At 73.6% G+C, this 54,797-nt stretch carries 54 protein-coding genes and 2 pseudogenes (1 of these 56 only partly in view); 30 read left to right on the forward strand and 26 right to left on the reverse strand.

Annotated features, from left to right (window positions below; translation table 11 throughout):
- The 4 genes from ACF09K_RS16205 to ACF09K_RS16220 all read left to right on the forward strand — a co-directional run.
- Positions 1-740: the 3' portion of a cytochrome P450 gene (locus tag ACF09K_RS16205; protein WP_392244526.1), read on the forward strand. The gene continues 457 nt to the left of window position 1, outside the view; 740 of the gene's 1,197 nt are visible here — the last part of the coding sequence; its start codon lies off the left edge, out of view; it ends in the stop codon at positions 738-740.
- 288 nt (positions 741-1,028) lie between these two features.
- Positions 1,029-2,978, forward strand: coding sequence for a hypothetical protein (locus tag ACF09K_RS16210; RefSeq protein ID WP_392244031.1), 1,950 nt, complete (start codon positions 1,029-1,031; stop codon positions 2,976-2,978).
- 179 nt (positions 2,979-3,157) lie between these two features.
- Positions 3,158-4,156 carry an endonuclease/exonuclease/phosphatase family protein gene (locus tag ACF09K_RS16215; RefSeq protein ID WP_392244033.1) on the forward strand — a complete coding sequence of 333 codons (999 nt, stop codon included), beginning with the start codon at positions 3,158-3,160 and terminating at the stop codon, positions 4,154-4,156.
- Between the two features lie 188 nt (positions 4,157-4,344).
- A complete protein-coding gene (locus tag ACF09K_RS16220; RefSeq protein ID WP_392244035.1) occupies positions 4,345-5,454 on the forward strand; it encodes a hypothetical protein in 1,110 nt (369 codons plus the stop codon).
- A 285-nt stretch (positions 5,455-5,739) separates the two neighbouring features.
- Here the strand turns inward: ACF09K_RS16220 and ACF09K_RS16225 are convergent, their stop codons facing one another.
- Positions 5,740-6,099, reverse strand: a complete 360-nt coding sequence (locus ACF09K_RS16225; RefSeq protein ID WP_392244037.1) for a hypothetical protein — start codon at positions 6,097-6,099, stop codon at positions 5,740-5,742.
- Between the two features lie 192 nt (positions 6,100-6,291).
- Between ACF09K_RS16225 and ACF09K_RS16230 the strand changes: the two genes are divergently transcribed.
- Positions 6,292-8,121 (forward strand): cholesterol oxidase substrate-binding domain-containing protein, encoded by a 1,830-nt coding sequence (locus ACF09K_RS16230; RefSeq protein ID WP_392244039.1) that lies wholly within the window; start codon positions 6,292-6,294, stop codon positions 8,119-8,121.
- A 326-nt stretch (positions 8,122-8,447) separates the two neighbouring features.
- On the opposite strand, the gene ACF09K_RS16235 is transcribed toward ACF09K_RS16230, so the two are convergent.
- Entirely contained in the window at positions 8,448-9,059 is a 612-nt protein-coding gene (locus ACF09K_RS16235; RefSeq protein ID WP_392244041.1) for a DUF6461 domain-containing protein, read from the reverse strand.
- A 177-nt stretch (positions 9,060-9,236) separates the two neighbouring features.
- Between ACF09K_RS16235 and ACF09K_RS16240 the strand changes: the two genes are divergently transcribed.
- Positions 9,237-9,467 (forward strand): hypothetical protein, encoded by a 231-nt coding sequence (locus ACF09K_RS16240; protein WP_392244043.1) that lies wholly within the window; start codon positions 9,237-9,239, stop codon positions 9,465-9,467.
- 210 nt (positions 9,468-9,677) lie between these two features.
- Here the strand turns inward: ACF09K_RS16240 and ACF09K_RS16245 are convergent, their stop codons facing one another.
- The 3 genes from ACF09K_RS16245 to ACF09K_RS16255 all read right to left on the reverse strand — a co-directional run bounded on the left by ACF09K_RS16245 (position 9,678) and on the right by ACF09K_RS16255 (position 12,480).
- A complete protein-coding gene (locus tag ACF09K_RS16245) occupies positions 9,678-10,529 on the reverse strand; it encodes an ABC transporter permease (RefSeq protein ID WP_392244045.1) in 852 nt (283 codons plus the stop codon).
- Complete coding sequence (locus tag ACF09K_RS16250; protein WP_392244046.1) at positions 10,526-11,497, reverse strand: ABC transporter ATP-binding protein; 972 nt, start codon at positions 11,495-11,497, stop codon at positions 10,526-10,528. Before ACF09K_RS16250 ends, ACF09K_RS16245 begins: the two co-directional genes overlap by 4 nt.
- A 326-nt stretch (positions 11,498-11,823) precedes the next feature.
- On the reverse strand, positions 11,824-12,480 hold the full coding sequence (locus ACF09K_RS16255; protein WP_392244048.1) for a hypothetical protein: 657 nt from the start codon (positions 12,478-12,480) through the stop codon (positions 11,824-11,826).
- 780 nt (positions 12,481-13,260) lie between these two features.
- Between ACF09K_RS16255 and ACF09K_RS16260 the strand changes: the two genes are divergently transcribed.
- Together ACF09K_RS16260 and ACF09K_RS16265 are read left to right on the forward strand one after the other, a co-directional pair.
- Positions 13,261-13,524: a hypothetical protein gene (locus ACF09K_RS16260; RefSeq protein ID WP_392244050.1), complete on the forward strand. Its 264-nt coding sequence runs from the start codon at positions 13,261-13,263 to the stop codon at positions 13,522-13,524.
- Between the two features lie 332 nt (positions 13,525-13,856).
- Positions 13,857-15,575, forward strand: coding sequence for a VanW family protein (locus ACF09K_RS16265; protein ID WP_392244051.1), 1,719 nt, complete (start codon positions 13,857-13,859; stop codon positions 15,573-15,575).
- A gap of 150 nt (positions 15,576-15,725) precedes the next feature.
- Here ACF09K_RS16265 and ACF09K_RS16270 read toward each other — a convergent pair whose 3' ends face one another.
- Entirely contained in the window at positions 15,726-16,160 is a 435-nt protein-coding gene (locus ACF09K_RS16270) for a VOC family protein (protein ID WP_392244053.1), read from the reverse strand.
- A gap of 367 nt (positions 16,161-16,527) precedes the next feature.
- On the opposite strand from ACF09K_RS16270, the gene ACF09K_RS16275 reads away from it, so the two are divergent.
- A complete protein-coding gene (locus ACF09K_RS16275; RefSeq protein ID WP_392244055.1) occupies positions 16,528-17,013 on the forward strand; it encodes a DUF427 domain-containing protein in 486 nt (161 codons plus the stop codon).
- Between the two features lie 224 nt (positions 17,014-17,237).
- The gene (locus ACF09K_RS16280) at positions 17,238-17,978 is read left to right on the forward strand and encodes a VOC family protein (RefSeq protein WP_392244056.1); all 741 of its coding nucleotides are present in this window, start codon (positions 17,238-17,240) and stop codon (positions 17,976-17,978) included.
- 32 nt (positions 17,979-18,010) lie between these two features.
- On the opposite strand, the gene ACF09K_RS16285 is transcribed toward ACF09K_RS16280, so the two are convergent.
- On the reverse strand, positions 18,011-19,426 hold the full coding sequence (locus tag ACF09K_RS16285; protein ID WP_392244058.1) for a DUF2252 domain-containing protein: 1,416 nt from the start codon (positions 19,424-19,426) through the stop codon (positions 18,011-18,013).
- A 261-nt stretch (positions 19,427-19,687) separates the two neighbouring features.
- Positions 19,688-21,091: a hypothetical protein gene (locus ACF09K_RS16290; protein ID WP_392244059.1), complete on the reverse strand. Its 1,404-nt coding sequence runs from the start codon at positions 21,089-21,091 to the stop codon at positions 19,688-19,690.
- A gap of 218 nt (positions 21,092-21,309) precedes the next feature.
- Here ACF09K_RS16290 and ACF09K_RS16295 point away from each other — a divergent pair, with 218 nt between their 5' ends.
- Together ACF09K_RS16295 and ACF09K_RS16300 are read left to right on the forward strand one after the other, a co-directional pair.
- A complete protein-coding gene (locus ACF09K_RS16295) occupies positions 21,310-21,687 on the forward strand; it encodes a DUF6325 family protein (RefSeq protein WP_392244528.1) in 378 nt (125 codons plus the stop codon).
- 40 nt (positions 21,688-21,727) lie between these two features.
- Positions 21,728-22,009: an SHOCT domain-containing protein gene (locus tag ACF09K_RS16300; RefSeq protein WP_392244061.1), complete on the forward strand. Its 282-nt coding sequence runs from the start codon at positions 21,728-21,730 to the stop codon at positions 22,007-22,009.
- Between the two features lie 49 nt (positions 22,010-22,058).
- On the opposite strand, the gene ACF09K_RS16305 is transcribed toward ACF09K_RS16300, so the two are convergent.
- The 3 genes from ACF09K_RS16305 to ACF09K_RS16315 form a co-directional block, all read right to left on the reverse strand.
- Positions 22,059-22,619 (reverse strand): SMI1/KNR4 family protein, encoded by a 561-nt coding sequence (locus ACF09K_RS16305; protein ID WP_392244063.1) that lies wholly within the window; start codon positions 22,617-22,619, stop codon positions 22,059-22,061.
- Positions 22,620-22,711: 92 nt separating this feature from the next.
- The gene (locus ACF09K_RS16310) at positions 22,712-23,395 is read right to left on the reverse strand and encodes an ABC transporter ATP-binding protein (RefSeq protein ID WP_392244064.1); all 684 of its coding nucleotides are present in this window, start codon (positions 23,393-23,395) and stop codon (positions 22,712-22,714) included.
- Positions 23,392-24,480, reverse strand: a complete 1,089-nt coding sequence (locus ACF09K_RS16315; protein ID WP_392244066.1) for an ABC transporter permease — start codon at positions 24,478-24,480, stop codon at positions 23,392-23,394. Before ACF09K_RS16315 ends, ACF09K_RS16310 begins: the two co-directional genes overlap by 4 nt.
- Positions 24,481-24,651: 171 nt before the next feature.
- Here ACF09K_RS16315 and ACF09K_RS16320 point away from each other — a divergent pair, with 171 nt between their 5' ends.
- Positions 24,652-25,866, forward strand: a complete 1,215-nt coding sequence (locus ACF09K_RS16320) for a sensor histidine kinase (RefSeq protein ID WP_392244068.1) — start codon at positions 24,652-24,654, stop codon at positions 25,864-25,866.
- Complete coding sequence (locus tag ACF09K_RS16325; RefSeq protein ID WP_392244069.1) at positions 25,863-26,498, forward strand: response regulator; 636 nt, start codon at positions 25,863-25,865, stop codon at positions 26,496-26,498. Before ACF09K_RS16320 ends, ACF09K_RS16325 begins: the two co-directional genes overlap by 4 nt.
- Positions 26,499-26,875: 377 nt before the next feature.
- On the opposite strand, the gene pntB is transcribed toward ACF09K_RS16325, so the two are convergent.
- Both pntB and ACF09K_RS16335 read right to left on the reverse strand, forming a co-directional pair.
- Positions 26,876-28,342: a Re/Si-specific NAD(P)(+) transhydrogenase subunit beta gene (gene pntB / locus ACF09K_RS16330; RefSeq protein WP_392244070.1), complete on the reverse strand. Its 1,467-nt coding sequence runs from the start codon at positions 28,340-28,342 to the stop codon at positions 26,876-26,878.
- 6 nt (positions 28,343-28,348) lie between these two features.
- The gene (locus ACF09K_RS16335; protein WP_392244072.1) at positions 28,349-29,905 is read right to left on the reverse strand and encodes a Re/Si-specific NAD(P)(+) transhydrogenase subunit alpha; all 1,557 of its coding nucleotides are present in this window, start codon (positions 29,903-29,905) and stop codon (positions 28,349-28,351) included.
- A gap of 406 nt (positions 29,906-30,311) precedes the next feature.
- Between ACF09K_RS16335 and ACF09K_RS16340 the strand changes: the two genes are divergently transcribed.
- Genes ACF09K_RS16340 through ACF09K_RS16350 form a run of 3 tightly spaced genes read left to right on the forward strand, consistent with a single transcriptional unit; the run spans position 30,312 to position 31,651 of the window.
- The gene (locus ACF09K_RS16340) at positions 30,312-31,166 is read left to right on the forward strand and encodes a family 16 glycosylhydrolase (RefSeq protein WP_392244074.1); all 855 of its coding nucleotides are present in this window, start codon (positions 30,312-30,314) and stop codon (positions 31,164-31,166) included.
- 21 nt (positions 31,167-31,187) lie between these two features.
- Positions 31,188-31,430 carry a hypothetical protein gene (locus tag ACF09K_RS16345; protein WP_392244076.1) on the forward strand — a complete coding sequence of 81 codons (243 nt, stop codon included), beginning with the start codon at positions 31,188-31,190 and terminating at the stop codon, positions 31,428-31,430.
- 59 nt (positions 31,431-31,489) lie between these two features.
- Complete coding sequence (locus ACF09K_RS16350) at positions 31,490-31,651, forward strand: hypothetical protein (RefSeq protein ID WP_392244077.1); 162 nt, start codon at positions 31,490-31,492, stop codon at positions 31,649-31,651.
- A 207-nt stretch (positions 31,652-31,858) separates the two neighbouring features.
- Here the strand turns inward: ACF09K_RS16350 and ACF09K_RS16355 are convergent.
- The 5 genes and pseudogenes from ACF09K_RS16355 to ACF09K_RS16375 all read right to left on the reverse strand — a co-directional run bounded on the left by ACF09K_RS16355 (position 31,859) and on the right by ACF09K_RS16375 (position 36,511).
- A pseudogene (locus tag ACF09K_RS16355) lies at positions 31,859-33,198 on the reverse strand (PP2C family protein-serine/threonine phosphatase).
- Positions 33,195-33,350: a hypothetical protein gene (locus tag ACF09K_RS16360; protein ID WP_392244079.1), complete on the reverse strand. Its 156-nt coding sequence runs from the start codon at positions 33,348-33,350 to the stop codon at positions 33,195-33,197. The pseudogene ACF09K_RS16355 and the gene ACF09K_RS16360 overlap by 4 nt, the downstream one beginning before the upstream one ends.
- Positions 33,351-33,402: 52 nt before the next feature.
- Positions 33,403-33,753 carry an STAS domain-containing protein gene (locus ACF09K_RS16365; RefSeq protein ID WP_392244081.1) on the reverse strand — a complete coding sequence of 117 codons (351 nt, stop codon included), beginning with the start codon at positions 33,751-33,753 and terminating at the stop codon, positions 33,403-33,405.
- Positions 33,754-33,803: 50 nt separating this feature from the next.
- The gene (locus ACF09K_RS16370) at positions 33,804-34,895 is read right to left on the reverse strand and encodes a B12-binding domain-containing protein (RefSeq protein ID WP_392244083.1); all 1,092 of its coding nucleotides are present in this window, start codon (positions 34,893-34,895) and stop codon (positions 33,804-33,806) included.
- Positions 34,892-36,511 (reverse strand): PP2C family protein-serine/threonine phosphatase, encoded by a 1,620-nt coding sequence (locus tag ACF09K_RS16375; protein WP_392244085.1) that lies wholly within the window; start codon positions 36,509-36,511, stop codon positions 34,892-34,894. The genes ACF09K_RS16370 and ACF09K_RS16375 overlap by 4 nt, the downstream gene beginning before the upstream one ends.
- Before the next feature lie 437 nt (positions 36,512-36,948).
- Between ACF09K_RS16375 and ACF09K_RS16380 the strand changes: the two genes are divergently transcribed.
- Positions 36,949-37,455 carry a MarR family winged helix-turn-helix transcriptional regulator gene (locus ACF09K_RS16380; protein WP_392244087.1) on the forward strand — a complete coding sequence of 169 codons (507 nt, stop codon included), beginning with the start codon at positions 36,949-36,951 and terminating at the stop codon, positions 37,453-37,455.
- 6 nt (positions 37,456-37,461) lie between these two features.
- Here ACF09K_RS16380 and ACF09K_RS16385 read toward each other — a convergent pair whose 3' ends face one another.
- From ACF09K_RS16385 to ACF09K_RS16395, 3 genes are all read right to left on the reverse strand, one after another.
- The gene (locus ACF09K_RS16385) at positions 37,462-38,682 is read right to left on the reverse strand and encodes a PP2C family protein-serine/threonine phosphatase (protein WP_392244089.1); all 1,221 of its coding nucleotides are present in this window, start codon (positions 38,680-38,682) and stop codon (positions 37,462-37,464) included.
- Positions 38,683-38,944: 262 nt separating this feature from the next.
- Positions 38,945-39,364 carry an ATP-binding protein gene (locus ACF09K_RS16390; RefSeq protein ID WP_392244530.1) on the reverse strand — a complete coding sequence of 140 codons (420 nt, stop codon included), beginning with the start codon at positions 39,362-39,364 and terminating at the stop codon, positions 38,945-38,947.
- A 493-nt stretch (positions 39,365-39,857) separates the two neighbouring features.
- Positions 39,858-41,024, reverse strand: a complete 1,167-nt coding sequence (locus ACF09K_RS16395; RefSeq protein ID WP_392244091.1) for a PP2C family protein-serine/threonine phosphatase — start codon at positions 41,022-41,024, stop codon at positions 39,858-39,860.
- Positions 41,025-41,308: 284 nt separating this feature from the next.
- Between ACF09K_RS16395 and ACF09K_RS16400 the strand changes: the two genes are divergently transcribed.
- The 5 genes from ACF09K_RS16400 to ACF09K_RS16420 all read left to right on the forward strand — a co-directional run bounded on the left by ACF09K_RS16400 (position 41,309) and on the right by ACF09K_RS16420 (position 45,293).
- Positions 41,309-41,794: a MarR family transcriptional regulator gene (locus ACF09K_RS16400; protein ID WP_392244093.1), complete on the forward strand. Its 486-nt coding sequence runs from the start codon at positions 41,309-41,311 to the stop codon at positions 41,792-41,794.
- Positions 41,795-42,231: 437 nt separating this feature from the next.
- Positions 42,232-43,059, forward strand: coding sequence for a DUF4397 domain-containing protein (locus ACF09K_RS16405; protein ID WP_392244094.1), 828 nt, complete (start codon positions 42,232-42,234; stop codon positions 43,057-43,059).
- 98 nt (positions 43,060-43,157) lie between these two features.
- On the forward strand, positions 43,158-43,853 hold the full coding sequence (locus ACF09K_RS16410) for a class F sortase (protein ID WP_392244096.1): 696 nt from the start codon (positions 43,158-43,160) through the stop codon (positions 43,851-43,853).
- Positions 43,850-44,464, forward strand: a complete 615-nt coding sequence (locus tag ACF09K_RS16415; RefSeq protein ID WP_392244098.1) for an RNA polymerase sigma factor — start codon at positions 43,850-43,852, stop codon at positions 44,462-44,464. Before ACF09K_RS16410 ends, ACF09K_RS16415 begins: the two co-directional genes overlap by 4 nt.
- Positions 44,448-45,293, forward strand: a complete 846-nt coding sequence (locus ACF09K_RS16420; protein WP_392244100.1) for an anti-sigma factor — start codon at positions 44,448-44,450, stop codon at positions 45,291-45,293. Before ACF09K_RS16415 ends, ACF09K_RS16420 begins: the two co-directional genes overlap by 17 nt.
- 76 nt (positions 45,294-45,369) lie before the next feature.
- On the opposite strand, the gene ACF09K_RS16425 is transcribed toward ACF09K_RS16420, so the two are convergent.
- From ACF09K_RS16425 to ACF09K_RS16435, 3 genes are all read right to left on the reverse strand, one after another.
- Positions 45,370-45,996, reverse strand: a complete 627-nt coding sequence (locus tag ACF09K_RS16425; RefSeq protein ID WP_392244102.1) for an RNA polymerase sigma factor — start codon at positions 45,994-45,996, stop codon at positions 45,370-45,372.
- A gap of 276 nt (positions 45,997-46,272) precedes the next feature.
- Positions 46,273-46,521, reverse strand: coding sequence for a WhiB family transcriptional regulator (locus tag ACF09K_RS16430; protein ID WP_392244104.1), 249 nt, complete (start codon positions 46,519-46,521; stop codon positions 46,273-46,275).
- Positions 46,522-46,787: 266 nt separating this feature from the next.
- Complete coding sequence (locus tag ACF09K_RS16435; RefSeq protein WP_392244106.1) at positions 46,788-47,981, reverse strand: acyl-CoA dehydrogenase family protein; 1,194 nt, start codon at positions 47,979-47,981, stop codon at positions 46,788-46,790.
- A gap of 303 nt (positions 47,982-48,284) precedes the next feature.
- Between ACF09K_RS16435 and ACF09K_RS16440 the strand changes: the two genes are divergently transcribed.
- From ACF09K_RS16440 to ACF09K_RS16450, 3 genes and pseudogenes are all read left to right on the forward strand, one after another.
- Entirely contained in the window at positions 48,285-49,316 is a 1,032-nt protein-coding gene (locus tag ACF09K_RS16440) for a MerR family transcriptional regulator (RefSeq protein WP_392244532.1), read from the forward strand.
- 107 nt (positions 49,317-49,423) lie between these two features.
- On the forward strand, positions 49,424-50,005 hold the full coding sequence (locus ACF09K_RS16445; protein ID WP_392244108.1) for a sugar O-acetyltransferase: 582 nt from the start codon (positions 49,424-49,426) through the stop codon (positions 50,003-50,005).
- A 10-nt stretch (positions 50,006-50,015) separates the two neighbouring features.
- Positions 50,016-50,243, forward strand: a pseudogene (locus ACF09K_RS16450) (TetR/AcrR family transcriptional regulator); the annotation flags it as partial.
- Between the two features lie 97 nt (positions 50,244-50,340).
- Here the strand turns inward: ACF09K_RS16450 and ACF09K_RS16455 are convergent.
- Complete coding sequence (locus ACF09K_RS16455; protein ID WP_392244110.1) at positions 50,341-50,658, reverse strand: UBP-type zinc finger domain-containing protein; 318 nt, start codon at positions 50,656-50,658, stop codon at positions 50,341-50,343.
- A 220-nt stretch (positions 50,659-50,878) separates the two neighbouring features.
- Here ACF09K_RS16455 and ACF09K_RS16460 point away from each other — a divergent pair, with 220 nt between their 5' ends.
- The gene (locus ACF09K_RS16460; protein WP_392244112.1) at positions 50,879-51,388 is read left to right on the forward strand and encodes a DinB family protein; all 510 of its coding nucleotides are present in this window, start codon (positions 50,879-50,881) and stop codon (positions 51,386-51,388) included.
- A 112-nt stretch (positions 51,389-51,500) separates the two neighbouring features.
- The gene (locus ACF09K_RS16465) at positions 51,501-52,181 is read left to right on the forward strand and encodes a DUF5701 family protein (protein ID WP_392244114.1); all 681 of its coding nucleotides are present in this window, start codon (positions 51,501-51,503) and stop codon (positions 52,179-52,181) included.
- A 149-nt stretch (positions 52,182-52,330) separates the two neighbouring features.
- Here ACF09K_RS16465 and ACF09K_RS16470 read toward each other — a convergent pair whose 3' ends face one another.
- Positions 52,331-52,930: an ABATE domain-containing protein gene (locus ACF09K_RS16470; RefSeq protein ID WP_392244116.1), complete on the reverse strand. Its 600-nt coding sequence runs from the start codon at positions 52,928-52,930 to the stop codon at positions 52,331-52,333.
- 88 nt (positions 52,931-53,018) lie between these two features.
- Here ACF09K_RS16470 and ACF09K_RS16475 point away from each other — a divergent pair, with 88 nt between their 5' ends.
- Positions 53,019-53,810, forward strand: coding sequence for an MBL fold metallo-hydrolase (locus ACF09K_RS16475; RefSeq protein WP_392244118.1), 792 nt, complete (start codon positions 53,019-53,021; stop codon positions 53,808-53,810).
- A gap of 169 nt (positions 53,811-53,979) precedes the next feature.
- Complete coding sequence (locus ACF09K_RS16480; RefSeq protein ID WP_392244119.1) at positions 53,980-54,756, forward strand: DUF4097 family beta strand repeat-containing protein; 777 nt, start codon at positions 53,980-53,982, stop codon at positions 54,754-54,756.
- Positions 54,757-54,797 lie beyond the last annotated feature (41 nt).

The following is a 54,797-nucleotide window of genomic DNA, read 5'->3' on the forward strand; positions in this document are numbered from 1 at the left end:
TACCGGGCCTGGACCGCGAGTCCTTCAGGACCTGGTCGAACGACGCCCTCGGCGCCACCGATCCCGCGGAGCGCGGGGCGGCGGCGGCCGCGATGGCGCGGTACCTGGCGGAACTGGTGGAGGACAAGCGGAGACAACCCGGTGACGACCTCATGAGTGCGCTGATCCACGGCCGCGACGAGGACGGGGACCGGCTGTCCCGCGAGGAACTCCTGGGCATGGCCTGGCTCCTGCTCGTGGCCGGTCACGAGACCACGGTGAACCTCATCTCCAACGGCGTCCTCGCCCTGCTCACCCACCCGCGGCAACTGGCCGCCCTGCGCGCGGACCTCTCCTCGGTCGACACCGCGGTCGAGGAGATGCTCCGCTACGACGGCCCGGTGGAGACCCCCACGTTCCGCTTCACCACCGAGCCGGTGACGATCGGCGGCACGGTCGTCCCGGGTGGCGGCGAACTCGTCCTGATCGCCATGGCCGACGCCGACCGCGACCCCGCCCGCTTCCCCTCGCCCGACCGCTTCGACATCTCCCGCGACGCCCGCGGCCATGTGGCGTTCGGCCACGGCATCCACCACTGCCTGGGAGCTCCGCTGGCCCGCCTGGAGGCGCGGATCGCCGTCCGGTCGCTGCTGGAGCGCTGCCCCGACCTGGCCCTGGACATCCGTCCGGAGGCGATCGTCTGGCGGCCGGGGATGATGATCCGCGGCCCGCGCAGCCTGCCGGTGCGTTTCACCGGGTGACCGGCCCACCGCGCCCCGTCTCCCCCGGCCGGAGGGACGGGGCCACTATGAACGGCGCGGTCCGTCCTTCGGGCGCGCATCGCCTGCTCGTCCGCCGGCGTGGGGAGACGTACGGCCGGTGCGCACCGGTGCATCGCTCCACGAGTCGTGTGCGTCCCATCCCCGACGCCGTCGCGCGGAGGCCCGCACGGCGGAAACGCGCGGGCCGGGGGTCCCGCGACTAGAGTGGACAGAGGGCGAACCACCCGTTCCAGGGGAGGGGCACACCACCCGCTCCGGGAGTCGATCATGACTTCGCAGTCACATTGCGTTCTGGACGCGGCGGAGATCACCCAAGCCGTGCAGGACCTCAACCACTCGGTGACCCTGATCGCGGGAAAGACCACCGTCGTACGGTTGTACCTCAGGGGCACCTCCGGCCCGGCGGTCTCCGTGCGGGGTGCCATCGCCGTCCGCCGCTCCCCGGCGGAACCGGCCGACACGATCACCTCCGTCAACGCGATCACCCTCGATCCGGCCCGGCCCCACGACCTCGCCGCGTGCCGCGGGGACGCCGGACTCAGTCTGAACTTCCTGCTGCCGAGCCGGCTGACCGCCGAAGGCCCGCTCAGCATCACGGCGGTGCACGTCGTCGACGCGGTCGGCGCGAGTCCGCTGCCGCTCACCGGTCCCGCCGGGCCCACGGTCTGGTTCAAGGCCGGGCCTCCGCTGCGCCTGCGCGTCCTGGGGGTGCGCTACCCCTTCGGCAGCCCGGCCACCGTCCGCGCCCCGCGGGAGAAGGACTACCGGGCGCTGGTGTCCTGGCTGGGACGCGCCTATCCGGTGGCCGAGGTCATCAGCACGCGCGCGGTCGTCGACGCGGTCGTCCCGCCGGAGTTCGGCTACGAGGACGTCAACGCCCAACTCGCCGCCCTGCGGGCGCTCGACATGAGCGCCGGCGGCGACCAGCGCACGCACTACTACGGGATGGTCGCCGACAGCGGCTTCTTCATGCGCGGTGCCGCCTCGGGCGTACCGGCGCTGCCGGACCCCACCACCGTGGCGTCGGGGCCGACCGGCCCCGCCGACTTCGGCTGGGACTTCGACGGCGCGTACGGCGACTGGTACGGCGCCCACGAACTGGGCCACACCCTGGGCCGCAGACACCCCGGCTTCTGCGGGGAGAGCCACGACGACCTGCTGAACTACCCCTTCAAGAACGGCCAGCTCGGCGACGAGACCCACGCGTTCGCCGGTTTCGACGTCGGTGACGCGGCCCTGGGCCTGCCGATGAGGGCCCTGCCGGGGGAACGGTGGCACGACGTGATGACGTACTGCGCCTTCCAGTGGCCCAGCTCCTACACCTACGAGGGCGTACGGCGCCGCCTGCTCGCCGAGGACGCCCTCGTGTCGGGCACCGGCCCGGTCTCCGAGCCGGCCCCCGCGGCCCCGCCGGCACCGCTGTTCGACGCCGCGGTCGTGGCCGGACTCCACGGCGGCGGCGGGCGTCCCGACGACCGGTACCCCACGCGCACCGTGACCAGGGTGACGTCGACCGGCCCCGGCACACGGGAGGCGGCCGGCCCCGGTCCGGAGGGCGCGCCCGAGCAACTCGTCAGTGTCGTCGGGACGGTGAACCTGACCCGCCACGAGGGCAGCATCCGGTTCGTCAACCCGGTGGACCGGCCGGCCGTCCTTCCCGGTCCGCCGGCCGTCCTTCCCGGTCCGCCGGCCGGGCTGGCGGCGCCGCCGGAAGCGGCGGACGGCGGGCAGGTCCCGACGGCCGTGCTGCGGATCCTGCAGTCCGGGGGGTCACCGCCGCGGGAGCTCCAGGTGCCGGTGAAGCTGACCTCGGAACCGGAGCCTGGCGCGGACCGGACCGGGCTGATCGACGTGGTGACACCCTCCGGTCCCGCTCCGGAGGCCGTCGAACTCGTCGTGGACGGCCAGGTGATGGACACCTTCCGGCCGGGCGGCAGCCCGCCCGCGCTGCGGGCCGCGCGCCACGCGGGCGCCGATGACGGCATGCTCGGCATGACCCTGGAGTTCGACCGGGACCCCGGCCCCGACCTCTCCTACTCCGCACAGGTCAGCGTGGACGGCGGCCGCACCTGGCAGACCCTGGGCGTCGGGCTCAAGGAGCCCGTGGTCCAGCTCGACCGCGGTCAGTTCCCGCCCGGGAACGACATCCGGCTGCGCATCACGACGACCAACGGATTCAGCAGTACGGCGGCGGAGACGACGCTGTCCCCCGGGTGAGACCCGTGCGCCCCGGCCTGTGGTGGCGTCGGCGAGTCGCGGACGCCGGCGGCGTCGGCCGGGATGCCCGACGGCTTCGACGACGAAGGGTGAAGGCGAAGCACCGAGACGCCTCTCGCCCTGCGTGACCGGCTTCGTCACGCGGGGCGATCGAGCCATGACGAGTCCTGGAGGCACCTGTGACACAGATCCGGATCGCCACGTTCAACCTGGAGAACTTCGACGAGACGGCGCCCACCGCGCGTCCGTCCCTGGCACAACGCATCACGCTCATGAAACCGCAGATCAGGCGGCTGCGTGCCGACATCGCCTGCTTCCAGGAAGTCCACGGCCAGGAGCGCCCCGGTCAGCCCCGCGCGCTGCTGGCGCTCAAGGAACTGCTCGCGGGAACCAACCTGGACGGGGCTTCCCTGACCAGTACCAAACCCGAGGACGACGCGGTCTTCGACCAGCGCAACCTCGTCATCGCCACCCATCTTCCGGTCCTCAAGCACCAGCAGCTGAAGAACGAACTGGTCGCCGAGCCCCGCTACCAACGGCTGACCGCCGTGCCCCCGGACAGCGAGCCGGTCTCCATCGGCATCGAGCGGCCCGTCCTGCACGCGCAGATCGACGTCGACCACGCCGCACCCGGCCGGCTGCTGCACGTCATCACCGTGCACCTGAAGTCCAAGATCCCCACTCCGGTGCCCGGCCAGGTGGTCGACGCGCAGAAGGGCGTCTGGCGCACCGCCGACGCCTGGGCCGAGGGCAGCTTCCTGTCGTCCATGAAACGCATGAGCCAGGCCCTGGAGGTCAGGCGCCTGGTCGACCAGATCCTCGACGCCGATCCGGACGCGTACGTCGTCGTCGCCGGCGACTTCAACGCCGAACCCGCCGAAGTCCCGGTCCTGGCGATCTGCGGCAACATCGAGGACACCAACAACGGCGACCTCGCCACCCGGGTCCTGGTCCCCATCGAACACACCATCCCCGGCGGAGCCCGCTACACCCTCTTCCACCACGGCCGCGGCCAGATGCTCGACCACATGCTCGTGACCCGCAACCTCCTGGCCCACTACCGCGGCTCGGAGATCCACAACGAAGTCCTCCACGACGACTCCCTCGCCTTCGCCACGGACGACAAGTACCCGGAGTCCGACCACGCCCCCGTCGTGGCCACCTTCGACTTCGACTGACCCCGCCGACTCGGCACGGTTCTCCTCCCGTCGGGTCCGTGCTCTTCGGTGGCGGGTGTGCCGTGGCGGATGCGCCGTGGCTGGTGAGGCGTGTGACCGATGGGGCGGCCTCGCCGCCAGGCCGAACCCGTGCGTCCGCAAGGGCTGTCGGACGTCGCTCGCGCGGGACACAACCATGCGGCGGCGTCATGAGTCTTCGTCAGTGGTCACGTTGTGATCGCACTGACGAGGAGACCATCATCACCGCCATACGCAAGTCCCTGACCGCCGCCGCAGTCGTCGGCGCCGTCCTGGCGGGTTCGGCCGCCTGCGGCACCGTGGAGCAGCTCTCCGCCGGGAGGAAACTCGACGAGGCCTTCGAGGATCTCGCCAAGGAGAAGCAGATCTCCTTCGAACTCGATCTCGACACCGACGCCCGGAGTCTGAAGGCGCTGGACGCCTCGTCGGACCCGGAACCCGGCGAGGAGATGCCCGACGAGATCGCCGACCTGTTCAGTGGCGCGAAGATCACTGTCACCGTGCAGTCGAGGAAGCCGATCGGGGAGTCCGGAGAGAAGGACTACGTCGGCATGGCACTGAAGATCAGCAGCAAGGACGGTGACCTCACCGAGTACCGGGTCATCGGCGACTACACCTACCTCCGCTCCGACGTGGACACCCTCGGCAAGGCGATGGGCTTCCCCGTCCCGTCGCTGAAGGACCTGCCCCCGGAGGCGAACGGGCTCAAGAAGGTGCTCGAGGGCGAGTGGGTGAAGATCGACACCAAGGAGATGGAGAAGACCGCCGCCGAGATGGGAGCGGAGCCCGGTGCGGAGCCGGCTCCGGAGCCCACCCTCGACGCCAGGACGCAGAAGCGCCTGCTGGAGGCGCTGCGCAGGACCATCGCCCGCGAGGTCGACTTCAAGACGGCCGACGGCAAGGACGGCTCCGAGCACATCACCGCCACCGCTCCGTTCCGTACGCTGATCACGAAGTTCCTCGGCGAGATCCGTCCGCTCGCGAAGAACTTGCCGCCGGGCATGGAACTGCCCACGGACAAGGACCTCGAGGACGCCCCCGACACCGAGGTCACGGCTGACTTCACGCTCGAGGACGGCGAGCTGACCGAGGTCTCCGTCGACCTCGCCGAGCTGGCCGAGAACGCCGAGGTCGAGAAGCTGGGCCTGGTGGTGCGGATGAGCGAGGGCCAGGCACCCACGGCCCCGGCCGGCGCCACCGAGCTGAGCATCGACGAGGTTCTGGGCGGGTTCGGTGCCGCGATGACGGAAGAGGAGGCCTTCCTCGAGGACGCGGCGTAGGCACGCCTCACGCCGGACGGGCAGGGGCGGGGCGAGCGCCCCGCCCCGATCTCCCGTGGCCGGTCGGTGTTTTCAGTGTTTTCGGCGTTGGCGCTCCGGGGTGAGGACGGCGGCCGGCGACGGGATCTCGCAACCCCGGCGCGGCAGTTCCGGCCGGCTCGGCCGCGTCCAGCGCGGGGCGGCGTCCGCCGGACGGCGGGCGGGGTCGAGGCAGCGGGCGGCGGGCGGAGCCGAGGCGGCGGCAACGGATGGGGCCGGCGGGTGAGGTCTCCGCCGGCGCACACCTCATCCGCCGGCGGAGACCGTCTCGGTGCGGTGGTCGTAGTACGCCCACAGGGTCACCGCGACCGCGGCGGTGAGGGCCACGGCCGCGACGCGCACGCCTCCGGAGGTCAGGTACGCGACGAGGCCGGTGAGCGCGCCTCCGCCGAGCATGATCAGACGGCTCACGACGCGGTGGCGCGGCCGCTGCGGCTCCTCGCGGTCCTTGAGGTCGCGCAGGGCGTCGCGGCCCGGATGCCGCGAGCCGCGTCTGACCCGCGTGCGGTAGTCCAGTCCGTAACTGATCAGGGCGTACAGCGCGAGCGCGGCCAGCGCCCAGAGCCAGTCGCCGGGATCCCCCACGGATCCACGTGCCAGATGCATGACACCACCTTCCCCTTCGGCATCCGGATGCCCTGCCCTCCCGTTCGTGAACCCGGCGGGAGCCGCAGGACGTTCACTCGTTCACGTGAATCGACCGAACACATGACCACACCGCCCCCGTTGCTGGGTAACGTGCGTCCTCCACCGGCCGGCAGGGCCGGACCGGAGCGGGCCAGGGGGAGGGGTGCGGAGATGACGGACGGTCCTTCGGAACAGGGCGGCGGGATGTCGCGGCGCAGGCTGCTCGCGGCGTCGGCCGCCGCGGGCGGCGGGATCTGGCTGCTGCGCGGGCTGGTCCGGCCGGGCAGCGCCCACGCGGCCTCGCCACCGCCGGGTTTTCCCGCCGGGCTCGACGTCTTTCAGCGCGTCTACGAGAACTGGGCGGGCGAGATCCGTACCGATCACCTGTGGACGTGCGCGCCGCGCAGCCCTCAGGAGGTCCTCGACGTCGTCAACTGGGCCCACACCGCCGGCTGGACGGTCCGCGCGCAAGGACAGCGGCACGGCTGGGCGCCCCTGACGGTGGCCGACGGCACATCCGCCGCGGCCCGGGTCGTCCTGCTGGACACCACCGCGCACCTCACCGCGATGTCGCTGGAGCAGCGGGCCGCCGACGGGTCGGCCCACGTGCGGGTCCAGACCGGCGTCTCGCTGGAGGCGCTGCTCGCGTTCGCCGGCGCCGGCGGGTACGGAGTCACCTCCGCGCCGGCGCCCGGCGACCTCTCGGTCGGCGGCGCGCTCGCCGTCGGTGCACACGGCACGGCCGCCCCCGCCGTCGGCGAGGACCCGCCGTCCGGCCACGGCTACGGCTCGCTGAGCAACCTGGTCACCGAACTGACCGCGGTCGTCTGGGACGCCGGCGCCGGCGGCTACGTCCTGCGAACCGTCGGCCGGGCCGAACCCGACTGCGCCGCGCTCCTCGCCCACCTCGGCCGCTCGTTCGTCACCGAGGCCGTCCTGCGGGTGGGTGCCGACCACAACCTGCGCTGCCAGTCCTTCCTGGACATCCCCGCCACCGAACTGTTCGCCGCGCCCGGCGCCCCGGCGGGCACGCGGACCCTGGCGGACTTCGTGGACCGCACCGGCCGGGTGGAGGCGATCTGGTTCGCCTTCACCGACCACCCCTGGCTGAAGGTCTGGAGCGTCTCCCCGAACCGGCCGCTCGCCGCCCGCGCGGTCGACGGGCCCTACAACTACCCCTTCTCCGACTCCCTCCCCGAACCGGTGGCCCGGCTGGCCGGGGACCTGGTCGCCGGCTCGTGGGCGAGCGCGCCGCTCTTCGGGCGGGTCCAGTACCTGCTGGCCAAGGTCGCGCTGACGGGCGACATCACCGACGTCCTGCTCTCGGGAACCCTCGTGCGGGACGTGCTGACCGGCGACGTGCTCACCCACCTGCTGGCGGGCGGCCTGCGCTCGGACCTGTGGGGCGCCTCCCGCAACCTGCTGCAGTACGTCCGGCCCACCACGCTGCGCGAGACCGCCGACGGCTACGCCGTCCTCACCCGCCGCGCCGATCTGCAGTGGGTGGTCAGCCGGTTCGCCGACTTCTACCGCACGCTGCTCGCCCGGTACGCGGCGCGCGGCGAGTACCCGGTCAACGGTCAGGTGGAGATCCGGGTGACCGGTCTGGAAGACCCGTCCGTGTCCGGCGTCCCCGGCGCGCGGCCGCCGCTGCTGTCCGCCGTGCGGCCGCGTCCCGACCGGCCGGACCTCGACACCGCCGTGTGGATCGACGTCCTCTCCCTGCCCACCACGCCCGCCCTGCACCGCTTCTACCGCGACATCGAGCAGTTCCTGCTGTCCCTGGACGGGGAGCGGGCGACGGTTCGCGTGGAGTGGTCCAAGGGCTGGGCCTACAGCGACACCGCCGCGTGGTCCGACCCGGACGTCCTCACCCGCGTCGTTCCCGCCGGCCACCGCGCCGGCGGCGGCCCGGGCTGGGACGACGCGGTGACGATCCTCGACCGGCTCGACCCCCACCACGTGCTGTCCACCCCGTTCCTCGACGCGCTGCTGCGCTGAACGGGCACGCCTCCAGCCCTTCCCGGCGCACCGGGGTCGCGTCCGCGACGTCAGCGGGGATGCGCCGGCGTCCGGCGGCCGTCGCGGCCCGGGGAAGCCGCCCGTGCGGCGGGCTCGCAGACGGTTGGCGGTGCGAGAGGCGGTCGCCCTCCAGGACGTGAGAGGCACACGCCGGGCGGAACCCGGAAGGACGGCCGGTCGCACGGTCCTCGTGGAGCAGGTCGCGGCTGGAGACCCTCCCTGAACCGTCAAGGTCCACGGTCAGGCTGTCCACTCCGACGGCTCGTCAGCCGAGACGTCCGCCCTTGCGGGGAGCCTGCCGGCGGTCACGTCTGCCAGGCCGCCTCGGAGTCGCCGAAAAGCACCGCGGGTGCCGGCAGCAGGAAGGTGCGGAGCGGGATCTCGAGCCACACCGGGTCGAACACCACGTCCATGGTGCGCTCCATCAGTGCGAAGGACGCGGCCCCGATGGAGCCCAGGTGAAAGGTCGCCCCTCGTGCCCAACCGGGTAGCTGCGGTTCGGGATCCATCCGGTCCGCGTCTTCCCTCTCGAACGGGTCGAAGGCGCCGTCGACCCGCCCGTCCACCGCGTGCATCACCTGGTAACGGGCGTTGACGCTGCTGTAGACGCTGAAGAACTCGCCGCCGACCGACGCGCGTCGAGCGATCTCCGGGATGCTTCCGTGGTAGCCGCACTCGACGGTGACGACATGCTGCCCGAATCCGAGGACCTGGAGGAGGTGGTGATTCTCGTAGAGATGCTCGGCCTGCTCGTCGGCGGCCTCGTCGAACGTCATGTCCCTGGAACTCACCGGATCGCCGCCGAAGGCTCTGATCACCTCCTCCTCGGTCCTGCCGGTGACCACGGAGGCGGTATGGGAAGCCACCTCGTCGGTGTCGGCCCACGCGTACCGGGCGACGAGTTCGTCCCACACCACGGCGTCTCCCCCTACTCTGCCGACTGTGCTTCCGGCTGCGGCAGGTTACCGCGCGGCGGAGCGTGACCGGCCGGCCGTGACCGGACGTCCGAGCACGGTACGGCGGGCTGCTCCCGAGGCGGGGTGCCGCTCCCCCGTGTCCCGAGGGCCGGTGCGGGCCGGATAGCGTTCCCCGACATGAAGATCGTGATCTGGTCCTTCCTTTCGCTGTCACTCGTCGTCGCCGCCATCGGCGGCCTGCTCGGCGCCGCAAAGGGGAACGACGCCCCCGACGTCATCCGTGGCCTGGCCGCCAGTGCCCTGTTCTCGTGGGGCGCTTGGGGCAGTTGGAAGAGGGCGTCCCGCCCCCGGACGCCGGAAATCGTCCCTGCCAGAGAACCGCGCCGGACACTTCGGCGGCGACGATGACTCACCCCTGCTGCTTGGCACTCGCCTGACGGTCACGTGACGTGCGTCGCTGGACGAGGACGCCTCACACCGCAGAGGACAGGTCTTCTCGCCATGGAGCTCGGCGAGTCGGGTCTTTGCCGGTCAGGGACGGTGGTCTCGTGCGCTCAGGGGTGTGGTGAAGGTCCCGTCTGCCCTTCGGGCAGACGACGCCGCTTTCGGAACACCCCTCTAGCCCACCCGCTGCATCGCTTTCCGGTGCCGTTCCGCCATCGTGGCTCCGGACTCGCGGCGCGCCATCCTGCGCAGGACGGATGGCGCGAGGAGCAGTCCGGCGACCGCCCAGGCGCCCAGTACGCCCGCTGTCTCCAGATGCCGCCAGGATGCGCCGATCTCGGCGGCGACCGCGTCGGCCGGCAGCAGCGCCGAGCGCAGACCGAGGCCGAGCCAGTACACGGGGAAGAGCTGCCCGACGGTCTGCAGCCACTCGGGCAGCTTCGACAGGGGGAAGTAGACGCCGGAGATCACGACGAGCCCCATCACCGGGAGCATCAGCAACCCGACGGTGCGCGGACTGTCGACGAGTGAGCCGACGACAGCGCCCATCGGCAGGGTCGACAGGAGACCCAGCGGCACCACCCACACCAGCGTCAGCAACGCTCCACCGCCCTGCCGGGCGACCCCGTCCACCAGGAACACACCGACGGCGAAGGGAAGGGCCATGGAGACGAGAGCCGTCCCCGACACCATGACGATCTTGCCGACCAGGTGGCCGACCATGCCGTGCGGCACGGCCTTGGCCCGCAGCAGGGTGCCGTCCTCGCGCTCGGTCGCGAGCAACTGCGCCGTGGTCATCATCCCGGTGAACGCGAGCGTCATCCCCAGCATGCTCGGCAACATGAACGCGCCGGCCGAGATGCCGGCGCCCTTCAGCGGATCGTCCCTGACCAGGAACAGGGGCACGACGAGCAGAACCGTCCAGAGCACGTAACCGAAAACGTCCTGGCCGGTGGTGAGAGTCTGCCGAAGTTCCGTCCAGCCGCGCCGCACTCCCACCACCGCCGCGTACCACACCGGACTCATCGCGATCCCTCCCCGAAAGCGTGCGCCGTCCGCTCATCGGGAACGCTCCCCGCCTCGAGCTCCCGCACCATCGTCAAGTAGATGTCCTCCAGGCTCGCCCGGCGTACCTCCAGCCCGCCGATCGCGTCGCCGTGCTCCTCGAACAGCCGGCGGACGAACCGGGTGGGCTCGGCCGTCGCCTCCTCGAAGGGCCGCCCGTCCCGCGTCCAGCGCACCGTGGCCTCGGCCGATGCCCGGCGCGACAGTTCCCCGGCCGAACCATCGGCCACGATCCGGCCACCGGCCAGGATCAGGATCCGGTCGGCGAGCCTCTCCGCCTCGGCAAGGTCGTGCGTGGTCAGCAGAACGGTGGTGTCCTCGTCCGCCAGCCCGCGTACCAGGCCGTGGAACTCGTTCCTCGCCTCCGGGTCCAGACCCGCCGTCGGCTCGTCCAAGAACAGCACCTCGGGCCGGCCCACGATGCCGACGGCCACGTCGAAACGCCTGCGCTGCCCACCGGACAGGGTTCCGACCCGCTTGTCCGCCTGTCCGGTCAGCCCGACGGCGGCGAGGAGCTCGTCGACGTCCCACGGCCGCCGCACGAGGGCCGTGGAGTACGGCGCGTAGTACGAGCCGAGATGGGCCAGCAGTTCCCGCACCCGCCACTTGCCGTGGTCGCGCCAGGACTGCAGCACGATGCCCAGGCGCGCACGCCACCGCTCGTCCCCGCGGGCCGGATCGACGCCGAGGACGGTCACGTCGCCGGCCGAACGTATCCGGAAGCCTTCCAAGACCTCGATCGTGGTCGTCTTGCCCGCGCCGTTCGGGCCGAGCAGCAGGACGACTTCGCCCCGCCGGGCCGTGAAGCCGACACCCTTCAACACGTCCTGGCCGCGGTAGCTCATCCGCAGATCCCGTACGTCGATGACCGTGTCGTTCTCCGGCGGTGGGCTTCCCCCACTTCCGGATAAGGCGTGAGCGGTCGCCATCGCTGTTCCCCCGTCCCTCTCGTGGTCCGTCTTCCGGGATCAGGAGCCGGAGGCCGTGCCGACGTCCGTGGTCACGGGATGTGTCTGCGGCGGTGGCTGCCGTTGCCACCCGGCAGCGGTCGCTCGGGCCCTCCCGGACGAACACATTACCGAACGGTTCAGGTGTCTCCTCCCGTTCCACCGCCCCGGCGAACGTTCCCGGTCGGAGCACCGGTGCCGTGACCGCGCAGGTCCACCGGGGTGCCGGTCGGGACGGGTGGCCCGGTGCGCCCTCGCCGCGGTGAGGGCACGGTCATCAGCCTGGCCGCGCTGAAGCCGATCCGCTCCTACGACCGCGGCGTGCTGTCCGAGCGCCACGTGGTGAGACGAGGGTGCCCCGGCAGTTCGGCGCGGCCGGTGGCCCACAACAGGGTGAGCCAGGGATCGGCACCGCCCGGAGCCTCCGGAAACAGCCGGGCGAGCACCCGCGAGCAGAGAGCGGAGGGCGGGGTCCAGGCGAGCCCGAAGCCTTCCGCCACATCGTGCGTGTGCACCAGCGTCTCCTGCAGCCCCAGCGCCGCGAAGCCCTCGGGGTCCGACACCCCGGCGGCGTGGTGGGCGCGGACCCGGGCAGGCGTCGTACGGACCATGGCGACCAGCAGCGCGCCGCACGCCTCCAGCACCTGCACCAGGCCGGCCGGACCCGCATCGCGCTCCGCGTGGACGAAGACCATGGGTGCGTCCGGCCTCTTCCGGCTCAGCGCGAAAGGCACATGGGTGTCCAGGGGCGGGCTCTGCGGCCCCAGCTGCACGGCGTAGTACAACAGGTCGTTGGCGAGGTGCTCGACGGTCTCCCAGCAGTCCCACTCCAGCGAACCGGCCTTGCCGCCCCACCCCTTCGGGGGTGCGTCCCGAAGGAGGCCCGCGGCGAGCCGCACGGCGAGGCCGACGTCGTCCGCGGTGACGGGAGACGGGACCGATCCGGTTTCGACTGATCGAGACATGACAGCACCGTACCGCGACGGAGACGACCCGGTTCAGGTCGTCGTCAGGGTCGGCCCGCGCAACCGGCGCGGTGAACACCCTTCGGACGGTCCGGTCCTCGGGGCTCACCGGGCGACGAGCGTCCCGCACGGACCCATAGGACAGTAAGAACCATGAACCGTCACCGACGTACGCACCGACGGGCTCCGTGGATCGCGGGCGGTGCCGTCGTGCTCGCCCTCGGCGGTGTCGGCGTATGGGCCCTGGTGGCGCAGGACAACGACACCCCTCGTCCGGAGCCTTCCTCCTCGACCGACCTGTCCCTGCCGACGCCGAGCCCCCCACCGACCTGGAGGCCCAAGCCCGAGACGCCGAGCACGCCACCGCCGACAGCGAGGGAATCGCGCCCGACCGGATCGACACCCGCGACCCCGCACCCGACCGGATCGACACCCGCGACCCCGCACCCGACCGGATCGACACCCGCGACCCCGCACCCGACCGGATCGACGCCCGCGAGCCCGCGCCCGACCGCGCCGACGGGGGCGGGCCGTACCCGTCCGGTCGAACCGCCCGACGAGCGGGCGACAGCGACGGACGGAACCGGGCAGCGGCAGCCGTCCGCACACCAGCCCACGTCCCACCGGACGACGGCAGGAGCGACGGCAACGGCGGACGCGTCCGCCGGTCGGACACGGGAAGCGAGCCCGCCCCACACCCGGCCCGTGGCGCCCACACCCTCGGCCCGGCCCCCGCGGACCGTGACGACACCGGCACCGGTGGGGCCGTCGAGGTCGTCGATGCCCGTACCGTCCGCCTCCGCCGCCACCCCCCTCCCCCGGCCGGTGACGCCGACACCGACGCGCGGCGGCAGCGAGCCGGCCACCACGTGGTACACGTCCACGACAGCGGTGGCCGCCGCTCGGCGGATGGCGGCGGCGGGGACGGTCGGCGACCCGGCGTGCTCGATGGCGGCCGTGGGGCGGCCGGACCCGAGCCTGGTCCCGCAAGGCGGCCGTATCGGCATCGGCCACTACGGGCACTACTGGTGCCTGATCTGGTAGGGCGGGGCGGTCCCCGGCCCTGTCGTGTCGGCCGACCGGGCGGGACGGTGGTCTTCGAGCCGATCACGTTCCGGGTACCTGGCCGCCAGGGCGCCGCCGGCAGGTCGCGCCCGAGCCGGGGCACAGCTCCCGGGGCAGGTACTCCCACCGGAGGTCCTGGGCGGTGAGCCTGCCGGGGGCCGTCGCGCTCCTCACTCGGACCTCCGCACCAGAACGCCCGGTGTGACCTGAGATATACCGTTTGACCGGCGGTTGTGCGTAGCCTGATCGACTGCTCCCGCATCCGGTGCCGCGGCACCGGGCGCGCGTCCCGTCGATCGTTCAGGAGACCTGTGCGTCCCCGAGTACTCTCCGCCCTCTGTACGGCTCCTCCCCGGCCCGTCGCCCTGGCGGGCGGCGCGCTGGCCATCGGCACAGGCGGCCTGTACCTCGCCGCGCTGCTGCTCACCGGCGGTGAGATCGAGGCGGGCACGACGGTGCGCGGCGTGGACATCGGAGGGCTGAGCCGCGAGGAAGCCACCCGGAAGCTGGAGCAGCACCTGGTGACGGCCGGCCCGCGGAAGCTGACCGTGCGGGTCGGCGACCGCACGGGCACGGTCGATCCGCGGCAGGCGGGGCTCACCTTCGACATCCGGGGAACCCTTGACCGGGCGGCGTCCACCGGCGCCGATCCGGTCAGTGCGATCGGCGGGCTGTTCCGCTCGGGCGGTGACCTCGAGCCGGTCGTGCGGATCGACGAGGACAAGGCCCGTGCCGCCGTCGGGAAGCTGGCCGAGACCCTCGACCAGAAGGTCCGCGACGGCGCCGTCTCCTTCGCCGGAGGGCGTGTCGAGCAGGTCGCCCCGCGGACCGGGTACGCGCTGGACACGGACGCCGCGATCGGCGCTCTGCGCGCTCCCTTCCTGCGCGGCGCGGCCGACTCGGTCACGGTGCTGCCCGTGCGCGAGACCAGGCCGGACGTCACGGCGGAAGGGATACGACGGGCGGTGCGCGAGTTCGCGCGGCCCGCGATGTCGGCACCGGTCACCCTCACCGCGGGCGGCAAGCGGTTGACGATCACCCCGGCCGTGCTGGGCGAGTACCTGACGATGCGGCCGGACGACGCCGGCGGACTCACCCCGGAACTCGACAGCGCGGGCCTGCGCGCCGCCCCCGAGGTGAGCGGCGCCCTGAAGGGCCTGCCCACCACCCCCCGGAACGCGCGGCTGGGGCTCGAGGGCGACAAGGCCGTGGTGACCGCCGACGCCACACCGGCCGTGGAGGTCACCGACAAGGCCCTGGGCAAGGCCGTCCTGCCCCTGCTCACCCGGTCGGGCACCGCCCGCACCGGCAAGGTGGCCACGCGGCAGGTCCAGCCGGAGGTCACCCGCGAGAACGCGGCACGTCTGGGGCTGACCGAGAAGATGTCCTCCTTCACCGTCGACTTCGAACCGGCCGCCTACCGCACGACGAACATCGGCCGGGCCGTGGAGCTCATCAACGGCTCCGTCGTCATGCCGAACGAGACCTGGAGCTTCAACCGGACCGTCGGCGAGCGCACCGAGGCCAACGGTTTCGTCGAGGGCATCATGATCCTCGACGACCGGTACACCAAGGCGCCCGGCGGCGGGGTCTCCGCGGTGGCCACGACCGTCTTCAACGCGATGTTCTTCGCCGGCGTCAAGCCCGTCGAGCACGGCGCCCACTCCTTCTACATCGAGCGCTACCCCGAGGGCCGCGAGGCGACGGTCGCCTGGGGCAGCCTCGACCTGAGGTTCACCAACGACTCCGGCAAGGCCGTCTACATCCAGGCCGAGTCCACCGACACCTCGGTCACCATCACCTTCCTCGGCACGAGGAAGTACGACGCGATCACGTCCGTCAAGGGGCCGCGCACCCACGTGCAGCAGCCGGCGAAGAAGGTGAGCACCGCCGAGAGCTGCGTGCCGCAGACCCCGCTCGAGGGCTTCGACGTCACCGTCGCGCGGGTCTTCAGCGACGACGGCCGGGAAGTGAGGAGGGAGCCTTTCCGCACCCACTACACCCCGCGCGACGAGATCACCTGCGAGTAAGGACCGGGCAGCGTCGACGACGCCGGTGTGCACGGGAGAGACGGGACCGGGCGGGTGCAGGACGTGATCCCGCCGGCGTCACCACGCGTCGTCGACGACGGCGGTACCGCCCCCTGGTGCCCCCGAGCGCGCCGCGATCAGGCGGGACGCTCAGTCGAGACAGAACTCGTTGCCCTCGACGTCCTGCATCACGAGGCACGACTCGTTGTCCTCGTCGGCGAGCAGGAGTCGCAGGCGCACCGCGCCGAGTGCGACCAGCCGTGCGCATTCGGCCTCGAGGACGGCCAGGCGCTCCTCGCCCACGAGTCCGGTGCCGACCCGCACGCCGAGGTGCAGGCGATTCTTGACGGTTTTGCCCTCGGGGACGCGCTGGAAGAACAGCCGCGGCCCCACACCGGAGGGATCGGCGCAGGCGAACCACGCATCCCGATCCGCAGGCGGCAGCGAGCGGTTGTAATCGTCCCAGGTGTCGAACCCCTTCGGTGGCGAGGGGACGACGTATCCCAGTACCTCGCACCAGAAGCGAGCGACGCGCTCGGGTTCCGCGCAGTCGAAAGTCACTTGGAACTGCTTGATCGATGCCATCGGCCCACCGTAACAGGGCGACTCGGCTGCTCAATTTCCTTTTCGCACAGGCAGGTTGGCGGGAGGACGGCCCTCGGCTGCGACCACCGTCCGCCGCCCCGTCCACCGTCTGGGTACGGCGCACCGGGCGACTGAGCAATCGAACGGGTACGCGGCACCGGACGCCCCGGCCATCGCGGAGAACGTGGCCCGGGTGCGCCGTACGCGAAGGCCGAGGGCGGTCCGGAGGCGGATCGCCGGCGACCGGACGCGCCCTCCTCACGGGCCCGCGCACCACCCGTGTGCGGGCCGGGTGCATCCGGCAGGGGCCGCGCCGACGAACCACCTCCGACCGACACCGCACCGTGCCGCACACCACGAGGTCCTCATGTCCGCTTCCCCACCCCCGCAGCCCGAGTCCGTCTGGGACTACCCCCGGCCGCCCGCCGTGCGGGAGGACGCCCGCCGCGTGCGCGTCGAGTGCGGCGGGCTGCTCGTCGCGGACACCGGGAGAGCGGTCCGCGTGCTGGAGACCAGTCACCCACCGGTGTTCTACGTCCCCGCCGCGGACGTGCGTCTCGACCTGCTGCGCCCTGCCTCCGGCGGCACCTGGTGCGAGTGGAAGGGCGAGGCGCGGTACTGGGACGTGGTGGTGGGTGACGACGTGCGCGGGCGAGCTGCCTGGAGCTACCCCCGGCCCGCTCCCGCCTACGGACCGATCACGGACTGCTTCGCCTTCTACCCGAGCCGGGTGGACCGCTGCACGGTCGAGGGCGAGGAGGTGCGGGCGCAGGACGGCGACTTCTACGGCGGCTGGATCACCCAGGACGTGCGCGGTCCCTTCAAGGGAGCACCCGGAACGCTCACGTGGTGAGGGGGGCACGTCGCCCCGTGTCCCCGCCCGGCCGTCCCGCACCCGTACTCGCCCTCGGTGTCGGCGTCGGCGTCGGCGTCGGCGTCGGCGTCGGCAGCATCGGCATCGGCCCGGATGCGGACGTGTCATGGCGGCAGCGCCGGCTTCGGCAGTGCCCACTCGTCGTCCGCCGGGTCCTCCTGCGCGGTGGACGTCCTCACAGAGCGAGTGCATAGGATCGGCACGTGGCACTGCGACCTGTACAGGTGAACATCAAGGCGGTCGACAGCTCGGCGGTCGGCCGGTTCTGGGCGGAGGCCCTCGGCTGGCATGCCTACCACCCCGGCGTGACCACCTACGTCGGTCCCGGCGGGGGCCTCGTCTGGCCGGACCCGGTCGGCATCGGCATCGACGTCGTTCCCGTCCCGGAGCCGGGGACGGCGGTGAAGAACCGGGTGCATCTGGATCTGGCGACCGCTTCCGAGGGTCATCGGGCGGAGTTGGTGGCGCGGTTGACGGGGCTCGGGGCGAGGCCCGTGGACGTGGGGCAGGGTGAGGTGCCGTGGACGGTCCTGGCCGATCCGGAGGGCAACGAGTTCTGTGTGCTGGAGCCGCGGGAGGTCTACCGGGACACCGGGCCGATCGCCGCGGTGGTGGTCGACTGCGTGGATCCGCGGGCCATGGCCCGTTTCTGGGGCGCGGCGATTGACTGGACGCTGCACGAGGTGAGCGACGAGCACGCGGTGCTGCGTGCGGCGGAGGGGGTCGGCCCCTACCTGGAGTTCCTGCGCACGCCGGGTGCGAAGACCGTACCGGACCGCGTCCACCTCGACCTGCTGCCCCACCCCGGTGACGACAAGGCGGCGGAGGTGGCCCGGCTGCGTGCCCTGGGCGCCACCGACCTCGACCTCGGCCAGGGCGACGTCCCCTGGACCTGCCTGAGCGACCCGGAAGGTCACGAGTTCTGCGTCCTGGCCCCGTCCTGACGCACGGCCCCCGCCGAACCGCCGGCGGCTCCTCAGGCCGCCACGGCGGGCAGCCGTCCCGCGCCGACGGCGTCCACGAGGGCCCGGTGGTCCCGCTCGTTCTGGTCGGCGTACTGCTCGGCGAACGTCACCAGGGCCCGGTCGAAGGAGTCGCCGCCGCCCAGGTACGCGGCGATGGCGATGCGGTCACCGGACCTGGCGTGCGCGCGGGCGAGTGTCGCGCCGCACAGGGCGCCGAACGTCCGCATGCCCCGCGGCACCATGTCCTCGGCCACCGCGACCCCCTTCCAGTCCCGCAACTGCCGTACGTAGAAGTCGCGCTGACGGCCGTCGATCCCCTCGACCCGCTCCCAGCCCAGGAAGATGTCGCTGGTGGCCTGCATCAGCCGCTGCCCGGAGACGACCCGCTCCCCCTGCGTCGGGTACCCGGTGTCACCGACGTGGGGTGCCAGCACCGACTCGTCGGCCTCCTTGGCCTGGAGGAACAGCGGGTCCTCCTCGTCGCGCCCCAGCAGCAGCACGATCCAGCACCGGGTGCCCACGCTGCCGACCCCGACGACCTTGCGCGCCATGTCGGCCACCCGGTACTGCTCCAGCAGGAACCGGCGGTCCGAGGGGAGAGTCCTGCCGTAACGCTCGATCAGGCGGCTGATCTGCTCCTCCAGCCGGCTGCGGCGGTCGTCCGGCAGCAGGTCCTCGAGCGGGGTGACGAGCGGGGGATCGGGAGTGATGCGGCGCCTGCCGTCGACGACGCGGGTGAGCTTGGCGAAGGCCTGGAGGGTGTCGCGCGAACGGGCCTTGGTCACGGCCTGCCCCCAGCGTTCGCGGCCCCGCGCGGACAGGTCCGCACCGAACCGGGCCCGCACCCAGTCCACGTCGAACTGGGCGTACCACACGGCCAGGTTGCCGGTCCCGGCGAAGGACCGCATGCTCTCGCGGTAGGACCGCACGGTGGCCCGTACGATCGCGGCCCGCTCCTTGGTGCTGAAGCCGTTCGCGCGGCCTGCGATGACGAGGCTGGCGGCCAGGCGCTTGACGTCCCACTCCCAGGGGCCCGGCAGCGTCTCGTCGAAGTCGTTGATGTCGAACATGAGGCGGCGCTCGGGCGACGCCAGCAGCCGGAAGTTCAACATGTGCGCGTCGCCGCACAGCTGGGTCCGCAACCCCGTCGTCGGCGTGCCCGCGAGGTCCGACGCCATGATGGCGGCGGCCCCCCGGTAGAACCGGAACGGCGACTCGGACATCCTTCCGTAGCGGACGGGCACCAGGTCGGGCAGCCGGGTGGCCGACTGCCGTTCGATGATCTCCAACGGGTCGGGCCGTTTCCGCTCCGGCACGAACTCCGCGTGGCTGGAGCGGGGTGCGGTGGCCCGCGCCGCCCTGCCGAGCGCGGCTCGCTCCTGCGGGGTGCGGTGCGCCGCGTGTGCGTCCAGGTGGCTCTCGGTCATGGCGGTGACTCCCGTGCGAGGTCGGCTCCGGGCGGGGCTGTGGCGGGGGCGGGGCGCGCGCTGCCGCCGGGGGGTGCCAGGTCCCGGCGGACCGCCGGGACGGATTCTCCGGGCGGACTCCGCGCCCGGCGTCCGCGGCGGACGCCGGCCCGCCGTACCGAAGGACCGGCGCCGCCTGCCCGGCCGGCTCTCGGGGCTCTCGGGGCTCTCGGGGCTCTCGCACTCAACGTATCCCCGAAAGGGGGCACCCTGCGAGCCGGGTCACAGGGCGGCGGGACGTCCCCCGGGGCCGGTGGACGAGCCCCCGGAGCCGGGGGACGGGCCGGCGTGGTCGACGGGCGGGCCCCCGGGGCCGGTGGACGGGCCGGCGTGGTCGTCGTCCAGGAACTCGCGGATCGCGAAGCCCACCAGGGTGAGCACCGCCGTCCACACCACGACCGCCGTGGTCGGGTAGGACCAGGTGAACAGGACGATCGCCGCGACGACCAGGACGGCCACCCCGATCCAGCGCTTGAAGCGGTGGACGAACCGTCCGACCGGACCGAGACGCAGCCCCGCCGAGATCGCCGTGCCGCGCAGGGCGCCGATGCTCCTGCGGCAGCCGGTCCGCGTGAGGACGGCGATCCGGGACGGCCCGGCCAGGAAGGCCCCCAGGGCGGTGAAGAGGGCGGCCGCGGCGAGGGCGCGCACGCCGGCCCGCAGGAATCTGACCAGCGCGTCGTACACGGATCCCGCGGCCGCCTGGGACACACCGGAGGGCAGACGGTCGAGGTAGACGTCCCGGGTCACGGTGAGGGCGATGCCGAGAACCAGCATGGCCGCGAACACCGCCAGCCCGGCCCCGATCAGCGCGTGCCGGCGGTTGAACGCCACGTACACCCCGGCGGCGGCGACCAGCAGGGCGATGAGGGGCAGCCAGCCGCCGAGGATCTCCAGCACGCGGACGTAGGTCCTGATCTCGCCGATGTCCTGCGACGCGAACACCACGAAGTCGGTGTGGACGTCCGGGATCTTCGCGGCGGGCGAGAAGCCGGCGGCGACCAGCCGGTCCTTGACCTCGGCGACGATCGGTCCCAGGTCGATGACGACCTGGTCGTTCTTCAGTTCGACCGGTCCGTCGGCCTGCCCGGTCAGGGCCTTGTCGAGCGCCGAGTGCGCCCTGCGGTTGGCGTCGACCCACACGGTCTCGAAGGCGTCGCTGGTGACCACCCGCTCCACGGTGCTGCCGACCAGTTGCCTGAGCCCGTTCTCGATCGGGCCGTCGAGATCGCCCAGCAACTCGGCCAGCCGTGGCGGGACCCCCTGCTGCGCGGCCGCGTCGGTGAGCTGTTTGACCAGCGCGTCCACGTCGACCTGGGCCAGCACGGCGTCGGTGACCCGGTTGGTGACCGCCTTCTGCACGTCGGGATCGCCGGCCAGCGGCCCGACGGTGGCGACGTAACGGTCCGTGTCCTGCACGATGCTGTTCGCCCACACCGCCACGACGGACAGCAGCGACAGCAGGGCCGCGACGAGGATCAGCAGGGCCGAGCCGAGCGAGCGCAGCGGATGGTGCCGGTGGGCCCCGGGAGGCCCGGCGGATTCCAACGCCCTGACGCGGCGGCGCAGCTCGCCCAGTTCGCCGCGCTCCGCTGCCGAGAGCCGTTCGTCACCGCTGTCGCTCATGGCCCTCAGCAGAACCATCCGGTGCGTGACGTGCGACCTGGGCGAACCAGACGGGTGACCGGCGTACCGAGGTGCGGGGCCAGGTGGGTGATGCTGCAATGGGGGTGGGCGGGGAGCGCCCGGGGGCAGCCGCGAACCTCGGAGGTGACGCCGTGAGCGAGGATGTCGACGAAGTGGGCCCCATCGACTACCTGGTCGTCGAGTTTCCCGGGAACCGCATGACCGGCGAGGGTCTTCCCCTCCTGGTCGACCTGGTGGACCGCGGAATCATCCGGATCATGGATATGACCTTCGTCAGGAAGGACGACGACGGGTCCGTGACGGCGATGGAGATCGCCGACCTCACCGGCGACGGCCGACTCGACCTGGCCGTCTTCGAGGGCGCGTCCTCAGGGCTGCTGGGCCGGGACGACATCGAGGAGGCGGCCACGGCGCTGGAGCCCGGCTGTTCCGCCGGCATCCTGGTCTACGAGAACGTGTGGGCCGCCCCCTTCGCCGCCGCCCTGCGCCGCGGCGGAGCCAGGCTGGTCGCCTCCGGGCGCATTCCCGTCCAGGCCCTCGCCGCCGCCCTCGACGAGACCGAGGCCGCTCGCTGAACCGCGACCGAGGTGACCGACGCACTGAAGGGAGCCGGTCGTGCCAGGACTCATCCGCGGGGTGGCCCGCACCGCCGTCGTCGCCGGAACGGCCACCGCCGTGTCGAACCGCGTGTCACGACGTCAGCAGGGGCGCTGGGCGGCGCAGCAGGGGTACGGGACGACGCCACCGCCGGCCTACGCCGAACCGCCGGCGCAGCCGCCGGCGACGGACATGACGAGCAAGATCGAGCAGCTGAAGCAGCTCGGTGACCTCAAAGCCCAAGGGGTGCTCACGGAGGCCGAGTTCGAGGAGCAGAAGCGCAGGCTCCTGGAGGCGTGACGCACCGCGCCGCGCTCGCGTGGGCACGCGAGCGCGACGGGGCGCGGGTCTACGGGCTCTCCAGCCAGTCGGTGTACCAGGTGCGGAAGTCGGGGCTCACCGGCACGAAGCCGCCCCAGTCCGGGTCGATCTGCCAGACCTGCCCGGCCGACGGGCCGTTCAGGACCAGCCGGACGCCGATGCCGCACCCCTGTTCGGCCAGCATGAGCGTGCCCCGGGTGAGCGCATCGGCCGCCGGGCCGATGCGGACGGGCCGGGGACCGGTGAGCGGGAACGCCCCGGCGAGTCGCCCCGGCTGCCGGTCCTCCTCCCACTCGTCGTCCACGGCCCACTCCTCGCCGGCCTCGCCGGGCTGCGGGCGGGGGAGGATCAACGGCATCAGCCCGTGGCACGGTCCCGCGGGGCCGTCACCCACCTCCGCGACGAAGGACCGGTACTCCCCCGGCAGACCGACGCCGTGGCATTCCTCGAACTTCCGTATCTCCGCCTCCGGCAGCCGCGGGGCCAGCGCGTACCGGTGCGTGTCCGCCCCGAAGCGCCTGTGCCCCGGGTCCCGCGCCGCCATCGCGCGGATCCGCGCGCGTACGCCGTCCGCGTCCCAGGTTCCCATCCGCCGACCGTAGCGGTGGGCGGGTGGTCCCCGGTCCGCCCCGTCCTCACGTCGGACGGCGGCGTACGCGCGCCGGCGTCCTTCTCCACGGCTCAGCCGGCTGCCGCCGGGAGGGTGAGCCTGCCGTCGCGCACTTCGGCGACCTTGTCGACGGAGGCGAGGTGGGCGGGGTCGTGGGTGACCAGGACGGTGGCGGTGGCCCGCTGGTGGGTGAGGCGGGTGATCAGGTCGATGACGGCGGCGCCGCGTTCGTGGTCGAGGGCGCTGGTGGGTTCGTCGACCAGGAGCACGGTGGGGTCGTTCATGAGGGCGCGGGCGATGTTGACGCGCTGGCGCTGGCCGCCGGAGAGCTGGTGGGGGCGTCGGTGCGCCTGGCCGGCCAGGCCGACCGCGTCCAGGAGTTCCATGGCCCGGTCGCGGACGGTGCGGGGCTTGCGGCCGTCGATCCGGGCGATGACCTGGAGCTGTTCGACGGCGGTGAGGGAGGCGATGAGGTGGGGCTGCTGGAAGACGATGCCGATCCTGCGGCGGCGCAGGGCGGCGAGTTCGCCGCGGCTCAGGCCGGTGGTGGGGGTGCCGTCGACGGTGACGGTGCCGGCGTCGGGCGTGACGAGGGTGGCGGCGACGGCCAGGAGGCTGGACTTGCCGGAGCCGGAGGGGCCGACCACGGCGGTCAGGGTGCCCCGGGGAACCTCCAGGCTGACCCGGTCGAGAGCGGTCAGCCGGGTGTCGCCGTCGGCGTAGGTGAGGGTGACGTCGGTCAGGTCGAGGCTCATCGGGCGCTCCCCAGGGCGGTCAGCGGGTCGACGGAGGTGATGCGCCGGACGGACAGCGCGGCCCCGAGCGCGCCGAGGAGGATCGTCACGGCGGCCGGGAGGAGGACGGTGGCGGGGCTGAGGAGGAACGGCACGGCCGATCCGGCGACGAGCGCCCCCAGGGCGGCGGCGAGGCCGGTGCCGAGCAGGGTGCCGCCCGTGAGCAGGACGACGGCCTGGCCGAGGGCGTCCTGGAGGAGGCCGGCGGTCGAGGCGCCCAGGGCCTTGAGGACGGCGACGTCGCCGCTGCGCTGGATCGTCCACACGGTGAAGAAGGCGCCGACGACGAGGGCGGAGATGGCGAACAGGAAGCCGCGCATCAGTTGCAGGGAACCGTTCTCGGAGGCGTAGGAGCCGATCGCGGTCAGTGAGTCGTCGAGGGAGACGGTCCTGGTGCCGGCCTGCTCGTCCGTGGCCGCCACATCGGCCCGGGAGTCGGTGCGCAGGGCGATGACGGTGGCGGTCGGGCCGTCGCCGGTTCCGGTGGGCGGCGCGGTCCGCTGCCAGGTGGGCAGGCTGGTCCAGATCACCGGGATGTGGCTGAAGTGGGCGTCGCCCCGCACGGCGGCCACCCTCAGCTCCCGGCCGGCCAGGGTGAGCAGGTCGCCGGCCCCGACGCCGAGGGCGTCGGCGGCCGTGGTGGACAGCACCACCGACGCGTCGTCGATCTCGTCGCTCGCCGGGGCGAGGCGGGAGCCGCGTGCGACGCCGAACGCGGAGACGCCGGTGCTCCGGCCCCCGGCGACGGCCTTGGTGGTGGTGATGCCCAGCGGTTCGGCGCTCTCCACCCCGGGCGCCTCGGACCACCGCCGCCACTGCTCCTCGGTGACGGTGGAGTCGGAGTACGACAGGTCCTGTCCGTCGGCGGGAGCCCGGAAGGCGATCCTGTCCGCGGGCAGGGACGTGATCGCGGAGGTGTTCTGCCGGCCCAGACCGGCGGTCAGCCCGGACAGCAGTCCGACCAACAGGGTGATCAGTACGATGACGGTTCCCATCAGGGCGAAGCGCCCCTTGGCGAACCTCAGGTCTCTCCAGGCGACGAACACGGCGTCGTCCGTCCTCTCTCGCGGCGCGGGCGGTGTGTCTCCACCCTGGCCGCCGGCCCCCCGCGCGCGCGTCCGGCGCAGGACGGCACTTCGGCGGCCGAAGGACGGCACGCGGGTTGTACCTTTCGACGGAGGCCCCCGGGAGGTCGCCTCCGTAGCCTGGGAGGCACTGTGAACATCGCCGCCCCCACCCTGACGCCGACCCCCCGGGCGCTGGCCTGGTGCCTGCACCTGCTGGTCGTCTGCCTGCTCGCCCTGGCCGCCGGCCGGGCCCTCACCGCCGGCCGGCCCCATGCCGGGGCGATCGCCGCCGCGGCCGCGGTGTGCGGTCTGGTGTACGCCGCCGGACCGCTCCTGCCCCGCGTCCGTTCCTCCCGGCCCGCCGCCGCCTGGTGGCTGGCCGCCGTGGGCACGGTGTGGCTGGTGCTGCTGACCCTGTCCCCCGACGCCGTGTGGGTGGCGTTCCCGCTGTACTTCCTCCAGCTCCACCTGCTGCCGCGCCGCGCCGGGCTCGCCGCCGTGGCCGCCACCGCGGCGGCGGCCGTCACCGGCTTCGCCGCCCATCAGCACTCCTTCGGTCCCGCCATGGCCATCGGCCCCGCGCTCGGCGCCGCCGTCGCCGTCGCCGTGGTGTGGGGGTACCAGACCTTGTACCGGGAGAGCGAGCGGCGCAGGCGCCTGATCGAGGAGCTCACCGCCACCCGCGCCGACCTGGCGCGGGTCCAGCACACCGCCGGGGTGCTGGCCGAACGCGAACGCCTGGCCCGCGAGATCCACGACACCCTCGCGCAGGGCCTCACCAGCATCCAGCTCCTGCTCCGCGCCGCCGAACGGGCTCTCCCCGGGGCACCGCAGGACGCGGCCCACTACGTCGAGCAGGCGCGGCAGGCCGCCGTCGACGACCTCGCCGAGGCCCGCCGCTTCGTCGCCGCCCTCAGCCCGCCCGCCCTGGAGAGCACCACCCTGGCCGGCGCCCTGGAACGCCTGTGCGCCACCACCGGCGCCCGGCACCGGCTCACCGCGCGCTTCCACCTCGCCGGCACCCCCGTACCGCTGGCGACCGCGCAGGAGGTGGCGCTGCTGCGCATCGCCCAGTCCGCCCTGGCGAACACCGTCCGGCACGCCGGGGCCACCGCCGTCGACGTCACGCTCGGCCGCGCCGGCGAAGAGGTCGTCCTCGACGTCGTCGACGACGGACGCGGCTTCGACCCGGCCCGTCCGCCCGGACCCGCCCCCGAGGGCGGGGGGTTCGGCCTGGCCGCCATGCGCGCCCGGGCCCGGGCGCTCGGCGGCACCCTCACCGTCGTGTCCGCCCCCGGCCGCGGCACTGCCCTGGCCGCCCGGCTGCCCCTCGTCCCACCCTCCGAACCGAAGGCCCGTCCGTGACCGACCACTCCATCCGCCTGCTCGTGGCCGACGACCACCCCGTGGTCCGGGCCGGGCTGCGCGCCGTGCTGCAGACCGAGGACGGCATCGAGGTGGTGGCCGAGGCCGCCACCGCCGAGGAGGCCGTCGTCCGCGCCGCCCGGGGCGACATCGACGTCGTCCTGATGGACCTCCAGTTCGGCGGGGGGATGAACGGCGCCGAGGCCACCGCCCGGATCACCGCCCTGGCGGACGGCCCCCGCGTACTGATCGTCACCACCTACGACACCGACGCCGACACCCTTCCCGCGATCGAGGCCGGTGCCACCGGCTACCTCCTCAAGGACGCCCCGCCCGAGGACCTCGCCGCCGCCGTACGCACCGCCGCGGCGGGGCGCACCATCCTGGCGCCCACCGTCGCGGACCGGCTGATGCACCGGCTGCGCACCCCCGGCACCGCCCTGACCCGGCGCGAGACGGAAGTCCTCACCCTGGTCGCCGCGGGCCTGTCCAACCAGGCCGTCGGCGCCCGCCTCCACCTGACGGAAGGGACCGTCAAGTCCCACCTGGCCCGTGTCTACGCCAAGCTCGACGTCGACTCCCGCACCGCCGCCGTCGCCACCGCCACGCAACTCGGCCTGATCCGCCGCTGACCGGGCGCCGGCACCGGCCCCCGCGGGTCGGCCCGCAAACCGGTCCGCAGGCGGCCTCCGGCCGGTCGTGGCGGCAGCGGCCGGAGCGGCTCCGCGCCTGGCGCGGGTGGCGGGGGCGTGGCCCGCGCGGTTCCCGGCGGGGCGCGGGAGAAGCGACGGGAGCGGCTCCGCGCACGGCGTGGACGCCAGGGCCGTGGCCCGCGCGGTTCCCGGCGGGGCGCGGGAGGCGGGACCGTCGTCGGAGACCGCCCCCGGGCCCGCCCGGGGGCCGTGCGCGACCCGGTGGCCGGCGCCCACCCGGTCGCGCGCGGAGTCCGGGTGGGCGCCGGCGGTCGCGGGCGTCCCGCCGGGCACGCCGCCGGCGCGGAGCGGGCCTGTCAGCGGCCGGCCGCCGCCGTCCGGTGGGCGGCCGGGGACGCGTCGCCGCGGCCGTCGGTGCCGAGCGCGCGCAGGATCTCCTCCACGCTCTGTTTGGCGTCGCCGAAGAGCATGCCGCTGTTCTCGCGGAAGAAGAGCGGGTTCTGCACGCCCGCGTAGCCGGAGGCCATGGAGCGCTTGAAGACGATGACCTGCTCGGCCTCCCAGACCCGCAGCACCGGCATGCCGGCGATCGGGCTGCCCGGGTCGTCGGTGGCGGCGGGGTTGACGGTGTCGTTGGCGCCGATGACCAGGACGACCGAGGTGTCGGTGAAGTCGTCGTTGATCTCGTCCATCTCCAGGACGATGTCGTACGGCACCTTCGCCTCGGCCAGCAGCACGTTCATGTGACCGGGCAGGCGCCCGGCGACGGGGTGGACGCCGAAGCGGACCTCGACCCCCCGCTCGCGCAGCCGCAGCGTCAGCTCCGCGACCGGGTGCTGGGCCTGCGCGACGGCCATGCCGTATCCGGGCGTGATGATCACCGACCGGGCCCGGGCCAGCATCTCGGCCGCCTCCGCGGCCCGCACCTCACGGTGCTCGCCGTGGTCCGTCCCGTCCGCGGACGGCGCCTCGATGCCGAAGCCGCCGGCGATGACGGAGAGGAACGACCGGTTCATCGCCCTGCACATGATGTACGACAGGTAGGCACCGGAGGATCCCACCAGCGCGCCCGTGACGATGAGCAGGTTGTTGTCGAGCAGGAAGCCGGCCGCGGCCGCCGCCCAGCCCGAGTAGCTGTTCAGCATGGAGACGACGACCGGCATGTCGCCGCCGCCGATGGAGGCGACCAGGTGCCAGCCGAGCGCCAGCGCCAGCGCGGTCACCGCGATCATCAGGGGCAGGCTCGGGCTGATCGTGAACCAGACGGTCAGCCCGGCGAACGCCGCGAGCGCGCCGATGTTCAGCGCGTTCTTGCCCGGCAGCACCAGGGGGCTGGACCTGATGCGCGCCGAGAGCTTCAGGAACGCGACGATCGAGCCGGTGAACGTGACCGCGCCGATGAAGACGCCGATGAGCACCTCGGCGTGGTGGATGCCCAGCAGGTCGGCGCCGACCCGGGTCTGCGCGGCGCCGTGGGCCTCCACCTCCAGGTAGCTGTTCCAGCCGACCAGCACGGCGGCGAGTCCGACGAAGCTGTGCAGGACCGCGATCAGTTCGGGCATCTGCGTCATCTCGACGCGGCGGGCGCGCCACAGGCCCGCCGCCGCGCCGAGCGCCATCGCCAGCACGATCAGGGCGACCGCTCCGGCGGTGATGCTCTGCGCCGCCACGACCACGGTGGCGACCAGGGCGAGGGCCATGCCGGCGATGCCGTAGACGACGCCGGCGCGGGAGGTGCGGTGCTGGGACAGGCCGGCCAGGCTGAGGATGAACAGCAGGGCGGCGACCAGGTCGGCAGCGTGTGAGGCCGTCAGGGATGTCATCTCGGCTCAGCCTTTCGAGAACATGGACAGCATGCGGCGGGTGACGGCGAAGCCTCCGAAGATGTTGACGCTCGTCAGCAGGACGGCCACGAAGGACAGCGTGGTGACGATCCGGCTCTCGTGCCCGATCTGCAGCAGGGCGCCGATGACGACGATGCCGGAGATCGCGTTGGTCACCGACATCAGCGGGGTGTGCAGCGCGTGGTGCACCTTGCCGATGACGTAGTAGCCGATGACCACGGCCAGCGCGAACACGGTGAAGTTCTCGGCGAGTTGCGCGGGGGCGAAGGCCACCAGCAGGAACGTCGCGAGCATCCCGAGCCCGATCAGGCCGAAGCGCCGTGCGGGCGTCGGTCCCGGCTGCCTCACCTCGGGCGCCGGGGGTGCGGCCGCGGGCTGCGCGGCGGGCGCGGCCGAGACCGCGACGGGCGGCGGCGGCCAGGTGACGTCACCGGCGCGCACCACGGTCACCGCCCGCTGCACGACGTCGTCGAAGTCGATGACCGGCTGCCCGTCCTTGCCGGGAGTGAGCAGCTTCATCAGGTTCGCCAGGTTGGTGCCGAACATCTGCGAGGCCTGGGCCGGGAGCCGGGAGGCCAGGTCGGTGTAGCCGATGATGGTGACGCCGTTGTCGGTCACCACCGTCCGCCCCGGAACGGTGCCCTCGACGTTGCCGCCCATCGCGGCGGCCATGTCGACGATGACGCTGCCCGGCTTCATGACGGCCACGTCCCGGGCCGTCAGCAGGCGCGGTGCCGGCCGGCCGGGGATCAGGGCGGTGGTGATCACGATGTCCACGTCCTTGGCCTGCTCGTGGTAGAGCTCGGCGGCGGCGCGGTCGTAGTCGGCGGAGGTCGCCTTGGCGTAGCCGTCGGTGCTCGCCTCCTGGGCGGCTTCCACCGGCAGGTACTCGCCGCCCAGCGACTTCACCTGGTCCGTGACCTCGGGCCGCGGGTCGGTGGCGCGCACGATCGCGCCAAGGCTGGAGGCGGCGCCGATCGCCGCGAGCCCGGCCACGCCGGCGCCGGCCACCAGCACCTTCGCCGGCGGGACCTTGCCCGCCGCGGTGACCTGGCCGGTGAAGAACCGTCCGAAGACGTGCGCGGCCTCGACGACCGCGCGGTAGCCGGCGATGTTGGCCATCGAGGACAGCACGTCCATCGACTGGGCCCGCGAGATGCGCGGCACCGCGTCCAGCGCCAGGGCGGTCACCCCGGCGTCGGCGAGCGCCCGGAGCAGGTCGGGGTTCTGCGCCGGGCTCAGCAGGGCGACCACGGTCGCCCCCCTTCGCAACCGGCGGATCTCCGTGTCGGAGGGGGCGTTCACCTTGAGGACGACATCCGCGTCCCAGGCCTCGCCGATCCCCGCGCCGGCCTCGGCGTACGCCTGGTCGCCGAAGCCGGAGGCCTCACCGGCCCCGGACTCGACGACGACCTCGTAGCCGAGACCCAGCAGCAGTCGCACCGTTGCCGGGGTCGCCGCGATCCGCGTCTCCCCGGAGACGGACTCGGCCACCACGCCGATGCGCCGGGGAGGGTGCTGTGAGGGTTCTTGAGCAGACATGTCCTGTATCTCTCGTCAGAGGAGGGTGCGGAAGGGAGATCTGCGCTCGGGGGCGGGTGGGGACGTCCTCCCCCGTGATCGCTGGAACCTACCCGCCGGACGGGTGCGGGCCAACGCGAACGGACGGTGACGTGGTTCACCTTGCGCTGACGGCCCAGGACGAGCGGAGCGGGAGACGCCGGCCGCCCGACCGGCCGTGACGCCCTTGCCCGGGCGCGCCCGGAGCCGGCGCCTCCCTGCCGGGGCCGGCGGAGCCGGACGCCCGCCGCGCCCTCCGCGGCAGTCGTTCAGTAGGGTCTGCGCAGGGCGCACAGCGTTCGTCCCCGTCGTTTCGGTCACCCCTCGCAGGCGACGGAACCGGCTGCGCCCCCCTCACCTCCCCGCACGATCCCCCGGAAGCGACGCGATGAACCGACGTACCCGCCTGGCACTCGCACTCGCACTGGGCGGACTGCTGTGCGGATGCGCTTCGGCTCCGGACACGCGCCCCTCGCCGGTCGCGGAAGAGCCTTTCTGGCAGGCCGAGTTCGACGGGGCGGCGGACACCCGGCCCTCGGAGGAGTCGTGGAACACCGAGGTCGGGAACCGGGACGCCGAGGGGTGGGGCAACAACGAACTGCAGTACTACACGGACGACGTCGCCAACTCCGCGCTCGACGGCGCGGGTCACCTCGCGATCTCGGCGCGGCCGGCCCCCACCGACTCCGGACTGCCCTGTTACACACAGGAGTTCTGCACCTGGACGTCGGCCCGCCTGACCACCGAGGGGAAGGTCGCGCTCACTCACGGACGCGCGGAGATCCGCGCGAAGCTGCCCACCGGCACGGGACTGCTGCCGGCGATCTGGATGCTGGGCGACAACGGCGTCGAATGGCCCGGGCAGGGGGAGATCGACATCTGCGAGGTGGTGGGCGGAGAACCACGGACGGTGTACGGCACCGCGCACGGGCCGACCTACTTCAACGAGAACGGGATCGGCGGCTCCACCACCCTCCCGGCCGACGCGTCGCAGGCGTTCCACACGTACGCCGTCGACAAGCAGCCGCGCCGCGTCACCTGGTCCGTCGACGGGAAACCGTACTTCACCCTGACCCCGTCGGAACTGCCCGCACCACGCGACTGGGTCTTCGAACAGGACATGCACCTGCTGCTCAACGTCGCCGTCGGGGGTGACTGGCCGGGCCCTCCGGACGCCTCGACACCCTCTCCGGCGACGATGACGGTCGACTACGTGCGCTTCTACGGCACCGGCCGGAAGTGACCGTCCGCGGCGCAGCACCTCGTGTGCCCGTACGGCCACGACGGTCGGCTGCTGCGGGAGGCGTCGCAGCAGGACGGCAGGCGCATCGTCCTGCGGCTGACGCCCGCCGGCGAGGACCTGCGCGCCCGCTTCGCCGCGGAGCAACGTCAGGGGTTCGAACACATCACCGCGGACTGGCCGGCCGAGGAACGGCTCCGGTTCGCCCGCCTGTTGGTCAAGTACGCGGAGGCCGCCGCCGCGCTGCGCAAACGGGAACAGGGCTGACGGCGTGCGCCGCGTCCGCGTCCGGAACCGGCCGCTTCGGGGCCCGCTCGCAGGGAGGCGTGCCCGACCTCCGGGTCCGCGACCGGGACGCGGCGCTCGCTCGGCCGCACGCCGAGGGGGCGGACGCCGACGAAGGAACGCCGGGCGCGGAGGGCGTCGGCCGGTTCGGCCGGGTCACCGGCTCCGAGGGCGACCGGGTCGGGCCGCGGCGGCCCGCGTGACCGCTGCCGCCGGTTCCCCGGTCGGGGGCGGCGCCGTCGTCCGCGACGGCGACACCGCCCCGGCTCCGGCCGCGCCGCGGACGCCGGCCTCGGGAAGATCCCGCGCGCCTGATCCGGCGCCCGGCGCTCCGCAGGGTCCACAGCCCCGCGGAGCCCCGGAGAACACTCGGTCGGCCCTCACCGGGCCGGAACCGTCCGGGACGGTGGTCACCCCTGTGCGGGGGTCCGGACGGCCAGGACGGCCATGTCGTCGTGGCCGTCGCTCGGGTGGTGGTCGGCGAGTCTGCGCACGAGCTCGTCCAGGGGCAGGCCGACGTGGGCGGCCGCGAGGCGGGCGAGGGCGGCCAGGCCGTCGTCGATAGGGCGATCGGAGCGTTCCACCAGGCCGTCCGTGAAGAACAGGACGGTGTCGCCCGCGGACAGCGGGTGCGTGTGATCGGGGCGGTGGATGTCGGGGTCGACCCCGAGGGGGACGCCCGGCTCGGCGTGCAGGTACCGGGTGCGTCCGTCGGGGCCGAGCACCAGGGGCGGCAGGTGGCCGGCGGTGCTCCAGTGCAACGTCCAGCCCTCGGCGGCGGGTTCGATCCTGGCCAGGCAGGCGGTGGTGACCGGGAGGTCGGTGAGGGCGTGCACGGTGTGGTCGAGCTGGGTGAGCACCGAACTGGGCGGGGACCTGCGGTCGTACAGCAGGGCGCGAAGCATGTTGCGGGCCTGCGCCATGGCGGCGGCCGCGTGCAGGTCGTGGCCGACCACGTCGCCGATGACCGCCACGCACGCCCCGTCGGGCAGGACGACGGCGTCGTACCAGTCCCCGCCGACACTGGCCGGCTCGGCGGCGGCCCGGTAGACCGCGGCGCCGGAGAAGGGGCCGAGGTCGGGCAGCACGGGCAGCAGCAGCCGCTGGAACTGTTCGGCGCTGTCGCCACGTGCCCGAACAGGCGGGCGTTCTCGATGGCGATGCCGGCGGCGCCGGCGAGGGCGCGCACGACGTCCTCGTCGTCCTCGTCGAACGGCCGGCCGTCGCGCCGCTCGGAGAGGTAGAGGTCGCCGTAGATCTCGCCGCGGACGGTGACGGCCACGCCCAGCAGGGTCCGCATGGGCGGATGACCGGGCGGGAAACCGACCGACGCGGGGTGGGAGGGGATGTCGTCGACGCGCAGCGGCTCGGGATGGTGGATCAGGTGGCCCAGGACGCCCCGTCCGTGGGGGAAGTCGATGCCGCCGAGGTCCGCGCGCTCCTCGTCCGAGAGGCCCGCGGTGACGAACTGCTCCAGGTGGTCACCGGAAGGGGCGAGGACGCCGAGTGCTCCGTAGCGGGCGTCGGCCAGGTCCATGGCGGTGGTGACGATGCGGTGCAGCACCGCGGGCAGATCCAGGTCACCGCTGATGGCCAGCACCGCCGACAGCAGTCCCTGGAGCCGGTCCTTCGCCCTGGCCGGCGGGCGCGGCTGCCGGGCCGCGTCCTCCGGCCGTCCGCCCGGACGCGGCCGGGATGCCGGCGGACTCTCCTCGCCCGGCGGCCCGGCCGGGCCCTGGCCGGGACTCACCGCATCGCCTCGTTCATCACGGTCCACGGTACGCGCGACTCCGCCGCCCGGCCGGGACCGTACGCCCGCACGTCCGTACGCCCGCACGCCCGTACGGCGACGCCGTCGCGGGAGCGCCCGGGCGCGGCCGCGCGGTCCGTGCCGTTCGCCATCGGCGTGTCCGGGGCGGCGGACACGGGGAGGGCCGGGCGGCGGGCCGTCGTGTCAGGTCGGCCGGGTCCGGCCGTCGTCCGGCCGGTCGTCCTCGGGGGAGGCGGTCAGGTAGTCGTGGGTGCCGGTGATCTCCAGCAGGCGCCGCAGTGCCGGCCCGATGTTGTCCAGGTGGAAGCGGACGCCGCCCTGCTGCGCGGAACGGTGGATCTGCAACAGGGTCGACAGCCCCATGGAGTCGACCGTCTCCAGCTCCCGGCAGTCCAGGCGCAGGTCCTCGACGTCCTCACGGTCCAGGAGGGCCAGTCTCACCCGGTGGAGCACGTCGCCGCTGGTGTCGTAGTCCAGGTCCCCCTCGAGGGCCAGGCGTACGGTGTGGCGGCCGGTCGGAGACGGGGTCTCCACGGGATCTGCGTCGGCTGAGGTGGTCACAGGATTCGTCCAGCGTCTCGGGGTCAGGGGCAGGGGGCGAGCGCGGCTCGTCCGGCGTCGATGAAACGGCGGGCGCGAGGGAAGTCGCGCAGTTGCTCCTCCAGCAGGTCGAGGCCGGGCACGAGGGAGCGCGCGGGCACTCCGCGGGCGGTGAGGAGGTCGGCCGTCCAGGTCAGGAAGTCGGTGAAGATCTCGGGGGCGTCGACGTACAGGGCGGCGGTCAGGAAGTCGACGATGTGGGCGAGGTCCTCGGCCGTCCGTTCCCGCTGCTCGTCGTTGTAGGCCTTCATGGGCGGAAAGCGCTGTTCGAGGGAGTGGAAGGTCTCGCGCACCAGGCGGGTGGAGGCGCCCGCGACCATGGTGTACTCCTGGTCGCCCAGGTGCGGCAGGTCGTCGATCGCCTGGTGGGCGGCCGCCGGCCGGGCCGGGAGGCCGGAGGCGAGCCGGTCGGCGGCGGCCCGCGCGTCGGGCTCCCACGCGTCGGCGCCCAGCAGGCGGGCGTACCGGCCGTCGGCACCGAAGGCGAGTCCGCCGGCCATGACCGGGGTCCCGGTGGCCTGGACGGCGGTGATCGCCGTGTGGGCGAGGGGCAGGCGGGTCGGCAGGGAGCTGGACAGGCACACCGCGTCCGGTCCGGTGCGGTGGATGTGGCTGATCAGGTGGGCGGTGGGCACCTGCGCGCCGAGGTAGTCCACCCGGCAGCCGCGGAGTCGCAGCGTCTCCGCCACCAGGCGGGCGGGCAGGGCGTGCCATTCCTGGTCCACGCAGGCGACGGTGACGCGACAGCCGGGTGCGGTCGGCCGGTCGCCGGGCAGGGCGGCGATGACCCGCTCGTTGATGGCGGTGGCGATGTGCTCGTCCGCCACGCTCATGCGGCCGGCCGCCCACTCGCCGCCGACCTTCCGCTGGACGGCCCCGATGACGTCCAGCAGGACGGCCTCGGGCTCCAGCCCGGTGCGCAGGGCCTCGGTGACGACGTCGAGGGCCGCGTACTCGTCTCCCGCCCGGACGGCCGCCCAGAGCCCGTCCGCCCAGTGGGAGGCCTGATCGTCGTCGTGCGGTGGGGTCCGGCCGGCGTCGGCGCCGTGCCGGGTGTCGGTGAGGTGACTGGTCATGCCGTGTACCTGCCCCGGGTCGTGCCGTCCACGGCGCTGAGGTGGGCGCCGCGCGGAGCGGTGATGGCCATGAGGGCGATGTCGTCGTGGCGTCCGCCGCCGATCCACTGGGAGGCGACCATCTGGATGCGTTCGACGACGGCCTCGGCGGGCATGCCGGCGCATTCCCGCGCGGCACGCCGGAGGCGCTCCTCGCCGAACATCGTGTCGCCCAGGGGGCCGCCCCTGGCCTCGGTGACGCCGTCGGTGAACATCAGGCACGTCTCCCCCGGGGCGAGCCTGACGTCCGCGGTCCGGGAGGTGACGGTCGGCATGACGCCGATCAGGGTCCCCCGGGTGTCGGCCTCCTCGACCGTTCCGTCACCGCGCACGATCAGTGGTGTGGGATGGCCGGCCGAGGTCAGGCGCAGCATCACGTCGCCGTCCTCGCGGCGGACGGACGCCAGCACCAGGGTGGCGAAGCGGGTGTGGTGGCTGTTGCGCATGGCGTTGTTCAGCAGCCGCAGCATCCTGCCGTGGTCGTCGGCCATGGGCAGCAGGGCGTGCAGCGTATTGCGGATCTTGCCGGTGAGCACGGCGGCTTCCAGGCCCTTGCCGGCCACGTCCCCGAGCACGGCGAGCGTCTCGGGGGAGTCGTCGGTCGGCGGGTGGACGTCGTAGAAGTCGCCGCCGACGCGTTCGGAGTCCTTGCTGGGCCGGTAGCCGCCGGCGAACTCGACGCCCTGCACCTGCCGCAGGGTGGGCGGCAGGAGTTCCCGCATGAGCGTGTCGGAGATCGAGTTCTGCTCCGCGTAGAGACGGGCGGCCGACATCGCCGCGCCGGCCCGGGCGGCGAACAGCCCGGCCAGCGCCTCCTCCGCGTCGGTGAAGGCGGCCTTGTGGCTGCGGCGCAGCAGGACCAGCGCGCCGGCCGGCACCCCGTGGCCCGGAAGCGGCGTGATGACCAGCGAGCCGACCTCGCCGAATCCCGGGGGAACCAGCCACTGCGGTGCCGCGGCGGGGTCTATCCACCGGGAGGGCACCGGCGGGAAGCCGCGCAGCGCCTCGGCCAGACCCGGTACGGTGTCCGGCGCCGCGGCGACCGTGGTGTGGGTCACCTCGCCCGCGTGGTCGCAGACGACCAGGGGCAGCTTCTTGGCCGCGGTGGGGGCGACGACCAGCGCGGCGTCCGCCAGGTGCTCGGTGGCCAGGCGGGCCGTGACCTCCATGCAGCGGCTCACGTTCAGTGAGGCGAGGAGAGCGCTGGAGGCCTCGGTGAGGAACCGGGTACGCCCGCGCTCCGCCTCCAGCTCCTCGAGCGCCGACCGGTGCGCGCTCTCGTCCACGAGCCACCAGGCGGTGTTGCCGTCGGGCAGGACGGACGGGTGGGCGGAGAAGAAGCGGTCGCCCACCGCGCCGCTGACGCGTTCCGGGCGGAGGCGGCGGGCGGTGGCGGCGAGCCAGGGCGGTGCGGACAGGCTCCGACCGGCCCGGGCCGCGGGCAGGAGGTCGCAGGCGGCGTCGTTGAGTTCGACGACGTGCCCGTCCGGGGCCAGGACGATCGCTGGATGGGGGGCGGTGGCGGCGCTCAGCGTGCTGGCACCACCGGTGCTGGGGGCGTCCGGGAAGAAAGTCATGCCACGGGGCCCCTGCGCGTGGACCCTCACCTCACTCGGCGAAGAAGAAAGTTGTCGGAGAACAACAATTACGCAGGAGAGGTGCATGGTGCAACCACGGGACCGGGGAGGGGCTCACGGCCGCGTTCCCCCCGCATCGCGGGGACCCCGGAAAATGGGGGGTTATCGCACTCTTCGCGCCTGCCCGGATCCGCAAACCTTCACTCCTCGTTCACATGGGATCCGGCACGGGCCGCCCTGGCACGGCGGACCGCGGCGCCGGGCGGGACGTCGCCGCCGGGGCGCCCCCGGTGGTCGCGCGCGCTTCTGCCCCGCGCACGCACGTCCGTCTGCGATCGCACACACCAGCGGTCGCTTGCTCGTCGGTTCCCCGGGTACTGCGTTTGAATGAGCATGGGTGTTCACCGTTCCTCAGGCTTACCGGAAGTGACTGATCAGTGACGCATCTCGACGGCCCCGGCGACGACCGAGCCGACGGAGCCCTGGGTGGCCCGGAGGCGATGGCCCGCGAGATCGCCGATGCCGTGGAGAGCCTGACGAATCTGTGGTCCGCCGCCGCGCACGAGGCGGCGCTGCGCCTGTCGCCGCACCAGTTGCGGGCACTGCGCGCGCTGCAGGTGGCCCCGGGCCTCAACCTCACGGCGCTGGCGGAGTGCCTGGACATCGGCCTGCCCACGGCCAGCCGGCTGTGCGACCGCCTCGAGGCGGCCGGCCTGCTCGACCGTTCGTTCCATCCGCGCAGACGCCGTGAGGTCCAGCTGATGCTGACCGCGGCCGGTCAGGACGTGCTCGGGGAGGTGGCCGGGCATCGCGCCCGGGCCCTCGCCGCCGCCCTGAGGGTGATGGAACCCGCCAGCAGGGACGCGTTGCGCCACGGGCTGAGGGCGTTCCTGGGGGCGCGGCGGGCCGGACCGCCACCGTCGCGGCGTCCCGGCCCCGGGTGACGGACGTCAGCTCGCCGGTGGCGTCCGCCGCGCGGTCCCCCTCGTACGGCCGTGCCAGTCCAGGCAGACGACCGCGGCGTCGGCGGTGAGGTCCGCGCTTCCGAAGTGCTCGATCAGACCGGAGACCATGGCGCGCGCCGCCTCGTGCGGGGACTCCCGCCGTGTGGCGCGGAAGGTCTGCCGCAGGGCACGGTCTCCGAACGATCCGCCCTCGGCGTCGCGGGCGCCGTGCACGCCGGTGCCCACCACGATGAGCCGGTCACCGGGTTCCACCGTGAAGGTCTGCTCCTCGTAGGGCGTCTCCTCGAGCATGCCCAGCGGCAGCTGCGCCTCCAGTTCGATCTGCTCGATCGTGTCGCCGCGCTGGCGGTAGAGCCGGGGCGAGCCGGCGTCGACGGCGTGCACGGTGCCGGAGTCCAGATCGAACCGCAGCAGCAGGGTCGAGGAGTACATCTTGCCGTGGTACTGGGCGAAGAGCGCCTGGTCGGCGAGGCGGGCCTGGTCGGCGAGCGGGAGGCCCGCCCGCCGGGCGTTGCGCAGGGCTCCGACGGTGAGGCCCACGAGCAGGGAGGCGTCGATGCCCTGCCCCATGCCGTCGGTGACGCTGAGGATCAGGTGGTCGGCGCCGGTCGACCAGTCGAAGTTGTCACCGCCGACGCTGTAGGCGGGCTCCAGATGGGCCCCGATGACGTACTCCTGGCGGGCGCAGCCCCGGCCGGGAAGGAGCTGCCACTGCATCTCGGCGGCGAGGGTGAGGCGCCGGGTGCGGCGAGCCTGGAGGTACAGGTCGGTGTCCCGGTCGGCGGTGCTGACCTCGTGGGCCAACGCGGTGGCGAAGTCGGTGAGCTGGAGCACCGTGGCGGGGTCCGTCCTGTCGCGGGGCAGGCGGACGGACAGGATGCCGAGCCGGTCACCGCGCACGGTCATGGGCAGGTGGACGCGGTGGGGGGAGGCCGGGTCGTCGCCGACCTCGACGACCGGGGCCTGGCTGAGGAAGGCGCGTCCGACGGGACCCTCGTCGGCGGGCACGGGGTCGCCGGTGTGCGGCAGGTCGGTGACCGGCTGCAGAACGCTCAGTCCGTAGTCGGCCAGGAACAGGGTCACCCGCTGGGCGCCGACGCGGTCGGCGAGCAGGCGCCGGGCCGTGGCGACCAGCGCGTGCGGCGGAGCGGCCCGCAGCTCGCTCTCCGCCGACGGGACCGGTTGCGCAGTGTTCAAGGACTCCACCCTCTCCCTGTCCCCTCGACCCCTCGACCCCTCCACGTTATCCCCCTCGCCTCCCGGCCCGGGACGTTTCCGAACGGACGAACGACGGCTCCCGGACGGCGGCTCGAAGGCGACGCCCGGACGCGCGCCGCCCGTTTGCGGCCCGAAAGGCCCGAGCGGCCCCCGCGCGGCCGTCCTGAGCGGAGCCGGTGCGACCCGCCGCGGGCATCGCGTCGCGAGCCGCGCCGGGCCGCGCACCCGCGCCCGCGCCCGGCCCGGCGGGTCACTCCGCGGCGGGCCGGGGCGACGGCAGGCCGGAGACCCAGGCGCCGACGGTGACGGTGGTGCCGTGCCCCGGCCGGCTGTCGACGGCGAACTCCTGCACCAGTCGTCTGGCTCCGCTCAGCCCCAGGCCCAGGCCGCCGCCGGAGGTGTAGCCGTCGGTCATGGCCTGGTCGAGGTCGCGGATGCCCGGCCCCGAGTCGATGAACGTCAGCTGCAGGCCGCACAGTGCCCCGCGCTCCACCGTGGCGATCTCCACCTGTCCGCCGCCGCCGTGGACCAGGGTGTTGCGGGCCAGCTCGCTGGCCGCGGTGAGCAGCTTGGTCAGGGGCACCAGGGCGAAACCGCGGTCGACCGCGGCCTGCCGCACCTGCTGCCGCACCCGGGCCAGGTCGGCGTCCGACGCGATGGGCAGGCTCATCGTGACGGTGCGGCGCGAGACGTCGTTCACCGGCCGCCCCCCACGCTCTCGGCGGAGGCGCCCGCGTCGGAGCGCGTGAGCGCTCCTCCCGCACGGTCTGCGTCGCGGTCGGTCTCGCGGTCGACGTCGTGGGCGGTGTGCGGGGGACGCGGGGCGGGTCCCGCCTCCGTGCGGGTGCGGGCCGCCGCGGGGGGCGGCCCGGCCGGGGTCCTGCGTGCGGCCGGCGAAGGGCCGGTGGAGGCGACCCGGTGGAGGCCGCGCACCGGAATCCGCGCCCGGGGCGGACAGGGGAACGCACCCGTCCGCGGTACCGCCGATCCGGCGGCCGTCTCCGGTCCCGGCATCTGCATCTTCCCCTCTGAGCGGGGCCGCTCGGCCGCTTCGCGGAGGGCGGTCAGCCGATACTTGCCGTATGACAAACACTAGTGGGTGAGGCGAGACGCGGACAACACGCGATCACCGGAATCGGGTGAGGGCTCCCCCTGCCCGGCCGTCACGGCTGCCGGCCGCGCCAGTCCAGGCAGACCACCAGGGCGTCGTCGCTCGGAACCGCGTCACCCCGGTGGCCCGTCAGTTCGCGCAGGACGGCCCGGGGCACCTCGGCGGCGGGGAGCAACCGGGTGGACAGGATCGCCCGGGCCAACGCGGCGTCGCCGTACGTCTCGCCGCCCGGGGAGGCGACCGCGTAGACCCCGTCGCTGACGAAGACGAGTCGGTCACCCGGCTCGACCTCGAACTCCTGGGGCACGTAGTCCGTCTCCTCGAACATGCCGAGCGGCAACTGGGCCTCGAAGGTGACGCGCTCGACCTTGCCGTTGCGCAGGCGCAGCATCTGCGGGGAGCCGGCGTCCACCACCTGGACCCGTCCGCCGGGGAGATCGAACTCGAACATGAGGACGGACAGATAGCGGTGTCCCCGGTAGTGGGCGTAGACCGCCTGGTCGGCGAGCGCCGCCTGGTCGGCGAGCGGGAGGCCCGCCCGCCGGGCGTTGCGCAGCGCGTTGACGGCCAGGTTGGTCAGCAGGGAGGCCTCTATGCCCTCGCCCATGCCGTTGGAGAGGTAGAGCATCAGGCGGTCGGCGGTCGACGACCAGTCGAAGTTGTCGCCGAAGATCGCGTACGCGGGTTCCAGCTGGGCCCCCAGGTCGAACTCCGGGCGGGCGCAGGAGCGGCCGGGGAGCAACTGCCACTGCATCTCCGCGGCCAGGGTCAGCCGGTCCTTGCGGCGCGCCTGGAGGTAGACGTCCGTGTCCCGTTCCGCCACGACCACCTCGTGCCCGAGGACCTCCGCGATCTCCGTCAGTTCCCCGAGGCTGTCGCGCGCGTGATCGCCGCCCGGCAGGGTCACCGACAGGACCCCGAGACGGTCCCCCCTGACGGTGACGGGCAGGTGCACGCGCACCAGGCCGTCCGAGAGGCCCTCGACGAAGGCCTCCTGAGCCCCGAAGGCACGGCCGACCGGGCCGTGGTGCGCCGGCACCGACTCCTGCGTCTGCGGTTGTCCGGACACCGGTTGCAGAACGGTCAGACCGTAGTCGGCCATGAAGAGTTCGACGGATCGCGCGGCGTAGTGCTCGGCGAGAACGCGTCGGACCGCCTCGAGCAACTTGTCCGGTGCCGCCGCGCGCAGAGCGCGTTCCGCGGTCACGAATCTCTTCACGGTGAGAAGTACACCAATCTTTTGTCGGATGGATGCCGGATGGAGCAGGCCCCGCCCACCTGAGGGATACCCGCTGCGGAGCGGCCCTGCCCGTCGTGGTCGCTCCTTCGGCCGGCCCGGTCGCCCGGTGGCGTCCGGTGCGTGCGATCGTCCGGTGGAGGGGCACCCCGGCACTGGTCGTACCGGGGCGATCCCGGCGAAGCGGCCGGATGCGCCCCCTCCGGGGGAGGGGCTTTCGCGGCACGCCCTAGTACGCTGACGGTCGTCCCGGTGCCTACGAGAGCGTGACTGTGGCTTCCTTCCGCCCCCACCCAGAGCCAGACGGGGTCGCGCGCGTGACCTCCACGGCCGCGGAGCTGCTGGAAGTCCTGTGGGGCAGGGCCTCGACGGCACCCGTGTCGGCGTCACAGCTGCGCGTCCTGCTCATTCTGGAGCATCACGAAGGCATCAACCTGCGCACCCTCGCCGACGCTCTCGCCTCCACGCCGCCGTCGGCCAGCAGGCTGTGCGACCGCCTCCAGGCCGCCGGTCTCGTCGAGCGGACGGTGAGCCCGAGCGACAGGCGCGAAGTGCGCCTGTACCTCAGCGGCCCGGGCACCGCGTTCCTCGCCGGCCTGCGCGCACGCAGGGAGGAGGTGCTGCGGGCGGTGCTCGACCAGATGTCCCCCGCGCACCGCACCGCGCTGCTGCGGGGGCTCGAGGCGTTCTGCGACGCGGCTGCGGTGCAGATACACGGCGACACCCGGGACATGGGCAGCCGGACCGCCTGAGTCACGCACCGCGGCGTCCGCCGCACCGCCTTCCGCCCGGCACCGGTGGCCAGCGAGCGGAGCGGTCCCCGCCCACCGGAACATCCCTGGATCCCTCCTGCCCGCGTCCCGTTCCACTCTCTTGCCTCATGACTATAGTTGTCAAATGACAATTGTCCGAGCGTCCCGGCGCGGTGACGGTCCGCACCGCCGGTCCCGAGGCCCGCACCGCCGGTCCCTGAGCCGGTGGCGAAGGGGCGGCCGCGGCCGGACGGCGGACGTACGGGCCCACGAGGCCTCGTCCGGACGGCACCGGTCACCGGCGTGCGGTGGCCGCCCTCCCCCTCCTGGGCCCGGGGCGGAACAAAAAACGGGCCGGAAGTGAAACCAAGGCAGCACAGGCGGCGGAATCCGTTCTCACAGATTCGAGACGAGCTCGAACGAAGGGAAGAGCCGCCATGACCGCACGCGTTGCAGGTGCCGCCCTCGCCGTCGGCGCCGCCGTGACCCTGTCCGCCGCCGCCCCCGCCCTCGCCCAGCCGCAGGCCCCGAGCGACCAGGCCACCGTGTCCGTGCTGCACGGAGTGCCCGGCCTGACGGTCGACGTCTACGCGGGGGACAAGGAACTGATCCCCGACTTCAAGCCCGGAACGCTCACCGATCCGATGGAGCTGGACGCCGGCTCGTACGACATCAAGCTCTTCAAGGACGGGGAGGGGCCGGACGGCACCCCCGCCGTCGAGAAGACGGTCGAGGTGCCCGCCGGCGCGAACGCCACCCTGGTCGCCCATCTGACCGCCGACGGCGAACCCGCGCTGGACGCGTTCGTCAACGACACCTCCAAGGTGCCGGCCGGCCAGGCCCGGCTGACCGTCCGCCATGTCGCCGCCGCCCCCGCGGTCGACGTCCGGGCGGACGGGACGCCGGTGTTCAAGGGCCTGGAGAACCCGAAGGAGGCCAAGGGCGAGGTCCCGGCCGGGACCGTGTCCGCCGACGTGGTGCTGGCCGGCACCGGCACCGTGGCGATCGGGCCGGCCGAGCTGAACCTGGCCGAGGGCAGCAACACCGTCGTCTACGCCTGGGGCAGCGCCCAGGACAAGAACCTGGCGCTCAAGACCCAGACGCTGACGGGCATGCACTCCGCCCCGAGCGGAGTCCCGGCGGGTGAGAGCGGCCAGGCCGCCGCCCACAACGAGGGCCTGCCGCTCGGCGCCCTGTCCCTGGGCGCCGTGTCGGCCCTGGCCGCGGCCGGACTGCTGATCCGGCTGCGCGCCTCGGCCCGATAGGCGCACCGGCCCCGGCCCTCATCACGGCAGGGGTGCCGCCGCCCGGGCGGTGGCACCCCGCGATCTCCGCGCGGTCTCAGCGCAGGGAGGACTTCTCCATGGGCAAGCGGTCGTCACGGCGGCCCGTCCTCGTCGGGCTGGCGTTCGCGCTGGCGGGGCTCATCGTCTCCACCGTCCTGCTCACCGGCCACTGGTCCGGGGAGCGGGGGCCCGTCGCCGACGACTTCGGCGCGGCGACGCCGGTCACCGGCGCTCCGGTGACCGGCCCGGTGCCGGAGACGGTCACCGCCACGGCCACCGGCGGGCGCACGTCCGGCGCTCCCGCCACGGCTTCCGGGCCGGTCGCCGAGCCGACGTCGTTGGTCCTGCCCCGGCTCGACGTCCGCGCTCCGGTCGATCCGGTGGGAGTCGCGGGCGACGGGCAGGTCGAGGTGCCGGAGGATCCCGACCGCGTCGGCTGGTACCGCTACTCCCCCGCGCCGGGCTCTCCGCGGGGCTCCGCCGTCGTGGTCGGCCACGTCGACGCGAAGGGACGCGGCCTGGGCGTCCTGGACGCCCTGAACGACGTCAGGCCGGGCGACGAGGTGCTCGTCGAGCGAGGGGACGACGACGCGACCGCGTACCGCGTCGCCACGCGCCGTACCGTCGGCAAGCGGGACCTGCCGTCGTCGGACGCGTTCCGCAGGGACGGTCCGGCCGTCCTCACCCTCATCACCTGTGCCGGCCCCTACCTCCCCGACCGCGGCGGGTACCAGAACAACCTGGTGGTCACCGCGGTGGAGGCACCGAGGTGACGTCACGATGGGGTGGATCGGAGGTCCTGGCCGCCGGTGCGGGGGCCGCGGCGTCCATGTCCGACGCCCGCCTGGGAGACGGCTTCGCGGTCGGTGACGAGTCGTGCCTCGGCGAGGCCTACCGAAGGTGGGGTGCGCTGGTGTTCACGGTGGCGACGCGGAGGCTGGGAGACGCCGAGGAGGCGAAGGACGTCACGCAGCAGGTCTTCGTGGGAGCCTGGCAGGGCCGCAAGGGCTACGACGCCGGGCGCGGGTCCCTCAAGACGTGGCTCATGGGCATCGCCCACAAGAAGGTCGCCGACGCCCTCACCAGGCGCTCCCGGCACTTGAGGGACGTGGAGGCGATCACCTCGGCGGTGTCGTCGGCCGCGCCCGGACCGCCCGTGGCCCCGGCCGACTCCGTGCTGGACCACGTCCTGCTGGCGGACGAGTTGGAGCGGCTTCCCGAACAGCAGCGGACGGTGCTCAGAATGGCGTTCTACGAAGATCTCACCCAGGCGCAGATCGCCGAGCGGACGGGTCTCCCGCTCGGCACCGTCAAGAGCCACACCCGGCGCGGGCTGATGCGGATGAAGAACCGATTGGAGGTGGACGGTGGAGCACACGGATGACGAAACGCTGGCGCTGATCGCGATCGGGGAGGAGCCGTCCCCTCCCGCCGCGGAGCACCTGCTGGCGTGCGCCCGTTGCGCGCGGGAACTGCGGGCCCTGCGTCACGTGGTCGCGAGCGCCAGGGCGTCCTCGCTGGACGAGCACGACCTGCTCCAGCCGCCGGCCGGCCTGTGGGACTCCATCGCCGCCGAACTCGGCATCGCCGTCCGGCACGACCGCGACACCGAGGCTCCCCCGTCCCCCGCCCGCCCGTCACGCGCCGCGGAGGAAGAACGCACCGCGGAAGAGGGAGGCCTCGCGGAAGAGGGAAACGCCATGGGAGGGGAAGGCGTCACCGGCACGGCGACGAGCCGTCCCCCGGTGTGGGCCGCGGCGCGGGAAAGACTCCGCGGGCCGGGCCGCTTCGCCGTGGCGCTGGCCGCGTGCGCCGCGCTGCTCGGCGCGGCCGCGGGGAGCACGGTCACCTGGTGGATGACCCGGGAGGAGGCCGCGGGTGTCCCGTCGGCCGCCTCCGAGCGGCTCGACTCACTGCGCGCCGACTCGGCCGGCTACGCCCGGCTCAGCGACGGCGGCGGGCACCGCACCCTCGACATCACGGTCGAGGGACTCCCGCGGACGTCCGGCTACTTCGAGGTCTGGCTCATGGACCGTACACACACCAAGCTGGTCTCCATGGGCGTCCTGGGCCCCGACGGCCGCGCCGCGCTGCCCGTCCCCGACAACATCGACCTGAAGGAGTACTCCGTGGTCGACGTGTCCGTCCAGCCCTACAACGGCAGCCCCGACCACTCCGGCGACAGCGTCGTTCGCGGCCCGTTCGCCGGCTGACCGGCCGCCTCCCCCGGCGGGCGTCGGCCCGACGCGGGGAGGGGGATGGACCGATGTCGCGTCGTCAGTGCGTCGTTCATGCGGTGCGACCGAACGTCCCGCTGTCCCGCAGGCAGCGGCCGAGCCGGAGCAGGCCCCGACGGGCGTGGCTCTTGACGGTGCCCAGCGGCCAGCCGGTCACCTCGGCGATCTGCTTCTGCGTCAGGTCGTCGTAGAACGCCAGGCCGAGAACGCGGCGCTGCGGGGCGGGGAGCCCGGCCAATTCGTGACCGATGATCACCCGGTCGATCACGGCGTCCGGCCGGGCGTCGGACTCCGGTGCCGTGTCGGGCGGCAACGACCGCGCCGCCGATCCGAGTTCGGTCCGCCGGGTCCTGGCGGACAGCGCGTCGGCGATCTTGCGGCGGGTGATCCCGGTGAGCCAGGCGGCCAGGGCGCCGCGCTCCGGGGCGAACCCGGCGCGCCCTCGCCACGCCGCCAGGAACACGGCCTGCGTGACGTCCTCGGCCTCGCGGGCGTCCCCGAGGGAGCGGCGCGCCAGGGTGTGGACCAGGGGGCCCCACCGCCGGTAGACGGCGGCGAACCCTGCCTCGTCGCCCGCCGTGAACCCCGCGACGATCTCCTCGTCGGCCGACGGTTCCCCGGCCGGAGCCCGCGGCGGCTCTGACGGGGAGACGGGTTCGACGGCCCGGCGTGCGGTCATGGCGATCACTCCTCGTACGGGAGGGGTCGGTTCCGGCCAGGAGGACCGGGGCCACTGCGCGGAGCCCGTGGGGCCACGGACCCCGCGCAGCCGGCCGCGGGAAGCGATTCGACTCGTCCAGCATGCGGAGCCGTACCTCGGTGCGACAACTTGCATCGACTCTGCATCGGATCAACGCCGCGCCATCGGCGCCACGGCCGGCCGCCCTCGGCGGACACTCCCCCGCCACAGGTCAGGGGCGTGCGGCGCGGAGGGGGCGGCGGGAACGCGTCCGGCTCAGGCGGGGCTGTTCCCGCCGATCCGCCTGAGCCGCAGCGTCCGGCGTTCTCCCGGGGTCATCCCGCCCCACATCCCGTCGGACTCCCCGTTGCGCAGTGCCCAGGCACCGCAGGCGCCGACCACGGGACACCGGCGGCACACCGACCGGGCCTGTTCGATCTGCCGCCGCCAGGGGCCGTCCTCGCGGATGGGGAAGAAGAGTTCGGGGTCTTCGTAGCGGCAGGCCGCCGACTCGCGCCAGTTCATGCGCCGTCCGCCGTCCCGGCCGTGGCGCGACGAGGGCCGCCGTGCGGCGCGGGACGGGCATGGCCGCGGGATGAAGACAACATGGGATCCTCCGCCGGTCGCCTGGCCACCCGTTTTCGGGCAGTCGTGTCCTCGGCGCGCGAGGCGCCGCAGGACCCGGCAGGGGTACGTAGGAATATAGGCTTTTCGGTTCTTTTCGGCCACCCCGGCGTTTTTTCACACCCCGTGCGCCGCATCCCGCATCCCGCACGCCGGGGCGCCGACGGTCAGACGAAGGCGCTCTGCCCGGTGATCGCCTTTCCCACGATCAACGTGTTCATCTCCCTGGTGCCCTCGAAGGAGTAGATGGCCTCCGCGTCCGCGAAGAAGCGCGCGACGTCGTACTCCAGGACGATGCCGTTCCCCCCGAAGATCTCCCGGGCCCAGGCCACCACCTCCCGCATCCGGGCGGTGACGTGCGCCTTCGCCAGGGAGGAGTGCTCGTCGCGGAACACCCCCGTGTCCTGGAGCCGGGCCAGCTGGAGCAGCATGCCCCAGCTGGAGGTGATGTTGCCGAGGCTCTTGACCAGCAGGTCCTGCACGAGCTGGAAGCCCGCGAGCGGACGACCGAACTGCTGCCGCTCGCAGGCGTAGCGGAGGGCGAGTTCATAGGCGCCGATCATGACGCCGAGGGCCTGCCAGGCGACGCCGCTGCGCGTGGCGCGCAGGATCTCGGCGACGTCGCGGAAGGAGGACGCGTTCTGCAGCCGGTCGGACTCCGGGACGCGGACGCCCTCCAGGGTGAGGTCGGCGTTCTCGACGATGCGCAGCGACGTCTTGTGGGCGATCTTCTCGACCTTGAGTCCGGGGGTGTCCCCGTCGACGACGAATCCCTTGACCTGGTCGTCGTCGACGTCGCGGGCCCAGACCACGATGTGGTCGGCGAAGGTGGCGTTGCCGATCCAGCGCTTGGCGCCGTCGAGCACCCAGCCGTCGCCCTCGCGCCGGGCGGTGGTGCGCATGCCGGCCGCGATGTCGGAGCCGTCGAGCGGTTCCGTGAGCGCGAACGCCCCGACGGTGTCCATCCTCGCCATGCCGGGCAGCCAGCGGTCGCGCTGGGCCTGGTCGCCCCCGGCGTGGACGGCGTGCATGGCGAGCCCGTTGTGGACGCCGAAGAAGGTCGCGACCGAGGCGTCGACCCGGCTCATCTCCATCGCCATCATCCCGGTCAGCAGATGACCGGCGGCGGGGCGGTCGTCGCCGTAGCCCTCGTAGGGCAGGCCGACCAGTCCGCTCTCACGGAAACGGGCGATCAGCTCCCTGGGGAAGGAGCCGTCGGCCCACTGCTCGGCCACCAGCGGCCGGACCTCTTCGCGCATGAACGCCCTCGTCCTGAGGAGCACTTCGCGCTCGTCCTCGGTCAGGGCGGCCTCGAAGTCGTAGAAGTCGGCGGCGTTCTGCTGTTCCGTGGGTGACGTCATGGGGCCCTTCTTCCACGCTCACGCCGGGCAATGCGCGCCGCGGAGCGTCACCTCCGCGCGTCCGCGTCCGGGGCCAGGGCCGGCGGGTCGGGGGGCGGGGGGTCGGCGGGCGGTGCATCCGTGGGCGTCCTTCCCCGCGAAGACGGTGCAGGTCCCGCGAGGTGGCGGGATCCCGAAGCAACCGAGACGAGGCAGGTGCCCCTTGCCGTCCCCGATGTCCTCGCCGTCCTCGCCGTGCGGGCCGTGCGGGCCCGACGTTCCGGAACGTGCGGTGCCGTGCCGGGCGACCGCGCGGAACCGGTGATGGGCCCCGACGCGCGCGCCGCCGCGAAGGCGTCCGACGCCGGGATCACCACCGGTTGCCTGGCGCGCAGGCTCGGGGTCTCCCCCACCACCTTGCGCAGCTGGGACCGGCGGTACGGACTCGGACCGGCGGTGCGCGACGAGGGCAGGCACCGCCGCTGGACGCCGGAGGACGTCGCCACGGTCCAGGAGATGTGCCGGCTGACCGCGAGCGGTGTGCCTCCGGCGGAGGCCGCGCGGATCGCGAGACAGCGCCCGTCCACCGCGGCGGCGCCGCGATCCGGCCTCCACGCGGCGCCCGCGGCAGACCCGCGGAGGGAGCCGGAGCGGACGGCCGCCGTGCCGTCTCCCCCACCACCGCACGCCGGGAGCGGAACGTCGTCCGAGCATCCGCGGCAGGCGTGCGTGGGACTGGCGCGCGCCGCGGTGCGCCTGGACGCCGCCGCCGTCCAGGAGAGGCTCGCCGACGCCGTCAGCACCCACGGGGTGGTCGGCGCCTGGGAGAAGGTGATGGTTCCCTCGCTCCGGGCGGTGGGGCGCCGGTGGGAGTCCTCGGGCGACCGCTACATCGAGGTCGAGCACCTGCTGTCCTGGCACGTCTCCACCACGCTGCGGCACGTCTACGTCACGTCGACCCTGCGGCACGCGCCGCACGCCGCGCCGCCCGTGCTGCTCGCCTGCCTGCCCGGCGAGCAGCACACGCTGCCGGTCGAGGCGCTCAGCGCGGCGCTGGCCGAACGGGGCGTGCCCGCCCTGGTGCTGGGCGCCGCCGTCCCCACCGAGACGGTCGTGGCCGCGGTCCAGCGCGTCGGGCCCGCGGCGGTGGTCCTCTGGTCGCAGTCGCGGTCCACGGCGAGCCTTCCGCTGGCCCGCCACATCGCGGCGACGCGCTGGGGGGTGCGCGGCGCCCGCACGCAGAGCCTGGTCATGCTCTGCGGGCCCGGCTGGAGCAGGCCGGCGGAGCCGGGCCTGACGTGCCCGGCCGGGCTGGGCGCGGCGGTCCGGATGCTCACCCCGGCAGGGTCCGCCTGAGCGGCACGGCCTCCGGCCGGCCGGCACGGCTCGCGACGTCCACCGCGGCGGTCCCGCGCTCCGACCAGGAGCGTACGTTCGTACACTTCGAGCCTACGATCGTACGCATGACGACGGACCACTTCGCGGGCGACCCCCGCACCCATCTGGAGCGGATGCTCGCGGGCGATCCCTACATCGCCGACGACCCGGAGATCGCACGCCGCCAGCAGCAGGCCGTCCGCCTGGCCACCCGCTACCTGGCCGCCTACGCCGAGGACGCCGACGCCGCCCGGCCGCTCCTCGCCGAACTCCTGGGCGCGCTGGGCGAAGAGGCACACGTGCGGCCGCCGCTCCACGTCGACTACGGCAGCAACATCACGATCGGCGCGCGCACCTTCGTCAACTACAACCTGACCGCGCTGGACGTCGCGGCCATCACCATCGGCCAGGACTGCCAGATCGGCCCCAACGTCCAACTGCTCACCCCCACGCACCCCCTGGAGCCGGAGCCCCGGCGGGACAAGCTGGAGGCGGCGCGGCCGATCACCATCGGCGACAACGTCTGGCTCGGCGGTGGCGTGATCGTCCTGCCCGGGGTGACCATCGGCGACAACTCCGTCGTCGGCGCGGGCGCCGTCGTCACCAAGGACCTGCCCGCGAACGTGGTGGCGGTCGGCAATCCGGCCCGCCCGGTGCGGAGCCTGTGAGTCCGCCGCCGTGGCCACCGGACACACCGGCCCCCGGCGCCGCGAGCGCATCCTCACCGCCGCCCTCGACCTCATCGCCGACGAGGGGGTCGCGGGCGTCTCCCACCGCAGGATCGCGGCACGCGCCGGTGTGCCCCTGGGGTCGACGACCTATCACTTCAGCGGCATGGACGAGCTGCTCCGCGAGGCGTTCCGGCACTTCTCGGACCGCATGGTGGCGCTGTTCGGCGCGTACGTCCCCCAGGGTCTCCGGCACGACACGCCGGACAGGCCCTGGAGCCGCGGGGACCGCGGGGCCGGGAGACCGCCGGGGACACGGGGCCGCGGGGCCGCGCTCAGGTGGCTCGACGCGGCTGGAGGTAGACCTCGTCGACGAAGCACCAGGCCCATGCGTCGCCGCCTCCGATGCCCCGTATCAACGGGTGCCCGCTGGACTCGAAGTGCGCGGTGGCGTGGCCGTGGCGCGAACTGTCGCAACAGCCCACGTGGCCGCAGGTGAGGCAGACCCGCAGGCCGACCCAGTCGTGTCCGAGGGCCGCGCACCGCGGACACACCTCGCTCCGCGGTTCGTGCTCCCGCTCGAGCGTTTCGATGTGGGCGCAGCCTCGCCCCTCCGGCCGGCCGCCGTCGGGGCGCGGTGTCCACCTCGTCATGTCGTCTCTCCTTCGCCGGCGTTCCCCCGCCGCCCCTGTCTTCGACCGCCGCGGGCCTGCCGGATGCGGCTCGCGCCGGAAACGTTCTCGGGGCCGGGTCCGGGTGCGCGGGCGGCGGCCGGCTCCGGGTGCGGCTGCGGCTGCCGGGTCCGGGTGCGGCTGCCGGGCGGACGTCCGGAACGGCACCTCCTCCGGGGTCCGCCGCACTATCGTTGCGGTCATGGCCTCCCACCCGTCGGTGCAACCCACCGTCTTCCACGCCCCCTTGCGCGATCAGTTCGAGGCGTTCCTCGACGAGCACCGGTCGGCGCTGCACGACAGCCTGAGCGGACTGACCGAGGAACAGGCGCGCAGGTCGCTGGTCCCGTCCAAGACCACGCTGCTGGGCCTGGTCAAGCATGCCGCGTTCGTCGAGAAGGTCTGGTTCGACGAGGCCGTCACCTGCCGGTCTCGTACCGAGATCGGCATCCCCGCCTCCCCCGACGAGTCGTTCGACCTCGACGACGACGACACGATCGCCTCCGTCCAGGACGCCTACCGGCAGGCTTGTGCGGCGTCGCGTCGAGCGACGGCGGACCTGACCCTGGACGACCTCCTGCGGGGCAACCGGCGCGGTCCGCTGCCGCTGCGCTGGGTCTACCTGCACACGCTGCGCGAACTGGCCCAGCACTGCGGCCACGCGGACATCCTCCGCGAGCAGATCCTCGCCGGTACGACGCACCCCCGCTGAGGACGGGGCCGTCCCGCGGCGCCCGCGCCGGGAGCCCGCCGCCCCGGTCGGGGAACGTCCCGGCGGGTCGCCGCGTTCTCACTGGGCCGACGCCGCCGACCCCGGGAGCACCATGTCCGAGACCTCGCCCACCGCCTCCGCCGCCGTGCCCGCGCTCCCGTCCCCGAGCGCACAGGCCGAGCGACTGATCGATCTGGGGGTGCACGAGATCGCGGGGCTGTCCGCGGCCGCTCTGCGCGCGTTCGCCGAGTCCGCCGGGGCTTCCCCGGAAGGCGCCGGCGCGCTGCTCGCCGTCCACCCGGACCGGGCACCGGCCTCCGCCCTGGCGCCTCTGCTCCGTCTCGACGGCAGACCGGGCTTCGTCGTCACCGACATGTCCGACGTGGACCTCTTCGCGCCGCTCGACGGCATCGCGCTGCCCGACGCCCCGCTCTACCTCCTCCCGGGCATCGACCGGGGCGACCACATGGCCGGCTGGAGCCCGGTCGAGGCCCTGCCCGCCCTCGCGGCGCGGGGCCGCACCCCGTTGCTGCTCACCGAGGGCATCCACTGGGTGCTGCAACTGCCCGCCGTGCTGGAACGCAACCGCTGCTTCATGACCATCGGCTCCCGGCTGCGCAAGGCCGACGGCGCGCTGGACGCCCGGACTCCGGCGATCTGGATCAGCAACGGCACCGGGCGGGACGGCCGCGAGCGCCGCAACGCGCCGAAGGTCGGCTGGTGCTGGGCGGGCAACCGGCACACCTGGCTGGGTTTCGCGTCCGCGACGGACCGCCGGGGCCTCGGGAGGTGACGCGTCGTCACCGTGCGGAGGAGCGGTAGCCGCCGCGGTCCCCCACGGGGCCGTGCCGTTCGTTCACACTGCTCGTGCCGTCCGCGGCGTCCGCGCCGCCCGCACCCTCCGCGCCGCCCGTGTCCTCCCCGCCGTCCGCGCCGTCCGTGTCATTCGTGTTCCGGCCGGGTGCGGCGGGCGTAGGCGCGAGCGGCGCGGGCGCGGTCGCCGCAGCGGGTGGAGCACCAGTGGCGGCGGCCGTGGCGGAGCAGGAAGCGGTTGCAGGGGGCGGAGCCGCACGCGGTGAGGCGCGCGGCCTCGGCGGAGGTGAGCAGGTCGGCGGCGTCGGCGGCGAGGGCCGCCAGCGCGTGGTCGAGGATCGCGGTGGTGGGGTGGGGGGTGACGCGGTAGGGGCCGCTCCTGTCGTCCCACTGCAGCAGCGGGGCCGTGGGGACGCGGGTCATCGCGTCGTTGACGGCGGCGAGCGCGGCGGGGAGGGCGGGGAGCCCCCCGGCGCGGGAGGCGAACAGTGATCTGACCTGTTCGCGCATCGAGCGCAGTTGCGCCGCGCACATCTCCCGCATGCCGATGTCGACGGGGGCGAGCCCGCGTTCGGTCAGCCAGCGGTTGGCCCGCGCGGGAGTCCCCAGGAGATCGACCGTGTGTCCGCCGGGCAGCGCGATCGCGCTGTTGGCGAGGGCGAGGGAGAGGTGCTCCTCCTCGCCGTGGGCGGGCGGCACGTCGAGTTCTTCCGGCACGGACTCCTCCATGCCTCTCATGGTAAGGCTTGCCCTCATCCGTGAGAAACACCTACAGTCACCTCACGGTTCAAACGATTCCATCCGTGAGGTGTCTTCCGTGTCCCCTGCCGTGCCGAACGACCAGTTCCCCGTCCGCGTTCTCGGCGGCCCGACCGCCCTCTTCGAGTACGGCGGCCTGCGTTTCCTGACCGACCCGACCTTCGACGGCCCCGGTGACTACCCCTCCCAGGGCCCGACCCTGACCAAGACCGCGCCCTCCACGGCGGCCCCCGCCGATCTCGGTCCCGTCGACGTCGTCCTGCTCTCGCACGACGAGCACGCCGACAACCTCGACCGCTCCGGCCGCGCCCTGCTCGCCGACGTACCCCTCACCCTCACCACCCCCGGCGGCGCACGGCGCCTCGGCGGGAAGGCCGAGGGCCTGGCCGACTGGGAGTCCGTCGAGCTCGACCGGCCCGGCGGCGGCACCGTGACCGTGACCGGTGTGCCCGCCGTCCACGGCCCCGGAGCGCGGGAGGAGGTCGAGCCGCTCACCGGCGAGGTCGTCGGCTTCGTCCTGACCGGTGCGGGCCTGCCCACGGTCTACGTCAGCGGCGACAACGCCTCACTCGACGCGGTCGAGGAGGTCGCCGCCCGCTTCGCCCCGGTGGACACCGCCCTCCTCTTCGCCGGAGCCCCCCGCTTCCCCGTGCTCTTCGGCGGCGGGCTGCTCGTCCTGGACAGCGCCCAGGCCGCCGAGGCCGCCCGGACGCTCGGCGCCCGTCGCGTCGTCCCCGTCCACTGCGACGGCTGGGCCCATTTCACCGAGGGCCGCGACGAGCTGGAAGCCGCCTTCGAGGCGGCCGGGCTGGCCGACCGTCTGGACCGGGACTGGATCCAGCGCGCCTGAACCACCCGTCCACGGCGTCGAGGCGGACGCACGGTGCGCCGGCGCACGGCGGTCGTCCGCCGACGCCTCGTCAGCATTCGTACGGGGCAGGCCGGTCGAGGGTCCCGGTGAGAACTCCGGCCTGACCGCTGCGGGACGGGGAAGGCGACCCGGCATGGATGCGGTGGCGATGACGACGACGTACGCGCGGCGCCTGGCCGCGGTGCTGGCGGCCCTTCCCCTCGTCGCCGGGTGCGGCGGCACGGGACACGACGGACGGGACGACGCCCGGACCGCCGCAGGACCGCCGGTCACCGGCCCGGGGACGCACCTGGTGATCACCACGGACAACGGGGTGCGCCTGCGGCCCGCGGACGGCGACCGGGTCGTCGTCGACCGGGGCGTCGCCCACCGCTGGACGCACCACGACGACACCTGGGTCGTGGACCTGTCGTGCGCCCGGCCGCCCGAGGCGGACGGGCCGTGCCCGCGCATGCCCGAGATCGACGTCCCCGCCGGCGCGTCCGTCACCGTCACCGCCCGCGACGCCGGCATCGACGTGGCGGGCATCGACGCCGCCCTGGACCTGACGACCGTCAACGGCGACGTGACGGTGACCGGTTCCGGAAACGGAGCGGACGCGCGAGGAGCGGCGGCCGCGCCGGTACGACTGGCGACCCGGAACGGTTCGGTGCGCGCGGACGCCCTGCGGGTCACGGCGCTGCGCGCGGAGACGGTGAACGGTGACGTGGTGCTCCACTGCGCCACCTCGCCGACCGGCGTCGCGGCGGCCACCACCAACGGCTCGGTCCGCGTCGTCGTGCCGCACGACGCGCCCCGCTACCGCGTCACGGCGACCACAGGCAACGGCCGGCCGTCGGTGTCCCTCCCCACCGACGGCGCGCGGGACGACCGCACCATGACCCTGACCACGGCCAACGGCGACGTCGGCGCCGCCCGGGGGTGAGGCACCCGAGGGACCGGTCGCGGTCGTCTGCGCCGTGGTCG

It is taken from the genome of Streptomyces sp. NPDC014882, from assembly GCF_043081325.1.
Classification (GTDB): Bacteria; Actinomycetota; Actinomycetes; order Streptomycetales; family Streptomycetaceae; genus Streptomyces.

What these genes read in the sequence shown, in the direction of transcription:
- ACF09K_RS16470 (WP_392244116.1), bottom strand. Translation starts at nt 52,930, where the DNA reads ATGGAGGAGTCCGTGCCGGAAGAACTCGACGTGCCGCCCGCCCACGGC.
- ACF09K_RS16310 (WP_392244064.1), bottom strand. Translation starts at nt 23,395, where the DNA reads ATGAGCCTCGACCTGACCGACGTCACCCTCACCTACGCCGACGGCGAC.
- ACF09K_RS16290 (WP_392244059.1), bottom strand. Translation starts at nt 21,091, where the DNA reads ATGAGCGACAGCGGTGACGAACGGCTCTCGGCAGCGGAGCGCGGCGAA.
- ACF09K_RS16305 (WP_392244063.1), bottom strand. Translation starts at nt 22,619, where the DNA reads ATGGGAACCTGGGACGCGGACGGCGTACGCGCGCGGATCCGCGCGATG.
- ACF09K_RS16225 (WP_392244037.1), bottom strand. Translation starts at nt 6,099, where the DNA reads ATGCATCTGGCACGTGGATCCGTGGGGGATCCCGGCGACTGGCTCTGG.
- ACF09K_RS16295 (WP_392244528.1), top strand. Translation starts at nt 21,310, where the DNA reads ATGACCGGCGAGGGTCTTCCCCTCCTGGTCGACCTGGTGGACCGCGGA.
- ACF09K_RS16285 (WP_392244058.1), bottom strand. Translation starts at nt 19,426, where the DNA reads ATGACCGAGAGCCACCTGGACGCACACGCGGCGCACCGCACCCCGCAG.
- ACF09K_RS16275 (WP_392244055.1), top strand. Translation starts at nt 16,528, where the DNA reads ATGTCCGCTTCCCCACCCCCGCAGCCCGAGTCCGTCTGGGACTACCCC.
- ACF09K_RS16405 (WP_392244094.1), top strand. Translation starts at nt 42,232, where the DNA reads ATGACCGCACGCGTTGCAGGTGCCGCCCTCGCCGTCGGCGCCGCCGTG.
- ACF09K_RS16260 (WP_392244050.1), top strand. Translation starts at nt 13,261, where the DNA reads ATGCCCGTACCGTCCGCCTCCGCCGCCACCCCCCTCCCCCGGCCGGTG.
- ACF09K_RS16210 (WP_392244031.1), top strand. Translation starts at nt 1,029, where the DNA reads ATGACTTCGCAGTCACATTGCGTTCTGGACGCGGCGGAGATCACCCAA.
- ACF09K_RS16410 (WP_392244096.1), top strand. Translation starts at nt 43,158, where the DNA reads ATGGGCAAGCGGTCGTCACGGCGGCCCGTCCTCGTCGGGCTGGCGTTC.
- ACF09K_RS16230 (WP_392244039.1), top strand. Translation starts at nt 6,292, where the DNA reads ATGACGGACGGTCCTTCGGAACAGGGCGGCGGGATGTCGCGGCGCAGG.
- ACF09K_RS16245 (WP_392244045.1), bottom strand. Translation starts at nt 10,529, where the DNA reads ATGAGTCCGGTGTGGTACGCGGCGGTGGTGGGAGTGCGGCGCGGCTGG.
- ACF09K_RS16390 (WP_392244530.1), bottom strand. Translation starts at nt 39,364, where the DNA reads ATGAGCCTGCCCATCGCGTCGGACGCCGACCTGGCCCGGGTGCGGCAG.
- ACF09K_RS16360 (WP_392244079.1), bottom strand. Translation starts at nt 33,350, where the DNA reads ATGGCGAACGGCACGGACCGCGCGGCCGCGCCCGGGCGCTCCCGCGAC.
- ACF09K_RS16460 (WP_392244112.1), top strand. Translation starts at nt 50,879, where the DNA reads ATGGCCTCCCACCCGTCGGTGCAACCCACCGTCTTCCACGCCCCCTTG.
- ACF09K_RS16335 (WP_392244072.1), bottom strand. Translation starts at nt 29,905, where the DNA reads ATGTCTGCTCAAGAACCCTCACAGCACCCTCCCCGGCGCATCGGCGTG.
- ACF09K_RS16255 (WP_392244048.1), bottom strand. Translation starts at nt 12,480, where the DNA reads ATGTCTCGATCAGTCGAAACCGGATCGGTCCCGTCTCCCGTCACCGCG.
- ACF09K_RS16220 (WP_392244035.1), top strand. Translation starts at nt 4,345, where the DNA reads ATGAGTCTTCGTCAGTGGTCACGTTGTGATCGCACTGACGAGGAGACC.
- ACF09K_RS16250 (WP_392244046.1), bottom strand. Translation starts at nt 11,497, where the DNA reads ATGGCGACCGCTCACGCCTTATCCGGAAGTGGGGGAAGCCCACCGCCG.
- ACF09K_RS16480 (WP_392244119.1), top strand. Translation starts at nt 53,980, where the DNA reads ATGACGACGACGTACGCGCGGCGCCTGGCCGCGGTGCTGGCGGCCCTT.
- ACF09K_RS16240 (WP_392244043.1), top strand. Translation starts at nt 9,237, where the DNA reads ATGAAGATCGTGATCTGGTCCTTCCTTTCGCTGTCACTCGTCGTCGCC.
- ACF09K_RS16375 (WP_392244085.1), bottom strand. Translation starts at nt 36,511, where the DNA reads ATGACTTTCTTCCCGGACGCCCCCAGCACCGGTGGTGCCAGCACGCTG.
- pntB (WP_392244070.1), bottom strand. Translation starts at nt 28,342, where the DNA reads ATGACATCCCTGACGGCCTCACACGCTGCCGACCTGGTCGCCGCCCTG.
- ACF09K_RS16435 (WP_392244106.1), bottom strand. Translation starts at nt 47,981, where the DNA reads ATGACGTCACCCACGGAACAGCAGAACGCCGCCGACTTCTACGACTTC.
- ACF09K_RS16455 (WP_392244110.1), bottom strand. Translation starts at nt 50,658, where the DNA reads ATGACGAGGTGGACACCGCGCCCCGACGGCGGCCGGCCGGAGGGGCGA.
- ACF09K_RS16370 (WP_392244083.1), bottom strand. Translation starts at nt 34,895, where the DNA reads ATGACCAGTCACCTCACCGACACCCGGCACGGCGCCGACGCCGGCCGG.
- ACF09K_RS16340 (WP_392244074.1), top strand. Translation starts at nt 30,312, where the DNA reads ATGAACCGACGTACCCGCCTGGCACTCGCACTCGCACTGGGCGGACTG.
- ACF09K_RS16440 (WP_392244532.1), top strand. Translation starts at nt 48,285, where the DNA reads ATGGGCCCCGACGCGCGCGCCGCCGCGAAGGCGTCCGACGCCGGGATC.
- ACF09K_RS16425 (WP_392244102.1), bottom strand. Translation starts at nt 45,996, where the DNA reads ATGACCGCACGCCGGGCCGTCGAACCCGTCTCCCCGTCAGAGCCGCCG.
- ACF09K_RS16445 (WP_392244108.1), top strand. Translation starts at nt 49,424, where the DNA reads ATGACGACGGACCACTTCGCGGGCGACCCCCGCACCCATCTGGAGCGG.
- ACF09K_RS16430 (WP_392244104.1), bottom strand. Translation starts at nt 46,521, where the DNA reads ATGAACTGGCGCGAGTCGGCGGCCTGCCGCTACGAAGACCCCGAACTC.
- ACF09K_RS16270 (WP_392244053.1), bottom strand. Translation starts at nt 16,160, where the DNA reads ATGGCATCGATCAAGCAGTTCCAAGTGACTTTCGACTGCGCGGAACCC.
- ACF09K_RS16465 (WP_392244114.1), top strand. Translation starts at nt 51,501, where the DNA reads ATGTCCGAGACCTCGCCCACCGCCTCCGCCGCCGTGCCCGCGCTCCCG.